Below are 57671 nucleotides of genomic sequence, written 5' to 3' on the forward strand. Positions count from 1 at the left end.
ATCACGTCCACCTCCCCTGACAGGATAAACAAACTTCGTTAGCCGCATTACATGGGTTATATAGCACCTGTATGAAGCTGTGGGGCAAGCACGTGAATCGCGACAAGCAGGCAAAGACGGATTTCCGCTGGGGTATTTGGGGCACAGGCACGATAGCCGCCGCCTTTGCTGCCGATATTCAGGCAAGCACTGGAATGTGCGTTACCGCAGTCTGCTCGCGGGCGTCAGAGACCGCCGAAACATTCCGGCGACGTATCGCCGCCGACAAGGCGTTTGGCGATTCCGGTGAATTTCTTTCCGACGCGGATATCGATGCCGTCTATATTGCGACTCCGAGCGCCATGCATGTGCTGCAGGCCATGCAGGCAATCGCAGTCGGCAAGCCCTGCCTGATTGAAAAGCCGCTCTCGCTGGATGCCGCTGGCGCGCGTCAGATCGAAGCTGCGGCAAAGGCAAAAAACGTCTTCGCCATGGAAGCCATGTGGAGCCGTTTTCTGCCAGCGATCCGCGCTGCCAAACAGCATATCGATAGTGGTCGCATCGGCACCGTGACGCGCATCGAAGCCGATCTTTCCTATATCCGTGCCTACGACCCGCAAAGCCGCTTCTTCAGCCCGGACCTTGGCGGCGGCGCAGCATTCGATCTGGGTGTGTATCTGGTTTCGCTGGCACTGTATTTTCTAGGTCTGCCGGATCATGTCGATGGTCGCTGGCAGCGGGCAAAAAGCGGTGTGGACATGCGCACCGAGTTCCAGCTTGGCTGGCAGGGTGCCACAGCCAGCCTCTCCTGCGGCTTCGACCGCGACGGCGACAATCGCATGCTGATTGAGGGAACCAAGGGCACGATCCTGATCCACGCGCCGTTTCTGAAAGCCCAGAGGCTGACCCTGTTTTCAGCCTTTACCGCGCGGTCATCGCTCGGGCCGAATGGCGGTAAAGGCATTATCGGCAAGGTTATGAACCGCCTGCCCCTGCCGGGCCGCACAATTGAGACTTATGCCTTTTCCGGCAACGGGCTGCAGTTTCAGGCCGAAGCGGTCCGCGATGCGGTGCAAAGCGGCCAGATTTCCAATGCGACCATGCCGCTCAACCAGAGTGCCGCCGTAGCTGATATCGTTCGCAAGGTGCTGGCTAGAGCATGATTCCGAAAAGTGGGAACCGGTTTTCGGATAAAATCATGCTCAAACAAAAGTTTAGAGCGGGATAACGATTCAACTTAAAAACATCACGCTCTAAAGGTTAGAAGCTGCTTCTCATCGTGTAAGGCTGTGCATTCTCGCCAGCATTATTCAACGCGAGAGCGATTTCAGTGATATGCAGTGCCACATCACCGGAAAAGAACGCCTTGTCACCGGTCTGGATAGCGCGAGCCTGATCGGCAATGCCGCGCACGAAATCGATCTGCGAAGGGTACATCGGCAGCGACCGCTTGTCGGCCTTCGGATAGGACAGCTTCGTGCCGACGACAGGTTTCCATGACAGAAACTTGCCGATGCGCATTTCCAGAATACCGAACAGGCGCGCCAGAAAACGGCGTTTTTCTTCTGTGCGCTCAAGACGAACAGCCGAGCGATTATCCCAAAGGTCATCCACCACAATCGAGCCCTTGTCGGCAACGATTGTCAGGCTGCGGTCCTTCGGCATCGCAAGCCCGGATGTGAGGCGCGCCACCAGCCCCGATTTGAAAACAAGACAGCCGACCGAAAAATCGGGTGCCATGTGAAGATGTTCGGTCCCCGGCCCCTTGTTGGGAAAGGTTATGGCGGAAAATGCCGAAACGCTCTCGACCGGACCGAACAGCGACACCAGCCATGACAGTGCATAGCCTGCATGTTCCAGCGTGCATCCGATCTCGAACTCGTGCAGTCCCGGCCATGGCGCACCAGACTGCGAACGCCAGGTCGACCATTTGTCACGAAACACCGGGCCGTCTTCCATTTCGGCATAAACAAGACGCGGCATGCCGATGCCGTTGATCACGCTTGCCACCAGACGATAGGCTTCGCTAAGGCCATTTGCCGGGGCTGCCGCCAGCGTGAGGCCGGATTGCCGCGCAAAGGCGACCAGTGCTTCCGCATCCTCAAAATTCATGGCCAGCGGTTTTTCGGAATAGACATGCTTTCCGGCGGAAAGCGCTGCATGCGAGATTTCAAAATGGCTTTCGGGCGTGGTCAGATTGACGACGATCTGCACTTCCGGATCGGCCAGCACAGCCTCGAAACTGTCATAGGCGCTAACTGAATAGTGCGCGCAGAACGCTTTCAGTCGTTCAGGTGACCGATCATAGACCCCGCGCAGCGTCAGCTCGGGATAATTACGCAGCGTGGTCATGTAATAGTCGGCAACAAACCCGGTCCCGACGATTGCGATATTCATGAAGTGGCTCCGGCTAAAAGCATTTCCAGCAAAAGTGCGAAGCGGCTTTGCGTAGGATAATGCGTATAAACAAAGAGATAGAGCGGTTCTAAGATTCTCTTTTAACTGGAACCGCTCGATCGTTTGGGAATGATAATTTTCGCAGTCAGTCTGAGGCCGAAAATCGCAAAGACGAGCGTAAGCCAGACCGGGTCCATTCGGCGGAAGAAAAAACTTTCCAGCATGGCATTCAACGTTCCGAAGAACACGATCATCAGGAAGAAATCGGCAAGCAGCAGATTTTCGCGCACCGGACGGCACCGTACATAATTGACCAGCGGCATGACGATGATGACCAAGATCGCGCAGATCAGCGCCGGAACCCCCATCGATACCGCAATATCGAGATAGCCATTGTGCCCATGCACGATGCCGCGCACATCCCAATCGAGATAGTAGGGATTGGCCGCCTCTTTCACGATCGGCGTGCCCCAGAAGCTTTCATAGCCGAAGCCGGTCCACGGACGATGCGAAAGCGCCTCAACAGCAAAAGCCCAGATGGAGGTGCGTCCGGTAAAGGTGGGATCGACATCGAGCTGCAGAACGAACTGATGCATCGGCTCGAAAAGAACCGTACCGAAGGTGAACAGCGCGAGCAGAAACTGGATCGTGAAAACTGCCACTGGCGCAAGAAAACGGAGACCAAAAATGCCGGGAACGATCACGAGCAGCATGGCGAGCGGCACCAGTGCCGCAGTGGTTTTCGATCCGGTCTGCGAAACGAAGATCAATGCCGAGACCGCAATCAGAAAGCCGCTCACGCGCCAGCCGCGCCGCCACAGATAGACACCGGCAAAGGCAAAAGCGGCCATGACCGGGCCGGCGATATTCTTGTGCGTGAAGACACCGCGCCAGAGATAGGCGTTTTGCGGCTCCAGAGCGTCGGCACCGTGTGTCCCGAGATTTGGCAGGAGGACGACGCCCGCATAGGAAATGACAATCACGACCGAAGCCACCGCGACCAGCATCGACGAATAGGCGTCGCCATCCTGCGGCAGGCTCAAAACAGCAATAACGGTCAGAATGCCGATCATCGTCAAAAGCACACCGCGTATGGCGGTTGACGGATCGGGGCTTGCGAAAACAGAGGCGAGCAGGAAGGCGAACATCAGCAGCCAGCCGGGGCTGACGATCTTGACCACTTTTTTCGGGTCGGCGAACATTGCAAGCGACAGAAGCGCCACCGCGCCGAGGCAACCGAAACCAAGCTGATTGATGACGTCGCCGCCGCCCGATGCGGCACCATCGGCTGCGGCACTCAGCGGATTGAACGGGCGGAACGAAATCAGCAGGATGCAGAATGTTATTGTGGCGACAACGAGCGCAATCATGCGGATCGTCGCCCGCATATCGGTTTGCGCCGCAACGTCGGAACGAGTGTCAGTTTTTGTCCGGGTTGCGGTACTGCTCATTCAGATATCCAAAATGGGCCATGACACGGCCCAGCCCGATATGGATGAAATAGGTCCCGACCGGCACGAAGCGCGCTGCGAAACCGCGCCGCACGGCCTTGATCGGAGAATAGCCGAGAAGTGCAAGGCTCTTCAAGAAGACGCGCACCTGGCCAAAAGGCTCGTTCTTGCGCTGGCGCTGTTCGATCAGCGTAGACAGAACGCCGTTGCGCAAGCCACGCGCCCTGATCCAGTCGTTCTCCAGCCGCCGCGCCGGAATGGTCTCACGGACAATGCCTTCATTGCACCAGGCGATATTGAAGCCCTTGGCCCGCGAGCGATTGATAAAATCTGAATCGCCGCCGCCGGTGAAGTTGAACTTCAGGTCCATGAACGGATAGCCGATGGCTTCCAGCACCGGACGCGCAATCAACAGATTGCCGGATGAATAGATGATCGGAACCGGACCGGTCTTGTTGTAATGCGGCAGGAAGACGGGGTGTCTCGCCCATTTTTCCGCGCCCGGCTTCTCGAAGATCGGATATTGCGGGCCGCCAACGAGGCTGGCGTTATAGCGCTCCGCAGTGGCTACCATGTTTTCGATCCAGGCCGGATCAGCCAGCTCATCGTCATCGATGACGATGACATATTTGAAGTTCGGGAAGTAGGTCATCGCCGTCAGCCAGCCCGCATTATATGCGTTGCAGTTGCCGCGATGGGATTCGACGATCAGCATGCCAGTATATTTTCCGGCCTCGAACTGCGGTGCCGCAACCTTAGCGCCTTCCCGATCCTCAGCCTCGTTCTCGATCACGACGACCGCAAAGCGGCGGTTCGTGACCTGAGCGTTAAGCGTATCCAGCGTGCGGATGACGTGTTCCGGGCGGCGGAACGTCGGCAATGTAACGACAACCTCGACTTCATCGAAACGAAGCCCCGGTGTTTTAGAAATTACTTCTATATGACTAGGTAAATCAGACATAAACGCTACCGGATATTTCGAACTTCTATATTTGTTTATCCGCCACTATTGAAAAACATTTAAAGAAAAGTTCACCGCACGGCTATAAACACTGGCCAAAACTATCATAGAGCATGCCAGCCCGAAATGTTAAGGGTTTTAAGATGAATAATGCATTAGAAAAAGAGTAAACGCAGCCCATCAATTTTTCATGCTGCTTGCGCCAGAATGATTGTTCAGGAGTTGAATTGCCGTCCCCTCACCTTGTTTTCGTAACATCGATTGTTCCACACGGAGTACCGACGACCGGCTATGAAGTGGCAAATGCCGCTGTGGTCGATGGCTTGCGTCGTTCCGGCGCAAAGGTGACCGTTCTTGGCTTCACATGGCCGGGCGTGAAAGCCGATGCTGCGGATACTGTCGTTCTGGGTGAAGTCGAGGTGCGAACCGAAGGTGCTGGCATCAAGCGCAAAATCGGCTGGGTACTGAAATCCTTTCTGACAGGGCTGACGGTTTCCTCGGCGAAGCTGCGGGTAATACCGGCTGACACATTGCGCGCAGCCATCGCAAAGATTGGCCCGTTCGATGCCTATGTGCTGAACGGCGTAACCCTGCCCGGTGCGTTTGAAGACATCTTCAAGGACAAGCCTTCGCTTTTCGTGGCGCATAATGTGGAATATCGCTCGGCAGAAGAAAATGCCGCCGATGCCGGAAGCTTCATCCAGAAATTTCTGTTTGGCCGCGAAGCCCGTATTCTCAAAGGACTGGAAAGTCGTCTTATCGGGAACGCCCGTTTCGTCTTTACTTTTGCCGAGGATGACGGCCCGGCGCTCGGCCTCGGCCCTGACAGGTTTGCGACAATGCCGCTTGTTACGCCGGGCGGAATGCAGGCCGCTCAGTTGCGCCCTGTCAAATACGACCTCGCCCTGATCGGCACATGGACTTGGCACCCGAACCGCATCGGGCTCGAATGGTTCCTGCGCGAGGTAAAGCCGCATCTTCCCGACGATATTTCCATCGCGATTGCTGGCAACGCGCCTGCCGATCTGATTGCGACATGGTCTGGCGTTGGGTACGGCATTAATTTCGTCGGCAAGGTGCCGGACGCGACCGAATTTGTGGAAAGCGGCGCGCTCGTGCCACTTATCAGCCGCGCCGGAACCGGGGTGCAGCTCAAGACCATCGAGACATTCGAACTGGGCATGCCAAGCGTCGCCACGTCACATTCCGTACGCGGTATCGGCAATATTCCGGACAATTGCACCATTGCCGACACCCCGCAGACATTCGCTGCGGCAATCGTCGAACACATTGAAAAGATAAGATCGGGGGATCGCCAGAGACTGAACGGCAAAGCCTTCACAGGGTCACAAATCGAAGGCATGGACCGCGCAGTTGCCAGAGGTCTGCAAGCACTTCGTGGCGAAAAGAGAAATACGGACCAGGCATGATGCATACCGAAAATGTCACTTACCGCAATATTCTTGGCGTGAAAGTCGCCTGTTTCGACTGGAACAGCGCCTTCACCTTTTTCGAGAACCGCATCAATGAAGGCCGGTTCATGAAACAGGGCTGGCTCAACGCCAACAATTCCAACATTGCGGATACTGACCCTGCCTATCGCGCTGCGCTGGAGGATTTCCTGATCCTGCCAGACGGCGTGGGGGTCGATATTGCCAGCAAGGTCGCCTATGGCAGCAAGTTTCCTGCCAATCTCAATGGAACGGACTTCATTCCGGGCCTGCTGCAACACATGAAGCGTCCGCTTAAAATCGCCCTTTTGGGCGGCGGTCCGGGCGTTGCAGCCGACGCCGCGCAGCTTTTCATGCAACAGATTCCGCACCACGACTATCGCGTCATTTCCGACGGCTTCTTCAAGCCCGCCGATCTCGACGGCATTCTCGGCCAGCTCAAGGATTTTCATCCCGATATATTGCTCGTCGCCATGGGTGTGCCACGTCAGGAACTCTTCATCGACAAGCATATCACCGCGGAACATTGCACGGTGGCGAGTGCTGTCGGCGCGCTGTTCGATCTGCATACGGGTCGCGTGCAGCGCGCTCCGCAATGGGTCCGCAAGATCCAGATGGAATGGGTGCACCGGCTGTTGCAGGAGCCGCGACGGCTTGCAAAACGCTATCTCATCGGCAATCCCGTATTCCTGTGGCGCGTTGCCAAAGGCTGGATGAAGGGAGAACCCCGGTGAAAACCGCAATCGTCACAGCCAGTTGGGATCAGGACTTCGAGCGCTGCAAGCTGCTTTGCGAAACCATAGACAAATATGTCAGCGGTTTCACGAAGCACTATATCCTTGTCGACAGCAAGGACGTTGCCCTGTTCTGCAAGCTCGAAAGCGCGCACCGCGTCATCATCGATGAACGCGATCTGCTGCCCTCATGGCTGCATGCCTTCTGGGACCCGACCTATCTGTGGCGCAGGCGGGTCTGGCTCTCGCTCCGGACCAAGCCGCTGCGTGGCTGGCATGTGCAACAGCTACGCCGCATCGCACTTGCCGGTGCCGTGGAGGAAGACGGATTTCTCTATACGGATTCCGATACGGCCTTTCTGCGTCCCTTCGATTGCGGCACGCTTTGGCATGGCGAAAAGCTTCGGCTTTTCGTGCGTCCCAATGCGCTTGCCAATCCGGAATGGCCGGAACATCCGGTCTGGGCTGCCAATGCGGCAAAGCTGCTTGGTATCAAGAACGGGAAAAGCGGGCTGAACGACTATATCGGTCAGCTCGTCTCATGGCGCCGCGACAGCGTGATCTCGATGTGCGAGAGGATCGAAGCGCATACCGGACAGCATTGGGTAGCAGCCCTCGGCAACATACGCCGTTTTTCCGAGTGCTTCATCTATGGTCGCTACGTCGATGACGTGCTGCATGGGTCCGGCCACTACAGCGACACCCATGATCTGTGCCGGATGCAATGGTTCGCACCGCCACCGAGCGAAGAGGAATTCCGAACTTTCATCGCCGAAATGGAGCCGCATCAGGTCGCCATCGGCATGCAGTCTTTCCTTGGTCTTTCGGTCGACGACATTCGGCGCATTATCGGAGCTTAGATACCCCGATCATTGAGACCGCCCTATCTGTTTTTCAGCATTTCCGAACGCAAAGCCAGTCCCGACTTTTGCCGGCAATGCTTAAACCCGCTTTGCCGGCAAACGAATGCTCGTATAGGTGAAAACCAGCGACAGAAGATATAGCCCGGCAAACACGATATTGAGGCCGAGAATCCAGTCGTGATTATCGGCATAATTCACGAGCAGAAGCCAGACGAAGAATGCCTTGGCGGCAGTCATCAGCACCATGCTCAGCGTCCTGAGACCGGACTGGCCGCGCGCATAAAGAATTTCCGTCTGATACTCGATGAGATTGCGGAACCCCGGCACGAGCAGCACCAGCGGCAGCAGCCCGACAATCGGCGCAACGCTTGAACCGAGTGCGTTCGGGAAGACTTGCAGGAACACGACCATCGCGCCGAGGCCAGCCACCGAAACGGCAAAGACTGCAAGTTCCAGCCCGGCGCGGATGCGCAACGAGGACAACATGTCCGGCGTGCGCATGAGCTTTTGCACCAGCATCATGTTGAAGGAGCGCACCGGCAGAGCCGTCAGATCGACAAGCCGCATGATGATCGCATAAAGACCTGCCGTCGCTGGCCCACCGACGGTCAGCACCAGCAGCTTGTCGAGCTCGGCCTGAATATAGAACAGCAGTTCGGCCCCCATGACCGCAATCGCATCAGAAAGCCGCCGCATATAAAGCGCCGGTTTGAAACGAAGACGGATAGACGGAAAGAATTTCAGCGCCGTCAACAGCGCAACGCCATTGGCCGCCGCATACCACCACGCCCAATGGGCGATGTCATGAACACTCGCCAGCCACATGAACAGGACGGCCGCCACGGCGCGCGTCGCTGTCCCGAAAATCACCAGTCCTGCCGATATGCCGAACCGGCGCAGGCCGTTATTGACGATAATGATGATTTCCGTCGAGCGCCAGAGCAAAGCCTCGGCAAACACCACAACCGCAAAAGGCAGAAAGGAAATGTCGCGGCTGAAAAAGACGAAATAGACCAGCCAGGACGCCAGCGCGAACAGCGGCAGGGAAACCAGAAGGGCAACCAGAAAACCAGCCGTATAGATACCGAGCAGGCGCGGCTTCACCGTCGATATGCGGTAAAGCGGCGAACTGAAGCCCAGAGAAACGAGACGTGACAGAACCACGCCTGTGCCCGATGCGGTGGCAAATATACCGAAGTCACCGGTCGGCAGTGTGTTTGCAAGCGCGATGAAATAGACGAGTGAGACGACCAGCCTGCCAGCGGAGCCGGAAAACAGGGACAGGTAATCACGCACCATTCCGGCGTTATTGCCTGACAGTTTCCGGAGCGCTTTCGCTATCAACAGGGACCCTCGCCTATCATAGTCTGGTGCATGTGCCTGTTCGTTGGAACGGAAGCATAATCGGGGTTTAGCTAAAAAGACTTAAACTCTTCTTTGCAAGCTCAAAGAGTAAACAAGCAAAAGCTAAAGTTGCAGATTCAAGGAATTGGCACTTCGCCTCGACATTATTTTAACGTTTTGTTTTCTATAAAAAATTACATTCGGCCATCAGGTGCGGGCTGACCGGATTCCGGTTTGGCATGCTTGAGCCTTGGCTTGTGAATTTCAAAGCAGCAGTTGATACCGAAAACGGTAGAGACGGCTTACAGATACGGACGATTTCGGCGATGAGCGATCACGAGGAGCGCAGAAAGGCGGGAGTTGAGAAACCTCTTCTCGCATTCTCCGACGTTCGCCCGACTGGTAGCTCCAGCGCTCGCCCGGCTAATCGTCTTGACAGCGAAACCGCACCACCATGGACACCGCCAGCGACACCGGATGAACGCGCTGCATTCTTTCGCCAGCACGATCATGCCACGCAGGAAACGCCAGAACCTGCAAAATCCGTTCTCGAAGAAGAACTGGATGATGCCGATGTCACCGAGCTTCAAAAGCGCGTCGCGCTGATCGAAGCGGAGCTGGAACGCAAGGTTCAGGAACGCGAACGCCGCAAAATCATAGCCGAAACTCCCGCTCCGCCTCCTGAGCCGGTCCGCGAGTTGGTAGAGCGCGAGCGTTCTGTCGCTGACAGACCTGTCCCGGATGCCGAGTGGAAACCGCTGATCGATCCGCGCATGGCTATCGACGTGCTGCGAGGATCGCGCAGGCTCCTGCTTGTCAGCACGTTGCTGGGTGGTGTGGTTGCAGCGCTCTATGCATTGTCCCTGCCGCAGATGTATGTCGCTTCGACCGATATTCTGGTCGATCCGCGCAATATCAAGACAGTTGGAGACGAACTGACGCCGGGTCAGCTCCCGACCGATGCGTCGCTTGCCGTTGCGGAAAGTCAGGCACGTATCATCGATTCCAGCAGCGTGCTGCTGAAGGTCATCGACAAGACAGACCTGACAAAAGACCCCGAATTCAACGGCACTCTGGTCCCGACCGGCATTGCCGGGCTGTTTGCACAGATCCGTGAGATGTTGTCGCCCAAAAAGGCCAGCGACAGCCAGACGCTGCAAACCCGCGTCCTCTACAATCTGCACAAGAGCATCGCCATCGGTCGCGACGCCAAGACCTTCATCTATTCAATCTCGGTGAAAACGCGAGACCCGCAGAAATCAGCATCGCTTGCGAACACCATCAGTTCCGTTTTCCAGAGCGAGCTTGCATCGCTGCAATCCGATGCCGCACGGCGCACTTCGGACGAACTGTCGAACCGCCTTGCCGATATGCGCGCCAATGTCGAACAGGCGGAGCGCGGAGCGGCTGACTTTCGCGCCTCGCATGATCTCGTCAATGTCGACGGTAAGCTGATCAGCGATAACGACCTGACGCGGCTCAACGACCAGCTGACCAACCAGCGCGCCGAAACGATGCGGCTTCAGGCCCGCGTGCAGGTGCTCAGCAGTGCCACTTCCGACAGCGTGGTGTCCGGGGTGTTGCCGGAAGATCTGCGCTCCAACACGCTGACGGCGCTGCGCGCCCAATATGCACAGGCCCGCCAGACGGCAAGCGGCCTGTCCACCCAGCTTGGGCCGCGCCATCCGGCACTCATTCAGGCACAATCGCAGGCCGGCACGGTTTTAAACGATATCGATGCCGAGTTGCGGCGCATCCGCTCCTCGCTGCAAGTCGAGGTCGCCCGGTCCGTACAGCAGGAAAAAGACCTGACCGCCCGTCTGGCGCAACTCAAATCGCAGCAGGCGAACAATAGCGGCGATCTGGTGAAATTACGTGAGCTTGAGCGCGAAGCCACGGCGCGGCGTTCGGTCTACGAAGCCTTCCTCCTGCGCTCGCGCGAAACGAACGAACAGGAAGGTCTGAATACGGCCAATGTCAGGGTTTTGTCGGAAGCCCGCCCGCCGCTTGATCCGGCAGGCACATCGCGCAAGCTGTTCGTCATTGCCGGGCTGATTGCAGGCTTCCTCGCGGGGCTTGCGATTACAGCCGTCCGCAACTTCGGACGGCTGCTGCGTTTATCTTAATTCACGCGGACTGCCGCAAAGAGGTTTCGACGCGTGGCACCTTGCGTCCGCTGGCACGCAGAATGCCATGTGTCCCGTCAAGATGGCCGGGCTTCAGCTCCAGCGCCAGAAAGCGCCGCTTCTCATAAGGGCCGGGCATGGCAAGTTCGCCGGTCTTTTCAGCGGTAAAGCCGAAGCGCTTGTAATATTCCGGATCACCGACGAGCAGGATTGCACCATGGCCTCGGCGTCCAGCTTCATCTATTGCACGACGCATCAAGGCTGAACCGATACCGCAACCGGCATAGCACGGATCGACGGCGAGCGGACCAAGCAGCAAGGCAGACACCGGAAAGCCGAAAGCATCGAGACCGGCATGGACATCCCACAGCCGCACAGTACCCGCAAGCAGGCCGTCATCACCAACCGCTGAAAACGCCAGACCTTCTGCAGGCAGGCGACCGCGACGCAGCTTCTCCGATGATTTCCGACGACGGCCTTCACCCATCGCGCGATCCAGCAGCGCTTCACGAGCAAGCACGTGCTCCAGCGTTTCGCCCGCTATTGTGAAAGCCGGAGCAACAACAGTTGCGATATTTTCCTGAATTTCCAGAGTTACGTTCATGACATCTATCCCCGCAAAGCGGCAGCAGCACACCCCACCCAGCGCCTTGCAGCACTGGGCGGATTGAGAGGATCATTCGGGACTTTCAAAGGTATGATCTAATCCGAAAACCGGTTCCCGCTTTTCGGGATCATACCAAGTCTGAATGATCAGATGACGTAGGATCGGAGCGGTTCGAAGCCGTTGAACGCCACCGCCGAATAGGTGGTAGTGTATGCGCCCGTGCCTTCGATGAGGATTTCATCACCGATGGTCAGCGAAACCGGCAGCGGGTACGGCGTCTTTTCATAAAGCACGTCCGCACTGTCGCAGGTCGGGCCAGCCAGCACGCATGGTTCGGTTTCGCTGCCGTCATGCGGGGTCACGATCTGGTAGCGGATCGCCTCGTCCATGGTTTCGGCGAGACCGCCGAATTTGCCGATGTCGAGATAGACCCAGCGCACATTGTCATTGTCCGCCTTGCGCGAGACCAGAACCACTTCGGTCTTGATCACGCCTGCATTGCCGACCATGCCGCGGCCCGGTTCGATAATGGTTTCCGGGATACGGTTGCCGAAATGCTTGGACAGCGCATCGAAGATCGCCATGCCGTAGGCCTGTGCGGTCGGCACGTCCTTGAGGTAACGGGTCGGGAACCCGCCGCCCATATTGACCATGCGCAGCACAATGCCTTCGTCAGCAAGGGTGCGGAACACCGATGCCGCATCGCCGAGCGCGCGATCCCATGCGGTAAGGTCCGTCTGCTGCGAGCCGACATGGAACGATACACCGTAGGAATCCAGACCGAGCGACTTTGCGCGGCGCAGAACGTCGATGGCCATGGCAGGCACGCAACCGAACTTGCGCGACAGCGGCCATTCAGCACCTTCACCGTCCGTCAGCACACGGCAGAACACGCGGCTGCCGGGAGCAGCGCGGGCTACCTTCTCGACTTCTTCAACGCAATCGACTGCATAAAGGCGAATACCCAGCTCGAAAGCGCGCGCAATATCGCGCTCCTTCTTGATGGTGTTGCCATAGGAGATACGGTTTGGCGTCGCGCCTGCTTCCAGAGCCATTTCGATTTCAGCAACAGAAGCGGTATCGAAGCACGAGCCGAGCGAAGCGAGCAGGCGCAGGATTTCCGGCGCAGGATTTGCCTTCACCGCATAGAAGATGCGCGAATAGGGCAAAGCCTTCTCGAAGCTCTGATAGTTGTCGCGCACGACGTCGGTGTCGACGACGAGGCAAGGACCGTCCGGACGGCGGGTGTTGAGGAAGTCGATGATACGCTGCGTTGCCATGGTCGTTCTCCCGCACGGCTTGATCTGCCGCATCTAGAGCGCAATCCCGAAAAAAGGTTGCGCGAAAAAACACTTAGGGAATCGGACCGGGTCCTCCGTGGACCCGAAATTCTCTAAGAGACAAAGTAAGCATAAGCGCATCCACGGTGAGGCCAGCCTTTGGAGGTGCTGATGTCACGCGAAAACTCATGCGGCGATGGAACAACGCTAAGTCCGCGTTACTCCGCTTTGTCTGCCTTGGATTGGAATTGGAGAACCGCATCCGCACTTCTGGCAATGAAGGTGTGCCTCTTCAGTAATTTCGGCTTTTGGACAGCCGAAAGACACTAGAAAGGCCCGCACCGTCGTTGCTTCAAGATGTCCTCGATCTGGCGGTTGGCCAACAGATCGACTGGAGCGGTTAGGTCCAGGTACCGTACCGAATTCCTCACCATTCGAGGATCGGCGGACACCCACAGGCACGTGCGACTTTGGGCAAGCGCGATATAAGCGCAAAGTCGTGTCCATTCAATGACAAAAATTTCTCCGGACGAATTTATTTTTGGCCGGATCACGTTGAACGACACGCTTGCCATTGTTCAATATTAGTGAAACATTCTCAGCGCATATTCGCCTCGAAAGAGCGTAAATAGACCGTTAATTGCTGCATGTTGTGAACAATGGCCAGTTTCGATCCCTTCAATGCCATCATTGCAAAACCCGAAAAGTCACCCGTTCATGCGTCGGACGGACTGCTTAAAGGTGAGCGGCTGGCCGTAAAAGACATTTATGACGTCGCCGGAATGACAACCGGATGCGGCAATCCGCAGATCGGGGCCGAATCACCTCGCGCCGAAAGGTCGGCTCCGGTGGTGGAGAAGCTTCTCGCCGCAGGCGCCGAATTTGTCGGCAAAGCGCAGACTGACGAACTTGCCTTTTCCCTGATGGGGCAGAATTCGCATTTCCCCTATCCGATCAATCCGGCAGCGCCGGACCGCGTCACTGGCGGCTCATCGTCCGGTTCGGCAGCGGCAGTGGCGGGCAAAATCGCCGACATTGCGTTCGGCTCCGACACGGGCGGCTCCATTCGGGCGCCTGCAAGCTTTTGCGGTCTCGTGGGCTTGCGCACCACCCATGGCCGCATTCCGCTCGAAGGTATCATGCCGCTTGCGCCCTCGCTCGATACGATTGGATGGTTTGCACGCGATATCGACCTTTACGACCGGGTCGGCTCACTCCTGCTTGGCGACGACGCCCGAGAATTCAGGCTGACGCAACTGCTCTATATGCCGGTTCTGGAACAGCTTCTGCTTGGCCAGGAAGAAACAGACGCCTATCGCGCCATGTTTGCTGAAGTGCGCCCGCAATTCGCGGGTCTCAAGGCGGCAAGCCAGCCGACGCTTTCGATAGACGAGCTCTATCTGGTCTTCCGCCACATTCAGGGCGCGGAAGCCTGGGCGACGCATGGCGACTGGATTTCGTCGGGTGATCGCAAGCTCGGCCCCGGCGTCGCGGATCGTTTTGCCTTCGGTGCGGAAATCGCCGCTGATCTCGTCGCCAGCCAGCGTGTGCGTCGGGCACAATTCACGCAGGAACTGGAACAAATTATCGGAAATGACGCCGTGCTGGCATTGCCGACCGTACCGGGTGCTGCTCCGCTGGCAAAAGAGCCTTTCGAGACCTTGCAAGCCTATCGCGAGCAGGCGTTGCGCCTGCTTTGTATTTCGGTGCTTTCCGGCCTGCCGCAGATCACGCTACCTTTGGGACAGGTGCATGGCGCACCTTTCGGCATTTCCTTCATCGGACCACGCGGCAGCGACCGGGCGCTGATCGCACTGGCCAAAAACATCATTGGGAAGCGGGGCTAGACCATGGACACCCTCACACGTATGCGCGCCTTCATCGACGTGGTCGAGGCGGAAGGCTTTTCCGCCGCCGCGCGAAAAATCGGGCGCTCCAAGGCACTCCTTTCCAAATATGTGCGGGAACTGGAGGACGAGCTCGGCGCACGGCTTCTCAACCGCACAACCCGTCAGTTCTCGCTGACCGAAGCCGGGCACACCTATTATCACCGCGCAGTTGAAATCATTCGCGAGATCGACGCGCTGCAAGATGCTGTCAGCGAAACCAGTTCAGATGCGCGCGGGCGCATCAAACTGTCGGCCCCGCGCACTTTTGCCGATGCCGTGATTGGCCAGTCGCTGATCGATTTTTGCCTCGCCCATCCGGAAATCGTGCTCGACGTGCGGCTGGATGATCGGTTTGTCGATCTGGTGGAAGAAGGCTTTGATCTTGCGATCCGCATCACGCGCTTGCAGGACTCTTCCCTCATTGCCAAGCGCCTGTCACCGTTCCACTCCATCCTGTGCGGCGCGCCTGAACTCATCGCCCGCGTCGGCAAGCCTGAACGTCCAGAAGATCTGGCGGATCGGCCCTGCATCATCGACACCAATGCACGCTCGCGCAACAACTGGCATTTCCGCAATACCGACGGGTCAATGATGACCGTACCCGTCAACGGTCCGATTGAGGTGAACAGCCCGGTCGCCACCAAGAATGCGGCACTCGCCGGTCTCGGTTTCTGCATGCTGCCGGCTTTCATCGCCGAAGAAGAAATCGAGCGCGGCAGGCTGGTCGCCTGTCTGGACGAATTCATTGTGAAGGATGGCGGCATCTATGCCGTCTATCCGCATCGGCGCTATCTGCCAGCAAAAATCCGGGCATTGGTCGATTTTCTGACCCAATGGTTCAAGGAGAGGGAATAGAGCGCATTCCGAAAAGTGTGAAACGGTTTTCGGGACTAAGATGCACGATAAAACAAGTAAAGCGTCGCACTTTCGCCGCCTTCGGGCATAAGCGTTATCTGATGGAATTTTCTATGGTGGTTTCCTCTCGGCTCAAGCATGGTTCCATCCGGGCTGCAGCAACTGCGTTGCTGGCCGGTCTTTTGCCGACGGCTGCACTCGCTCATCCGCATGTCTTTGCTGACGCACGACTGGAACTGACCATCGCGCCTGACGGTACTGTGCAGCAGCTTGCGCATGTATGGCGTTTCGACGACGTTTTCTCCTCGACCGTGCTGATGGAATTCGACAAGAACGGCGACCTGCAACTCGATAAGAATGAACTGATCGACCTTGGCCATGTCATCAATAGTTCGATTGCCGAATTCAAATATTTCCAGACAGTTCTGGACAATGGCAAAGACGTTAAAATGGCGAGGCCAACCGACCTTGCAGCCGATTTCACCGATAATCGCCTGTTGATCGTTTTTACCAGCAAGCCTGAAAAGCCGCTGAAACTGGCGGCAGGACACAAGGTCAGCTTCGGCGTCTATGACCCGACTTTCTATACCGCCATCGATTACATGAATGACGGCGATCTGGTTGTAAAAGGCCTGCCCGCAGGCTGCACCTCCAAGGTCATACGTCCCAATCCGGATGAGGCGCTCGCACAGAACCAGGCAACACTGACCGATGCCTTCTTCAACGATCCGGCAGGCACGGACATGTCGAAAATATTCGCCACCCGTCTTGAGATAGACTGTGAGCCGAAAGGAAAGACAGGCTGATGAGAAAACCGGCTACCTTCATTCTAACTCTCTGCCTTACGATGATCGTTGCGCAAGCCTATGCGCAATCATCGCTCGGCATTGGCGCGAATGAGGTGGCGATGAAGCCAACCGGGCCTTTCGCGCATATCATCCTCTGGATGAATGAGCAGCAGCGCTCGTTTTATCTCGCCATGACCACCGCGCTGAAAGCCATGCGCGAAGATCCATGGCAGGCTTCGGTTCTGGTCGGACTTTCCTTCATCTATGGCATTTTTCATGCAGCAGGGCCCGGTCACGGCAAGGCTGTCATCTCCTCCTATATGATCGCCAATGAAACGGCGCTCCGGCGCGGCATCTTCCTGTCGTTCATTTCATCGCTTTTGCAGGCGATCATGGCCATCGCCGTGGTTGGCCTCGCATGGTTCCTGCTGCGCGGCACCGGCATTTCCATGAACCAGACCGCCCGCTACATGGAAATCACCAGTTTTGCGCTTGTCCTGTTTTTTGGCCTCTGGCTTCTGGCGCGCAAACTGCCACTGCTTTTCAAGAAGCAGGACAATGCAAACCCCAGCCCGGCCTCATCGCTTTTTGCCGCGGCACCCGAACCGGCAATGGCTTCCGGCCCGGCATGGCAGGGCAGCATTTCGCAAACCACGCGCGCGGCAGCGGTCGGAAACACGGTAAAGCTCAACTACAAACCCGCAACTGCCGCTGCATCGGATCATATTTTCATCGGCGAAGGCGATGTATGCGCCGCATGCGGCAATGCCCATATTGCCGATCCGTCGACGCTCGGCGACAATTTCAACTGGAAGACGGCGTGGTCGGCAATTTTCTCGGTGGGCCTGCGTCCCTGCTCCGGTGCGCTGATCGTGCTCACGTTTGCGTTGTTGAATGGCCTGATGGTCGGCGGGCTTCTCTCGGTCTTCGCCATGGCGTTCGGCACATTCATCACCGTGGCTGTTCTCGCCACGCTGGCCGTCACCGCAAAGAACACGGCACTCAGATTTGCAGGAAGCAGTGCCATGTCGGGTCGGCTGAAGGCGGCAATCGAAGTCGCCGCCGCCCTGTTCATCGCGCTGACAGGGGCGCTTTTACTTAGTGCTTCGCTTGTTGGTTAGAGCGCATCCCGAAAAGTGTGAAACGGTTTTCGGATATGATGCGCGTTAAAACAAACAGTTAGAGCGCCGATCTGATTCAATCAGATCGAAACGCGCTCTAGTCCTTGTTCTGGCGGCGCGAGCGCAGCCAGAAAATGGCGAAGAAGCCCAGAACGAAAACAATCGGGAAGATGATCGCCGCGATTTGCGAGCGTTCGCCCAGCGCCAGCATGATGCTGGGCACGAAATAGGCAAGCACCCCGAAGCCGATCAGGATAATGGCAGCGGCAATTGCCGGGTTGCTCTTCTTACGCTCAGCCAAGATCACGAAACTCCTCAAGCTTCTTCTTCTGCTGACCGTCACTATCAAAGTTTTCCGGTGCAAGCCATGCCTGATAGGCTTTCTTCAAGGCAGGCCATTCGCTGTCGAGAATGGAAAACCACGCCGTATCGCGGTTCTTGCCTTTCGCCACCATATGCTGGCGGAAAATTCCCTCGAACGAAAAGCCGAAACGTTCGGCAGCCCGCTTGGAAGGTTCGTTTTCGTTGTGGCACTTCCATTCGTAGCGGCGATAGCCAAGCTCATCGAAAATATACTGCATGAACAGGAACTGCGCTTCCGTGGCTGCGGGCTTGCGCGAAATCAGCGGCCCCCAATAGATGCTGCCTATTTCGATAACACCATGGGTCGGGTCGATACGCATCAGGGTCTGGCGTCCGGCAACCTTGCCGCTTGCCTTGTCGACGACAGCGAAGAACAGCGGGTCTTCGCTCTTCGCTACCTTTTCCAGCCAGGGCTCGAATTCGTCTCGGGTTGCAGGCGGAAACTCGAACAGCCACGTAAAGCGCTGATCCGCATCAGCGACCGACGAAGCGGCGAAAAGTTCGTCCCCATGCTTCTTCGGGTCCAGCGGTTCCAGCCGTACATAACGGCCTTCAAGCACTTTGCGTTCCGGCTTGGGGCGCGGCGTCCAGTTCTGCAAATCAGTCATGCATATTCTCCCATTCGCCAGAGACAGGAGCATAAAAGAAGCGGGGCGAAAACCGGATTATTGTCCCCGCGTCATTTTTCCCGAATAGCTGCCCGATCGACGGAAACTGCCTTCACCAGCGCAACCACATGGTCCGCCGATCGCAGCGCCAATTCGTCAACCGAGCGCCGCGTCAGCCGCGCACCGAGACGACGTCCCTGAAAGTCCAGCGAAACATAGGCATTCGGGCCATCATCCATCGTAATGGCAGTGACGGTCACCGGCAGCACATTGCGAATACTGATTTTCTCCGGCACCTTGCGCGCTATGGAGACGTCACGTGCTCGCACGCGCAACCGCACATGCATGTTCTGTTTCAGCCCTGCATCGCTGAGCTGGAATGACGCGCCACCGAGATCGATTTCCGCCAGCTTGTAGCGCTCGTCATAGGACGAAACCATCCCCTCCAGCAGCACGCCGCCGCCCTCGCCCTCTGCGTCGATCAGCGGAAACACATCCGCCGCCGCACCGCTTGCCGTCACCCGTCCAGCAGACAGAAGCACGATTTCGTCGGCAAGCCGCGCGACTTCATCGATTTCATGGCTCACATAGACAATCGGCACGTGGCTTTCATCGCGAAGACGCTCGATGAAGGGTAGGATTTCCTGCCTGCGCGCATGGTCGAGCGATGAAAGCGGCTCGTCCAGCAAAAGCAGCGCCGGATCGGATAAGAGCGCGCGGCCAATGGCAACACGCTGGCGCTCGCCGCCGGAAAGCGTCGACGGCCGCCTGTCGAGAAGATGGTCGATACCGAGCAGCGCCACCACCTCATCAAAGCTGCGCGTCGCCTGTCTATGTCCGGCCCAGCGCGCATAAGTCAGGTTCCGCTTCACGCTCATATGCGGGAAAAGCCGCGCTTCCTGAAACACATAGCCGATCCGCCGCTTTTCCGGTGGCAGATTGATGCCCTTTTCGGCATCGAACAACGTGAAATCACCAACCGCAATGCGCCCGCTCTCTGGACGGAGTGTTCCGGCGATCATTTTCAGAAGCGTCGTCTTGCCCGCACCGGAATGACCGAACAACGCGGTCACACCCCAGTCGGCAGCGAAATCGGCCTCAACAGGAAACCTGCCATTGCGGCCCGTAATCGAGACAGCAAGCCCGCTCATTTCGTTGCTCCTGCAAGCCTGCGCTGCAACCATTCGGAAAGGACCACGGCCACAATCGAGATAGCTGCAGATATGGCGATCAGGCGGAATGCCTCGGCATCGCCCGATGGGGTCTGCATCAGGGCATAGATGGCAAGCGAAAGGGTCTGCGTTTCGCCTGGAATGTTGGAAACAAAGGTTATCGTAGCGCCAAATTCACCCAGCGCCTTGGCAAAGCCAAGCACTGCGCCTGCCAGCACACCGGGCAACAAGGGCGGCAGAATGACCGTGAAGAAGGCCGTGAAGCGGCTGGCGCCAAGCGTGCGCGCCGCTTCTTCAAGTCCGCGATCCAGCCCCTCTATCGAAAGCCGTATCGGGCGAACAAGCAGCGGAAACGCCATGACACCGGCGGCAAGTGCGGCGCCCGTCCAGCGAAAGGCAAAGGAAAGACCAAACAATTCCTGCAAGGGCGCACCAAGGGCGCCCCTCGCCCCGAACAGGATCAAAAGCAGATAGCCCGTCACCACCGGCGGCAGGACCAGCGGCATGGTGACGATAGCCTGCGCCAGAGACTTGCCCGGAAAATTGAACCGGGCAAGAATCCAGGCGACGATAAAGGCAACTGGCAGCGCGACAATGATGGCTATTCCGGCAACCCGGAGCGACAGAGACACAATCTGCCAGACATTGCCTTCCATCATTATTGGGCAGCCTCCGCAGCTCCCACGAAACCCTTGTCCTTGATGATCGCCTGACCGGCATCGCTTTCAAGGAAAGCAAGGAAAGCCTTGGCAGCATCGGTTTCGTTCTTCGCAACAAGCGCTGCCGGGTAAAGGATCGGTGCGTGGCTGCTGGCAGGGAAGCGATAGGCTTCGACCAGTTCCGGTGCTGCGGCACGGTCCGACGCGTAGACGATGGCAGCCTTCACTTCGGCGCGGCTGACATATTGCAGCGCAACGCGCACGTTCTCGGCAAAGACTGCATTCTTCTCGACATCCTTCCAGATATCGAGCTTTTCAAGCGCTGCCTTGCCGTATTTGCCCGCCGGGACATTCGACGGGTCACCCATGGCAAAGCGACCGGCGCTCAAAAGCTCCTTGGCCTCGCCCTTCGGCGTGTCCTTCTGCGTTGCAATCACCAGCGCATTGCCAGCGATGACCTTGCGCGAAGCCTTGTCGATGGCATCGGCCTTTTCAACATAATCCATCCAGTCGAGATCGGCGGAAATGAAAATCTGCGCTGGAGCACCCTGCTCGATCTGCTTGGCCAGAACCGACGAAGACGCAAACGACGCAACCACTTCGGTTCCGTCCTTGGCCTTCATCTGCTTGGCGGCTTCCTCGATAACGTCCTTCATGCTGGCAGCGGCGAAAACAGTCACCTTCTCGGCAGCGTGAGCGACCGAGGCGGCACCCGCAGCAACGGTGATGAGAAATGCGGCGATCAGTTTTTTCATAAATGTCCTCCATATTGCCCGTAGCAACGGACAAACCATCATCCGCCGGAAAACCGGCGTTGTTTCTGTGCGAGCATGGGAGATTTCCTATGCCCCGACTTGCGATGATGGGTGTGATGGAGGCAAACGCGACCCGGATGCCGTCAGACCCTTGATGCACGGGCGTCCATGCAAAAGCCGCCCAAAATTCCGTAACGAATTCAGATCGTTCCGGAACCAGAGCCACCATAATGCGATGAAATCTGTTTGACCAGCCCTATGCGGGCATATGCGGCAATAGAGCATTTCCTGTTTTGATTAAAACATTGGAAATGCTCTATTGTTTTGTTCTGACGCGCATCTTGTCCGAAACCGTTTCACACTTTTCGGGATGCGCTTTAGATCATTGCCGCAAAATGCCGTCAGCTACCGATGTGTTTATGCGCCCCGCGCAGCTCGGCAAGCTTCACCTGTTTCTGGCGCTCTGCATAACGTGCCCGATCTTCCGGCGTGCGTTCGTCATAACAACCGGCACAGGAAACGCCTTCCTCGAAAAACTGCGAAAGCTTGTCTTCGGGCGAAACCGGACGACGGCAGGCACGGCAAAGTTCGACGTCGCTTTCAGCAAGGCCATGGCCTACGGCAACGCGCTCATCGAACACGAAGCACTCGCCGTTCCACATGCTTTCCTCGCGCGGAACTTCCTCAAGATACTTCAGGATACCGCCCTTGAGATGGAAGACATCGTCGAAGCCGAGCCCCTTGACGAAGGCCGTCGCCTTTTCGCAACGAATACCACCCGTGCAGAACATAGCGATCTTCTTGCCTTCCAGCTTGTCGCGGTTCTGTTCGACCCATTCGGGAAACTCGCGAAAAGTCTTGGTCTGGGGGTCGAGCGCCCCTTCGAATGTGCCAATGGCATATTCATAATCATTGCGCGTATCGACCACGACGGTGTTCTCATCGGCGATGAGTGCGTTCCAGTCCTGCGGCGCAATATAGGTGCCAACGCTCTTCAACGGATCAATGCCATCGACACCCATGGTGACGATCTCGCGCTTCAGCCGCACTTTCATGCGATGGAACGGCATTTCGGAGGCGTGAGAATATTTGAGCTCCGGCTGAGCCAGACCGGGGATAGCCGTGATGTGCTGCACGAGTTTCTCAATCGCCTCGGCAGTGCCTGCAACAGTTCCGTTGATGCCTTCCGCCGCCAGAAGCAATGTTCCCTTGATACCATTCGAGCAGCAAAGCTGCGCCAGCGGCTCGCGCAGGCTTTCATATTGCGGGAGCGGCGCAAAGCAATAAAGGGCGGCAACGGTGAAAGGCAAATTGCTCATCGGTTCTATCTTCTTCGAAAATTTACCCCGCAACTAGCCCTCACAAACGGCGAATTCAAGTCAACTTTATCCTCATGCGGCCAAGTCGCCTCAAAATCCGCTTCGAAGAGCAACTTTTCGAGGAGAAATACATGTTCGACAGCCAGACGATTGCAGCCCTGGTGACAATGGCAAACGAGGCGGAAATCGACCCGGCGGCCTTGCTGGCAATTGCGGAAGTGGAAAGCGGCGGGCGGGCGCTGTTCGATATCAACGGAGGCAAGGAACCGGCCATCCGGTTCGAGGGGCATTATTTCGACCGCAGGCTGTCCGGTCGTCTGCGCGACTATGCCAGGACCAACGGCCTGTCGGCGCCAGTCGCAGGCCAGATACGCAATCCGAAATCGCAAGCCGCACGCTGGCTTCTGCTTGAACGTGCGATGGGCTTGAGCAAAAAGGCAGCGCTTGAATCCACCTCCTGGGGGTTGGGGCAGGTTATGGGTGCGCATTGGCAATGGCTTGGTTATGCGACTGTCGATGAACTTGTGGCGGAAGCACGCGGATCGGTTGCCGGGCAGGCGCGGCTGATGCTGCGCTTTATTGAAAAGGCAGAACTTCTGGATGTGCTGAAGGCTCGCAACTGGAGTGAATTCGCCCGGCGCTATAACGGCCCGGCTTTTGCCCGCAACGAATATGACAAGCGGATGGCCGAAGCCTTTCAGCGCTGGCAAAAGCAGCTCGACAGTTCTAAAAGAGCCGCATGACAACAATCCCTTCGGTGGTGGACAAACCGTCGAAGGAGATTTAAATCGATTTATACACTCAAACAGCCGAGCAAGCCGATGTCCCAGAAAACCGATCTTCTCGTCCCCATCATGACAGGCCAGCCGGTCATTCCGGTTCTGTTGATCGACAAGGTGGAGCATGCTGTTCCGCTGGCACGCGCGCTTGCCAAGGGCGGATTGCCCGCAATCGAAATCACCCTGCGCACGGCTGCGGCACTTGATGCCATCCGCGCGGTTGCGTCGGAAGTACCGGAAGCAATCGTCGGCGCTGGCACGATCCTCAATGCCAAGCAATATGAGGATGCAGCGAAGGCTGGTTCGCGCTTCATCGTCAGCCCCGGCGCGACGAAATATATCGTAGCCGCAGCCAATGACAGCGACGTGCCGCTTCTGCCCGCTGCGATCACGCCGAGCGAGATGCTGGCGCTGCGCGAAGAAGGCTATACCCATCTGAAATTCTTCCCCGCTGAACAGGCAGGCGGCGCATCGTTTCTGAAAGCGCTGTCCTCACCGCTGGCTGGAACCGTCTTCTGCCCGACAGGCGGCATCAGCCTTGCCAACGCCAAGAGCTATCTGTCGCTGCCCAACGTCGTCTGCGTCGGCGGCTCGTGGGTTGCACCAAAGGAACTCGTTGAAGCTGGCGACTGGGATGCAATCACCGATCTTGCAAGTGAAGCGGCTAATCTGAAAAGCTGAACAAGGCCAGATAGGAATGCAAAAGGGGCCTCAAAGGCCCCTTTTCTTTTGGTCTTTTCGACTGGCCGACGGTCAGTTGGTTTCCGTGAACTTGGCCACCGTCAGGAAGGTAACGGCATTACCGCTGAACTGGTTGGCGCGTTCAGTCGGCAGATTGCCGCGCTGGAACCCTGCCGTGTAGACCATGGCCGGTGCAGAGCGCATTGCATCATTGCGCAAGACCGGATTGGTCACCGGCACAGTGCTCGACACTGATTCCGTCGACATAGCGACTTCCGAAGTCGGCATCACGGCTGGCTGGACAACCGCACGCGGCTTGGACTGAGCCTTGGCCACATAACGCCCGCCTTTAGCGGTGGTGCGGACGCCGGTTTCGGCGGCCTTGCCAATCGCCGCGACCTGTTTATGGACTGCCGCTGGCGCGGTTGCCGTGGGCTTGGCCGATGCCGTACGGGCAACCGAAGCCGTCTGCACCGGTGCCGGAGCCTGTTTCGGCGCAGCATCTGCAACCGGCTTGCTGTCATAATCGTCGTCCGAAGGCGGTGCGATCAGCTCGCCGATCTCGTCTTTCTTGGAAAGCAGGGCAAGTTGCGTATTGGCGCGCGGCGCTTCCTTCGGCAGCGGGAAAGCTGCCGTTTCACCCGGCTGAGGCACAGCCACATTGCCTGCATCGGCAACCTGGGTCGGTTCGGCCTGCTCGCTATTGACCAGCGCGGCAATCGCGTCCTGACCGCTTGCGGCAGGGTTTTCACCCGGACGTGCCGGACGTGCCGACGGGATCACTGCGGCTGCAAGCTGCACATTGTCTGTTTCAAGCTGTGGGCGGGCCGATGGTATCGGCACAAAACCATTCATCAGCGGCGAAGGCGTACCGGCATCGGCAACCTGAACCGTGTTCGCATCGACCGCAGCGCGGGCGGCAGCCGCGGCATCGGCGGCAGGTTCGGCTGCGGCCAGCGCAACGGCATCCTGCGGTGCCATTGCCGGCTTGCGGGCCGGGATCGGAACATTGAGCGCAGCAACCGGAACTTCGGCTGCGGCCTGCGCCTGGGCATCAAGGCCCGTTTCCGGACGCGGCGCCTGCACTGGAAGCGGAGCGTCACGGGCTGGCAGAGCGGCAACCATGGTTTCACGCGGCTGCTGGACCGGCTCTTCTGGAACCGCTTCCGGGGCCTGACGCACAGGCGCTGCGCGAGCCGGACGGGCGGTCGCCGGTGGGGCACCTACATCGCCAGTATCTTCTTCTTCATCAGCGCCGCCGCCAAACAATGCACCGAACAGGCTCTTGCTGCGACGTGGGGCGGAATTGCTGGCCACCATGACCTCGCCGCCACCAGCCTTGCGCTTTTCGATCATGGCCAGTGCCTGCTCATAGCCAGGCAACGGCTTGCCGTCTGCCGGAAGGTGGGCAGTCTTGCCATCGGGGAACAGTGCGAGCAGCTCGCGACGGCTCATGCGCGGCCAGGAGCGAACATTGCCGACATCCATATGGACGAATGGCGAACCGGAACGCGGATAATAGCCGACGCCACCGATCTGATAGCGCATGCCGATGCCGCGCAGCTTCGCCAGTGGAACGCCGGGGATGTAAAAGTCCATTGCGCGTCCAAGCATGTGCTGGCTCTTCTTGGCAACCCCGGTATGCGCCGAGCGCGAACGCAGCATGGCGTTGGTGGCCGGTGAACGATAAGCGGAGACGACAGTGATATACTGGCTCGATCCGCTGGAGCGATAAACCTGCCAGACCAGATCGAACAGGCGCGGGTCCATCTTGGTCGGCTCGTTACGGCGCCAGTCACGCAGGAAAACGTTCAGCTTCTTCAAGCCCTGGGCATCGAAGCGCCCGTTCCTCTTGAAAACGATTTCCGCCTTTTCGCCCGTATGGACGTAATAAAGCTTGAGAGAACGGGTTTCAGCCGAAGCCTGCGAAGGAGACAGCGCCATGAGAACCGCAGCAGCGGCAAGGGCAGACGGAACGGACATAGATGCCTTCATCCCGGTCCAAACCTTCGCAAAGCGCGCTTTAATGGTCGATATGCTGTTCATCGAATCGTATCGCCTTACCGTTTTTCCGCCCCAGAAGCATTCTCCAGGCATCCCTCGGGACTTTCTTTGTGGTGCCACAAAAAGCCTGCGTCCCAGTTCCGCTCGAGCTCCGATTGTCGGATTTAATGGTTAATGGACGCTTAGTGAACAACAAATGAGGAAACACCATGGCAAAAAAGCCACACACGTGCATCTATTTTCGCCATGGTTAAAAAATTATTAACAGTCTTTAATCCGCAACACCACCTGCGAAGGGCTACAGCGAATCCATCATAAATAACTAGAATTCAATCAGTTAGATGTGGTTTGACTAGCTGGCTGCACGGTTGAAAGGGGTGTTTTCACCCTCTTCCTCACCTCCCGGCCCCTTGCCGGAAATCGACGCCACATCGATGCCATATTCCTTCAATTTCCGGTAAAGCGTGGTTCTTCCGATACCTAAACGCCGGGCAACCTCGCTGATCTGACCGTCATAATGAGCGATCGCGAACCGGATCATCTCTTCTTCGGCCGCAGCAAGCGTGCGCACCTCACCTGCTCCATCGACCCCGCTGAACAAGCCTGCCGAAGCGCTCACGCTTGGATCGTGATCGACAAGATTGAACCGCGCGGACTGCTGTGCAGTCCTTGCCGTCTCAGTCCCTGTACCGATCTGTGCGAAGTCAGCCGCCGTCAGTTCGCCAGTTTCGCAGAGAAGGACGGCGCGATAAACGGCATTTTTCAGCTCCCGCACATTGCCGGGCCAATGATAGGTCTTCAGCTTTTCCAGCGCATGGGTGGTGATGCCGGTTATGTGCCCCACCCGCTCTTCGCTGACATAGCGCATCATGAACTGATGCAGCAGGATCGGGATATCTTCCAGCCGGTTACGCAGCGGCGGCATGGCGACGGCAAAAGAGCCGAGCAAATGGTAGAGACCGGCGTGAAAACGCCCCATATCAACGAGATCGGCCAGGGGGCGACTGTTCGATGCCATGATGCGTGCATTGGAAAGCGTGCGCTCACCTCCACCGCCAGCCTCGAACTGGCCGGACTGCATGGCGGCAAAAAGCTTGATCTGCGTATGGCGCGGCAGCGCACCCACCTCATCAAGGAAAAGCGTACCGCCATCGGCTTCCACAAGCTTTCCGAGGCTGCGGATGACATCATCCTCGCGGCGGTCGCGCCGTGCCGTCGAAAGGCCGAAAAAGACTTCGTCGGCATTCTCCACAGTCAGGGTGCGACAATCGACCGTCACGAAAGGACCGCGCCAGCGGGCACCGCCACTGCAAATGGCGCGCGCCAGCGTTTCCTTGCCGCTGCCGGGCTCCCCCTCGATCAGAAGCGGCGCATCGAGCGCCGAAGCGCGACGCGCCAGAATGCTGATCCGCTCCATTTCCGGGCTCTTGATCGCCATGTCGGTCAGCGTGAGATGAGATTTCAGGGATGAGCGAGCGCGACGAATCTCCTGCGTCAGCGCGTCAATCTTCAGCACATTGGAAACGGACACCTGTACGCGCTCGAAGGCAACCGGCTTGGTCACGAAATCGACCGCACCCATTTTCATTGCCTGCAGAACCGGCTGAAGATCATCGTTTTGAACCAGAACGATAACGGGAACATTATTTCCAGCTTCGCGCATCCGGCGCAAAACGGTCAGGCCATCCATGTCCGGCATCGACAGATCGAGCAGCATCAGGACGATGTCCTTACGCTGGCTTACAAAGCCGAGTGCGCTTGCTCCGCCATCCGCAAGAATGGTTCGATAGCCCATGCGCATGACTATCGCTTCCAGATTGCGTCGATGAATCGGATCGTCATCCGCTATGAGTATGCGCGTGGCCATTAACAGCTATCATCAACCTATGGAGTTCCCGCGCCCAAAATCCTTAAACAGTTTAAATGTCTCATATTCCAGGCGCGTTATTTTGGGGCCAAGCCTTCAACGAATGCAAGGTACTAAAATGTGCCTTAGTGTCCCATTCACAAAATTTGTATCCTGAATCCACTTTCTGATTCAGGCATTTGCTTTCTGTAGTCCACTGCCAGACATAACATAGCAAGAATGCGAGGCGCTTTTCCCACCTCTTGGCGATCCTGGCAAGACATGCGAGAAGGAACCTAATAGGAGTATGTTCATGACCCGCTTTTCAGAATCCGTTTCCTTCAACAAAGTTTTACACGCACCTGCCGGCGGTGCGGTTGCCGCCGCAAAGACCGACCTCGGCGCCCTGCCGGAATGGAATCTAGGCGATCTTTATCCGTCTGCGGACAGCGCGGAACTGAAAAGCGACATCGAAAAGGCCATGAAGGATGCAGCGGCTTTCGAGGATCGCTGGAAAGGCAAGCTCGGCGGTGAAGCAGCCAAGGCAAATGGCGGCAATTTCGTCGATGCGATCAAGGAATTCGAGGCGCTGGACGAACTGATGGGCCGTATCGGCTCCTTCGCGGGCCTCTATTACTACGGCGACACGTCTGATCCGAAGCGTATGAAGCTTTTCGGCGACGTGCAGCAGAAGCTCACCGACGCCAGCACCCATCTCATTTTCTTCGGCCTGGAACTGAACCGCATCGACGATGCTATTCTCGAAAAGGCGATGAACGACAATGCGGCAATTGGCCATTACCGCCCATGGCTGACCGATCTGCGTATGGACAAGCCGTACCAGCTCGATGACAAGCTGGAACAGCTTTTCCATGAAAAGTCGATTACCGGCTATAGCGCCTGGAACCGGCTGTTCGATGAAACCATGTCGGGTCTTCGCTTTGAAATCGACGGCGAGGAGCTGAGCATTGAGCCGACGCTGAACATGCTTCAGGACGCCGATGGCGCCGTGCGTAAAAAGGCCTCCGATGCACTGGCAAAAACTTTTGCAGCCAATCTGCGCACATTCACGCTGATCACCAACACGCTGGCCAAGGATAAGGAAATATCCGATCGCTGGCGCGGTTTTCAGGATATCGCCGATAGCCGTCACCTCGCCAACCGCGTCGAGCGGGAAGTGGTGGACGCGCTGGCCAAGGCGGTGGAAGATGCCTATCCGCGCCTTTCGCACCGCTATTACGCCTTGAAGGCCAAATGGCTCGGCCTTGAAAAGCTTGAAAACTGGGATCGCAATGCGCCGTTGCCGGAAACGCCGCAGGCGCTCATCTCGTGGGATGAAGCGCGCGAAACGGTGCTGTCCGCCTATGGCAATTTCGCACCGGAAATGGCCGAGATTGCGAAACAGTTCTTCGACAGGAACTGGATTGACGCGCCAGTCCGCCCCGGCAAGGCGCCCGGCGCTTTTGCGCATCCGACTGTTCCGTCTGCGCATCCCTATGTGCTTCTCAACTATATGGGCAAGCCGCGCGATGTGATGACGCTGGCGCATGAGCTTGGTCATGGCGTGCATCAGGTTCTGGCGGGCGGTCAGGGCGCTCTGATGGCTTCAACGCCGCTCACGCTCGCGGAAACCGCATCCGTATTCGGCGAAATGCTGACTTTCCGTTCGCTTCTGGAGCGCACGAAAGACAAGCGCGAGCGCAAGGCCATGCTGGCACAGAAGGCCGAGGACATGATCAACACGGTCGTGCGCCAGATCGCCTTCTATCAGTTCGAACGTCGTGTCCACACCGAGCGCCGCGAAGGCGAACTGACCTCTGAGCGCATCGGCGAAATCTGGATGGAAGTGCAGCGTGAAAGCCTTGGCGATGCCGTCAATCTCAATCCGGGTTACGAAACCTTCTGGACCTATATCCCGCACTTCATCCATTCGCCGTTCTATGTCTATGCTTATGCTTTCGGTGACTGTCTGGTGAACTCGCTTTATGCGGTCTATCAGAACTCGGAAAAGGGCTTCCAGCAGAAGTATTTCGACATGCTGAAGGCTGGCGGCACCAAGCACCACAAGGAATTGCTTGCGCCGTTCGGTCTGGATGCAAGCGATCCGAATTTCTGGAGCAAGGGCCTGTCGGTGATCGAAGGCATTATCGACGAGCTTGAAGCCATGGAAGACTGAGCACTTGCGTGACTCACCAAAGCAATAAGCCGCTTATTCTGTTTCGGGATGACAAGGCGGGTCGTGATGTGCTTTTCACGGCCCCCTCATCAATCATCCGCGCCGACACGCCGGATGAGTTCGAACCCGCATGGGATGCGATGCAAATGGCCCACAATGCCGGAAAATGGCTTGCGGGTTATCTGTCCTATGAAGCCGGCTATCTTCTCGAATCCAAGCTGAAGCCGCTGCTGCCCGAGGGACGCAAAGCCCCGCTTCTCTGTTTTGGTGTGTTCGACGGCCCTTCAGATCAGTCGATGCACAGCCGCAGCGAAGACAATGCCACCTTTCTGCGCGATCCGGTCGCGCAATGGTCGTTCAACGACTACGCGCCCCGCTTCGAGCGATTGCACCGGCACTTACGCGAAGGCGATTGCTATCAGGGCAATCTCACCTTTCCGATCCATGCGGAATGGGGCGGCGATCCGCTGATTCTGTTCAACATGCTCGCAAAGCGCCAGCCGGTCCGCTATGCGACCTATTGCGATCTCGGTGGGCCAATTGTCCTGTCGCGCTCGCCGGAACTTTTCTTTGAAGTCGACGGCGACGGGTGGATTGAAACCCATCCGATGAAAGGCACCATGCCGCGCGGTGCGACACCTGAAGAAGACGAGCAGAACCGCCAATTTCTGCTGAACGATCCGAAGAACCAGGCTGAAAACCGCATGATCGTCGATCTGCTTCGCAACGACATTTCGCTTGTCAGCGAAGTGGGATCGCTGGACGTGCCGGAACTGTTCCGCGTCGAAACCTATCCTACGGTTCACCAGATGATCAGCCGCGTGCGGGCCAGGCTGAAAAAAAGCCTGCCGCTGCGTTCGCTTTTTGCCGCCTTGTTCCCGTGCGGCTCGATCACCGGCGCGCCGAAGATCAGCGCCATGGAAATCTTGCGCAAGCTGGAGACCGGGCCGCGCGACATCTATTGCGGCTCGCTCGGCTGGATCGAGCCAAGCGGACGGATGCGTTTCAACGTTGCTATTCGCACGATCTCGCTTCTCGATGAAAATCGTGCGATCTTCAATGTCGGGGGTGGCGTGGTCTTCGATTCCACGGCGCAAGCGGAGTACGAGGAATGTCTTCTGAAAGCACGGTTCGCGGCATTGTCGAGCCACATGGGGCACAGGCCGTAATCATGGAGCCGGATTATCAGCTCATCGAAACCATGCGCTGGGAGCCGCTCTCCGGCGTTCTGCGTTTCGATCTGCACATGGCGCGGCTTGAGAATTCTGCCCGTGAACTTGGCTTTTCCTGCAATATGGAAGCCGTCCGGCAGAAGATTGCGGAAAGCGGAACCGGCGAACAAGCCCTGAAACTGCGGCTGACGCTTGCGCCGGACGGGGTCGCCACGGTCTCCAGCACTCCATACGAACCACTCTCCTGCCAGACGATCTGGCGGATCGCAATTGCCCGCACACATCTCGATCACAACGATCTCCTGCTGCGTCACAAAACGACGCGGCGGCAGGCTTATATCGCCGCACGCGAGGAGTATTCACCGGCGGAGGTCGATGAGGTCATCCTGCTCAATGATCGGGGCGAAGTCTGCGAAGGAACAATTACGTCGATATTTCTCGATGTTGGCGGCACGACCTGCACGACACCCACTCTTTCATGCGGCCTCCTTGACGGAGTGCTGCGCCGCGAATTGCTGAACAACAATGTCGTCGAAGAGGGTATCGTTACCGTTGAAGCGCTCAAAAGCGCGCGCAACATTCTCGTCGGCAATTCGCTGCGCGGTATGATCCGCGCGAAGCTGGTCGAGGCTTAAAAAGCTAAAACACGTTAAACATGTATTGATGTCATCGGCTTGTGACGTTTCTTTCTTTCTATGAAGTTGTGTTATCGTTCCCGCGCATAAGCTAAACCGGGCTAAGGATAACCCGACACCGCAATCCTGCGGCTCTCAAGAGGAAGAAAATGGCGAAAGCGAAATGGCAAGTCTATGGCGAGATAACCGGCCCCGTCATCATGATCGGCTTTGGGTCGATCGGGCGCGGTACCCTGCCGCTGATTGAACGTCATTTCAAATTCGACAAAACCCGCATGGTCGTGATCGATCCGAGCGAAGCCAACCGCAAGATTCTCGACGACAAGGGTATTCGCTTTCTCAAGGAAGCGATCACCAAGGACAATTACAAAAAAGTTCTCGGGCCCCTTCTGAAAGAAACAGAAGGCCAGCCTTTCATCGTCAATCTTTCGGTCGATACCGGATCGCTCGATCTGATGCGTTACGCCCGAGAGCATGGCGCGCTTTATATCGATACGGTGGTGGAACCATGGCTCGGCTTCTATTTCGATACCGATGCCGACAATGCCTCGCGCACCAATTATGCGCTGCGCGAAACGGTTCGCGCTGAAAAGCGCAAGAACCCCGGCGGTACGACCGCCGTTTCCTGCTGCGGCGCCAATCCGGGCATGGTCTCGTGGTTCGTCAAGAAAGCGCTCGTTGATCTTGCGACTGAACTGAAGCTCGATTTCGCCGAACCGGCAGCCGATGACCGCCACGGCTGGGCGAAACTGATGAAAAAGGCAGGCGTCAAGGGCATTCACATCGCAGAGCGCGACACCCAGCGCGCAAAAGAGCCGAAGCCTTTCAACACGTTCTGGAATACATGGTCCGTCGAAGGCTTCATCGCCGAAGGCCTGCAACCGGCAGAGCTTGGCTGGGGCAGCCATGAAAAATGGATGCCCAAGAACGCCCACAAGCAGAAGAAGGGCAACAAGGCCGCCATCTTCCTCGAACAGCCCGGCGGCAATACCCGTATTCGCACCTGGTGTCCAACGCTCGGTGCCCAATATGGCTTGCTGGTCACCCATAATGAAGCGATCTCCATCGCCGATTTCTTCACGCTGCGCGACAAGAAGGGCAAGCTCGACTTCCGCCTCACCTGCCATTACGCCTATCATCCGAGCAATGATGCCATTCTGGCGCTTGATGAAATGTTTGGCGCTGCTGGCCGGGCGCAACCGGTGCAGCATGTTCTTGAAGAGCATGAAATTCTGGACGGCAGCGACGAACTCGGCGTGCTGCTCTATGGCCACGAAAAGAATGCCTATTGGTACGGCTCGCAGTTGACCGTAGAGGAAGCGCGCAAGCTTGCGCCTTATCAGAATGCAACCGGACTGCAGGTTTCCTCGGCTGTTCTGGCGGGCATGGTCTGGGCGCTGGAAAATCCACGAAGCGGTATCGTCGAGACCGACGAGATGGATTACCGTCGCTGCCTCGAAGTTCAGATGCAATATCTGGGCCCATTGAACGGCTATTACACCGACTGGACGCCACTGGAAGGTCGCGGTCATCTGTTCAAGGAAGACCTCGATACCAAGGACCCATGGCAATTCCGGAATATTCTGGTTCGCTAAACTGAATAACTGCCCGGCTTTGCCGGGCAGTTTTCATTGCGGCAGTTTCGCAACAATCGCGTAATCCTCACATTGAGGGCTTGTTTTCGTGCAAGTTTCAATACATCAAACTAATCATCCCCGAGCGGTTCCAATCAGCACGGAATCGTTGAAGCCGCTCTGAATACTTGGTTTTACGCATTTCAAAGGTCAGACATCATACAGTTCTGGCCGGAGATGTTCTAATGGAGAGCATGGATATGAAACGCTTCCGCATCATTGCCCCTCTTGCAGTCATGTCGCTGGCGTTGGCCGCGTGCGAAACGACTGGCCCGGTTGGCGGCAATGCCCCGACCGTCTCTCGCGCCCCGGCAGGCATCGAAGGCAGCTGGGTCGATCCAAACGGCATCGTTTCGTCATTCAACGGCGGTATTTTCGAGACCCGCTCCACCGATACGAACGAAAAGCTTGCCGAGGGCAACTACCGTTACCAGTCGCCGCAGCTTGTTGAAATCGACATGCGCTCCATCGTGCGCGGCACGTCGTCGAAAGTGAACTGCGCACTCGTCTCGCCGACGCAGCTTAACTGCACGTCATCGTCGGGCTCGCGCTTCTCCCTGACGCGTCGCGCTGCAGCATAAGCACCCGATATCTTGCGTAATTTTCAAATATTTACGGCGCGGGAAACACCCGCGCCGATAGAATTTCGCAAGCGGCAATTGTCAGGATTGTAATTTGTCTTTTTTTCTCTAGTTTTCCGGCTGAACAGGAGTCGGAAGATGAGTGAGATGGATAAAGTGCAGGAGAAGCCCAGCCAGACAACCAAAACTGAGGTGCAGGCAAAGCTGCCCAAGGTCGGTGTTCTGCTGGTCAATCTCGGCACACCGGATGGCACGAGTTACGGCCCGATGCGCCGTTATCTGGCCGAGTTTCTCTCGGACCGCCGCGTCATCGAATGGCCGCGTCTTATCTGGTATCCGATCCTTTACGGCATCGTTCTCAACACTCGCCCGAAGCGTTCTGGCAAGCTTTACGACCGTATCTGGAACCGCGAGAAAAACGAATCCCCGCTGCGGACCTATACCCGCGCGCAGGGCGAAAAGCTTGCCAAGGCGCTTGCCGACTATCCGAACGTGGTCGTGGACTGGGCAATGCGCTATGGCCAGCCCTCCATTGAAAGCGTGACCGACCGCCTGCTGCAGCAGGGTTGCGAGCGGATCGTCATGTTCCCGCTCTACCCGCAATATTCGGCAACGACGACAGCGACGGTCAACGACAAGTTCTTTGAAACGCTGATGAAAAAGCGCTTTCAGCCGGCAGTGCGTATCGTTCCATCCTATGAAACGGAATCCGTTTATATCGAAGCACTGGCCCGCTCCATCGAGAAGCATCTGGAAACACTTTCCTTCAAGCCGGAAGTGATCCTCGCATCCTATCACGGAATTCCAAAAAGCTATTCGGACAAAGGTGATCCCTACCGCCAGCAATGTCTTGAAACATCACGTCTTTTGCAGGCCCGGCTGGGCCTTGATGACAGCCAGTTTCGCTCCACATTCCAGTCGCGCTTCGGCCCGGAAGAATGGCTCCAGCCTTATACTGACGAAACGGTGGAAGAACTGGCCAAACACGGGGTCAAGTCGATGGCTGTTCTCAATCCGGGTTTCGTTGCCGACTGTCTGGAAACAGTGGATGAGATCGGCAACGAGGCCGCTGAAGAATTTCTTGAAAACGGTGGCGAAAATTTCAGCCATATTCCTTGTCTCAACGACAGCGAAGACGGCATGAAGGTCATCGAGACACTGGTGCGTCGCGAATTGCAGGGATGGGTGTAAGTGAGTAGGTGATTAGGGCAGTATGTTTGCCTCGCTAAAGCATCTATTGTCATATTGCCCTACTGCCTTACTGCCTTAAAAGGGGAAACAATCAATGACCGGTTTCGATATCACGCTGCTCATTCTGGCCGCACTGGTTCTGGCAACGCTGTTTGCCGGTATCAAGACCGTGCCGCAGGGGTTTAACTACACGGTTGAGCGGTTCGGACGCTATACGCGGACGCTCAATCCCGGCCTCAATCTGATCGTGCCGTTTTTCGACCGCATCGGCGCGCGTCTCAACATGATGGAGCAGGTGCTCGATGTACCGACGCAAGAGGTTATCACCCGCGATAATGCTATCGTCGGCGTTGACGGCGTCGCTTTCTATCAGGTGCTGAACGCAGCGCAGGCAGCCTATCAAGTAGCGAACCTGCAATATGCGATCCTCAATCTGACCATGACCAATATCCGTACCGTCATGGGCTCGATGGATCTCGATGAACTGCTATCGAACCGCGATGCGATCAACGATCGCCTGCTGCGTGTCGTCGACGATGCCGCCCATCCGTGGGGCCTTAAAATGACCCGCGTGGAAATCAAGGATATCAATCCGCCGGAAGATATCGTTACCTCGATGGCGCGCCAGATGAAGGCCGAACGTGACAAGCGCGCGCAGGTTCTTGAAGCCGAGGGCGATCGTAACGCACAGATTCTGCGTGCTGAAGGTCAGAAGCAGTCACAGATTCTCGAAGCTGAAGGCAAGCTGGAAGCGGCCAAGCGCGAAGCAGAGGCACGCGAACGTCTGGCCGAAGCAGAAGCGAAGGCCACCACCATGGTTTCTGATGCCGTTGCCAACGGCAATGTGCAGGCGCTTAACTACTTCGTGGCGCAGAAATATACGGAAGCGCTCAGCAATATCGCCAGCGCTAAGAACCAGAAGATCGTACTGATGCCGCTTGAGGCAAGCTCCCTCATCGGTTCGCTCGGCGGCATTGGCGCAATTGCCAAGGAAGTCTTTGGCGATGGCAGCAGGCCGGTCGACCCGGCACCACAGCCACCGACCCCTTCCCGTCCGCGCAGCGTTCCTTCCGCTGGACGCTAAAGCTGCTCAACAAAAGGAAGAGAGGGCGCCATGATTATTGAATATCTGTCCGGTCTCGGCATTTGGAACTGGCTCGTTTTCGGGCTGATCCTGCTGATACTGGAAATCTCGGCGCCCGGCTTCTTCTTCATCTGGTTCGGGCTTGCAGCGCTTGTGACCGGTGCGCTTGCCTTTCTCCTGTCTTCGACAACAGGGTTTGGCTGGCAGTTTCAGACGGTCGTTTTTCTGGTTCTGGCGGTCATTTTCGTGCTGGCGGGACGTCGTTTCTTCGGGTCGCGCAGCACCGATGCCGATGAACCCTTGCTCAATCGTCGCGGCGAACAACTCGTCGGCCAGCGTACCACCTTGACGGAGCCGATCGTCAATGGTCGCGGGCGTATCCGTATCAACGATACGATGTGGCGCGTGAAAGGGCCTGATCTGCCAGCCGGAACAGAAGTCCGGGTCGTTGCCTTCGATCCGGTTTCGCTGGAGATTGAAGTTGCTGAATAGGGGAATAGAAAGGAATCGGATAAGCTAAAGCAAGTGATTTTTAGCTTACTCCCTTACTCCCTTACTCCCTTACTCCCTTACTCCCTTACTCCCTTACGCCGCGCCTATCCGCAACAGATCGTGGAAATGCACGAGCCCGATGGGGCGCCCGGCGTCCACCACGATCAGCGCGCCAATATGATTTTCATTGATGGTGTTGAGTGCCGCGGTCGCCAGCATGTTCTGGTCAACCGTCTTTGGCTTGCGCGTCATGATGTCGTCAACCGCCAAAGCCGCAAGATTGCGGCTCAGATTGCGCGAGATGTCGCCATCTGTGACGATGCCCGCCAGATCGCCACCATCATCGACAACCACCACACAGCCAAAGCTCTTTTGCGCCAGAACCTTCATCGCATCCGGCAGGGACGTACCCACTTTAACCAGCGGGAGACGCTCGCCGCGATGCATGATATCGCGGATATGGATGAGACTTGCTCCGAGCGAACCGCCGGGATGAAAGGTCTTGAAATCGCTCGGTGTGAAGCCGCGCGCTTCCAGAAGCGCGATGGCCAGCGCATCACCGATGGCAAGCTGCATCAGGGTCGAGGTCGTGGGCGCCAGACCGTGCGGGCAGGCTTCAGCCGTTTTCGGCAGGAGCAGCACAACATCCGCCGCGCGACCGAGCGCCGAACTCTCGCCTGCGGTAATTGCGATCAGCGGAATGCGGAAGCGCTGCGAATAATTGACGATCCCCTTCAATTCCGCCGTTTCGCCTGACCAAGAGATGGCCAGAATGACATCGTCGCGGCCAATCATGCCGAGATCACCGTGATTGGCTTCTGCCGAATGCACGAAGAATGCCGATGTGCCAGTGGAGGCAAAGGTGGCGGCAAGCTTGGAACCAATATGGCCGCTCTTGCCCACGCCCGTAACGACCAACCGTCCATTTGAGGCGACAATACGCTTCACCGCTTCGACAAAAGGGCCAGAAAGGCTGTCATTCAGCGCTTCTTCAAGCGCTGTGAGTCCTGCATTTTCCGTCTTTATGGTGCGCAGCGCCGAAGCGATGGCCGCTTCCGCATCTGCCGGAGGGATGATCTGATCGAGCTTTTCCATGGCGGCAAGGGTTAACTTCTTCGCAGCCGGTTGTCCAAACATTTGTGCTGTGCACATGGTCATGAATTAGGCCACAGCAACCAAGAATTAACCATGTGCCTTTACCGTTCATCTACCACGTTGCGACGGTTTGAAAACACGACATGCTTTTTGCCAAGACCCCATCTGGCGGTTCGACGCCCATTGCCCGCAGGCTGCAAAGCCTGTTTTTGTCGGGCATGGCGATGGCAATCTGTCATGGTTCTGCATTTGCCCAGGAAGCCTATCTGCGCGGAAGCGTCGCCGAAGATGTGCTTTCCGCATCTTCGGCGGAAACGCTTGCAAATCGCGGACTTGCCGCGCCCGGATATGACGACAGCGCCGGCGAGACGACTGACGACACTTATACTCCGCCTGAAAACACGACAGCGGCAGACCAGGCAACCGCAACACAAGCCGCTCCGACGGTTCCCATGCCGCAGGACCGTCAGCCGCTTCAGCCCGACAATATTCGCGTCGGCTCGATCGATACCGAGACAAGCGAAGAGACGGGTCGTGCGCAGCGTGAAAACCTCCGGCAATCGCCTGAACAGGGACGCGGCTCCACGCAGGAAGCCGACCCTTTCGCGCCGGTCGGCATTCGCACCGGTTCGTTCATCCTGCGGCCGTCTCTGGAACAGGGTATCCGTGCCACAACCAACGGCGACAATAGCGCAAGCGGTTCCAGCGCCGTTCTCAACGAAACCACATTGCGGCTCAACGCACAGTCGGACTGGGCGCGTCATCAGGCAACGCTCGACGCATCGGGCACTTGGGCCAAGTCCATTTCGGGAGAAGACGTCTCCGAACCACAGGTCGACATTCAGGGTAGGCTTCGCTTCGATCTTGGCGACCAGACGACCGTCAACACTGGCGCAGGCTACCGGCTGCGTCGCGAAAGCGCGTCGAGTCCCAATGGAGTCGTCGGCGCCTTGCAACGGCCTCTGGTTCATACCCTCAACGGAAGTCTTGGCGTCGAACGTGATATGAGCCTGATCTTCGGCAGTGCAACCGGGCGGGTCGAGCACAATATCTACGGCGATGCGGAGCTGTCATCCGGCGGTACGGTCAGCCAGAAGGATCGCGACAACACCTATGCCAGTATTACGCTGCGCGGCGGCTTCAGCCTGTCCCCGGCGATCAAGCCCTTCACCGAAGTTGAATTGGGCAAACGCATCTTCGACGAGAAGGTGGACAGCAATGGCTATGAGCGCAGTGGATCGCAATTTGCCCTGCGCGGCGGCATGATGCTGGATATGGGTGAGAAGCTGAACGGCGAATTCGCCGCCGGTTACATGCGTGCAAACAGCGATGATTCTCGTCTCAGCGACATCAGCGGCCCGTCGATCAATGCGGCGCTCAACTGGTCCCCGTTGCGCGGAACCGATGTACGCCTCTATGCGCAAACACTCGTCGATACCTCGACCACACCCGGCATTGCCGGGTCGCTCCTTCATTTTGCAAGCGTCGATGTCACCCGCCGCATACGCTCCGACCTCAGCCTCAATGGCAGGCTCGATGCAAATATCCGTCAGAACAAGGATGGTACCGGAACCGATTACACGATCGGCGCGCAGATCGGCGCAACTTACTGGATCAATCGGTTTGTCGGGCTGGATGCGCGCTTGCGCCACGAGTTCCTGACGAGCAAAATCTCCGATCGCGAATATAGGGCTGACAGCGTCTATCTCGGCGTGAAGGTGCAGCGCTAGAGCATGTCTCCCGAAAGTGAGAACCGGTTTCGGGATAAAGACATGCTTAAAAACAAACAGATAGAGACGAAACGGCACCCCTTCAGGGATGCCGTTTTATCGTGCGTTTAAGCAAGCCAGAACAGAATACACGCCATGCCGAACCCAAGAAGCCCGATAAGGGTTTCCAGCACGGTCCAGGTTTTCAGTGTTGTCTTGACGTCCATGTTGAAGAAACGCCCGACGAGCCAGAAGCCTGAATCGTTGACATGGGACAGCATGACGGACCCTGCAGCAAGCGCGATCACCACCGCTGCCGTCTCAAGCCCGTGATATCCGGCGGCCTGAACGGCAGGCTGGATAAGCCCGGCAGCCGTTATCAGCGCCACTGTCGCCGATCCCTGCGCTACACGCAAAATCGTTGCAATCAGGAAACCTGCCACAATGACAGGCAGTCCCGTATTGGCGAATGCACTGGACAAGGCGTCACCAATGCCGGAAGCACGCAGGACACCGCCAAACATGCCGCCTGCGCCCGTAATCAGGATGATGGAACACACCGGACCGAGTGCCGAATCGAGAATGCGTTCAACGCTGACAAGGTCTCTGCCGCGTCGTGGGCCCAGCACATAGGAGGCCACCAGCACTGAAATCAGCAGAGCAACCGGCGTCGATCCGATCATTCGCGCCAGTTGATACCAATTGGCATCGGCACTGACCCAGCCTTGCGCGCGGGCAAAATCGAGGCCCGTATTGATGAAGATGAGAACCAGCGGCAGCAAAAGAAGCAATATGACCAGACTGGAACTCGGAGGGTTTGCGGCCTCTTCTGCGTTCTTCCCGGCATCAAAACTGTCAGGGATAGGAAGATTGATCCGCTTGCCGATCCACGCGCCGAAAAGATGCCCGGCAATGAACCAGACAGGTATGACGACCACGATCCCGACGAGAATGAGGAGCCCCACGTCAGCACCCAGAAGCTCGGATGCTGCGACAGGTCCCGGATGCGGAGGGACGAAAACATGCATCACCGAAAAGGCTGCCGCGACCGGAATGCCGTAGAGAAGCAGGCTTCCCTTGAGGCGTCGCCCAACGGTGAAGACCACGGGAAGCATCACGACCAGCCCTGCATCGAAAAAGATCGGAAAGCCGAAGATGAGCGATGCGATGCCAAGCGCCATGGGCGCGCGTTCTTCACCGAACCGCCGGATGAGATCATCGGCAAGCGCCTGTGCGCCGCCGGATATTTCAAGCAAACGCCCCAGCATTGCACCAAGGCCAACCAGCAGCGCCACCCCGCCAAGGGTTGATCCGAAGGCGGACGTGATGGTCGTCAGAATATTCCCTGCGGGAATGCCTGTCGCCAGCGCCGTCAGAAGGCTGACGATCACAAGTGCTACGAAGGCATGGACGCGAAACCGGATAATGAGCAAAAGCAATAATAGGACGGCGCCAACCGCTATCGAGATGAGCGCGCCTGCACCCAACGTCTGCTGGAATTCCTGCATGCTTTATTCCTTATGTGGGGAGGAACCTGATTGATCGATTGCACCCGAAAAATGTTTCACACTTTTTGAGGGACCTACTAGGTCAAAAACCTATTGTCATTGTCAAAAAAAGCAAGTTTCACGGAAATCTTACCAGCAACCATAAAAAAACGCCCCCTTTTCAGGGGGCGTATTCAAAGACCAGACCGGTTCTATCAGGCTGGTTTGATGGTATTCAGCAGATTACCGATCGAGCCTTCGACCGAAGGACGAATGTCGTTGCGCCACAGCGCGAAGGCAACATTGGCCTCGATAAAACCGGCCTTAGAGCCGCAATCGAACGTCAGGCCTTGATAATCGAAGCCGAAGAATTTCTGGGCGTCGGCGAGCTTCAGCATCGCATCCGTGAGCTGAATTTCGTTGCCAGCGCCCTTTTCCTGCTTGCTCAGCAGTTCAAAGATTTCCGGCTGCAGAATGTAGCGGCCATTGATATAGAGATTGGAAGGGGCCGTGCCCTTGGCAGGCTTTTCAACCATCTGCGTGATCTCGAAACCGCTGCCGATGGCTTCACCCTTGCCGACGATACCGTATTTATGCGCTTCTTCCGGATCGCATTCCTGCACGGCGATGACGTTGCCACCGGTCTTTTCGTAAAGCTCGACCATCTCCTTCAGGCAGCCCTTCTTCGACTGCATGACCATATCCGGCAGCAGGAGAGCGAAGGGCTCATCGCCAACGAGTTCGCGGGCGCACCAGACCGCATGGCCAAGGCCGAGCGGCACCTGCTGGCGGGTGAAGCTGGTCGTTCCCGGCTGCGGCTGGATATCCTGAAGATGCTCCAGTTCCGCCGTCTTGCCACGCTCAGCGAGCGTGGAATAAAGCTCTACCTGCGCATCGAAATAGTCTTCGATGACCGCCTTGTTGCGTCCGGTGACGAAAATCAGATGTTCGATACCAGCTTCGCGCGCCTCATCGACCACATATTGGATGACGGGCTTATCCACGACCGTCAGCATTTCTTTGGGGATGGATTTGGTGGCGGGCAGGAAGCGGGTGCCAAGACCTGCGACAGGGAATACGGCCTTGCGAATTTTTCGGATCGAACTCATTCCTCTCCTCGATTTCACTATTTCAGGTTTGCTATCAAAGCATTGAAACGACTGAATTTCAAATAAGGCCTTTTCATTAAAGAACGACGAAATTGCGTGACCCATCCCATCACATTCAATGACCCGACCTTAATGTTGCTTGATTCAAAAATTTTTCGAAACTTCAGGCAAATTTTGAAGCAAGGCCGGTGATGGTAAACCAATTGCTAACCGACAAGTTCTAATTTGAACGTTCAACAGTTCGATCCGGAATTTTCTGCTGGCTCAACTTCAACACAGGATGGTATTAATTGATTAATGCAATCCGGGGCGAGCAGAATCCAGGTCGAAGGGAAACGCGCCGGTATCGGCTAAATTTGATTGCAGAAGGGAAACACAGAATGCTGCGATTTCCATTCACGGTGGGCCAGACGATGAAGCTGAAAGCAGCTGCAACGGTTGCGATAGCTGTGTTCGCCTCAACGCTGACAACCGGTTCCGCACTGGCTGATGCACAATTTCGCCAATGGGTCGCCAGTTTTCGCCCCGTCGCCATAAAGGCAGGTGTTTCGCCGTCCACTTTCGACCGCGCATTTCGTGGTGTGGACGCGCCAGACCCCGTCGTGCTGCAGAAGGCACGTTATCAACCCGAATTCACCGAACCGGTCTGGAACTATGTTGATAACCGTGTGAACGAGCATTCCGTCTCGGTTGGCCAGAGCATGGCCCGCAAATGGGGCCCGTGGCTTCAGCGCATCGAGCAGCGTTTCTCGGTCGACCGCAATATTCTTCTCGCCATCTGGTCGATGGAGAGCAATTACGGCGAAATTCTCAAGCGCGATGACGTCATGCGCGACGCCGTACGCTCGCTGGCAACGCTTGCCTATGCGGACCAGCGCCGCGCCAAATATGGCCGCACACAGCTCATTGCTGCGATGAAGATCCTCCAGACCGGCGACATCGACCGCGGTCATCTTTCCGGCTCATGGGCCGGTGCGCTCGGCCACACGCAATTCATTCCAACCAGCTATCAGGCCTATGCCGTCGATGTGGACGGCAATGGCAAACGCGACATCTGGAACTCCGTTCCCGATGCGCTTGGTACAGCGGCAAATCTTCTGCATCGCAATGGCTGGCAGCCGGGCCGTAGCTGGGGCTACGAAGTCGCGCTGCCGCAGGGACGCAAGTTCCCTTCCGGCTCGCTTTCTATCGCCGAGTGGCAAAAGATCGGTCTCGTCCGGGCCAATGGGCGCGCCTTCCCCGATCCCAACGAAAAGGCAACGCTGAAAGTACCGGACGGCCGTCAGGGCCCTGCCTTCCTGATGACGAAAAACTTCTTCGTCTTGAAGCGTTACAACAATGCCGACAAATATGCGCTTGCCGTCGGCCTGCTTGCCGACCGCATCGGCGGCTATCAGGGATTGCGTCAGGACTGGAATCGCCCGTTCACACCGATTACCATGGATGAGCGACAGGAGTTGCAGACGCATCTGAAAGCACTCGGCTATTATGACGGTAATATCGACGGCAAAATCGGCTCCACTTCGCGGGCCGCTATCGAGGCATTCCAGCAGCGCAACGGGCTTCAGCCGGACGGTCATCCGAGCAAGGAAGTTCTGTCGGTCCTGCGCCGTCGCTAGTGGTCTGATTCCGACATTTGCGTCCCTCTGATACAGGCGCCGAGCAAATGTCGGAATTGTAAAGACCACGAGTAATTTAATGTATCTATTGGATAGAATTATCGAATGGGGCACACTTGTTCAGAAGTGCGCCCCATTTTGTTTTTCCAAGCAGCCAAGCTAATATACAAGCCATGAAGGCAAGACGGATGCGCGAAAATCAGATTGTGAGGCGACTGGTCAACGCTGCTGGCGTCATGCTTGCGGTGGCAGCGCTGATGTTTTCAGGCATCGCCACGGCATCCTCACAGGAACGTCCGCGCACACTTTTCGATCTCCTGTTCGGCTCACGGCAAGCGCAACCACAGCGTCAATATCAGCAACCCTCTCCACAACGCGCCCGGCCAAAGGCCAAGCGCTCCAAAGCGAGTTCTCCCGCTTCACGCCCGACACCGCCACCGGCGGCGAGCCCTGCGGTCGAGTTTGTGGAGAAAAAGCCGGACGCAAAGAAAATCCTCATCGTCGGTGACTTCATCGGCAATGGTCTGGCCGAAGGCCTCGACGTCGCTTTCGCGGCGGACCCTGACTTCCAGATCGTAACCCGAATAAATGGCTCTTCCGGCTTTGTTCGTAGCGACCATTTTGATTGGCCCGACAATATCGGCAAGATATTGGACGAGGAGAAACCGGCTGCTGTCGTCGTGATGATCGGCTCCAACGACAGGCAGGCGATCACCGAGAAGGGCGCTAGCCTGCCGCCGCGGTCACCGGAATGGAATGAGGAATATCAAAAGCGCGTCACCGCCTTCATCAAGGTGATCAACGACAAGCATTTTCCCCTGGTCTGGATCGGGCAACCGCCGTTCCGCCCGAAAGGCATGTCGCAGGATATGCTGGCGCTCAATGAGATCTATCGCACCGCCACCGAGAAGGCGGGCGGAAAATTTGCCGATGTCTGGGATGGCTTCGTCGATGAGGAAGGCAATTTTACCCAGACGGGTTTCGATATTAACGGTCAGACAGCGCGTTTGCGCGGCAATGACGGCATCAACATAACTTCGGCTGGTAAACGCAAGCTCGCTTTCTATGCGGAAAAGCCGCTTCGCGCCTATCTCGGCGGTGCAAAAGAAGAAGACCAGCCTCTACCCGCCGCAGGCACTCATGACCCGTCCAAACCGGTTGATCGTGTTGCGCCGGTCAGCATTCGGGACGTCGACAAGGATGAAAGCGGCGTTCTGCTTGGCGGCAGCCTCGCTGCACGTCCGCAAGATCCACGCCCGGCCCGGAATGAGAGCAAGCCTTCACCCGGACGGGCAGACGATTTTTCCTGGCCACAGAAGAGCGTAAATCCCTAAATTTTTGCGCCTAATTAGCATGATCGAGCTATCACTTTATTGATAGCCAGCGGCTTTCTCTATTCAATATGATTCTAATTGCTACATTCCGTGCTGTTCACAGGAGTGCTTTCATCGTCTATCAGAAGGCACCCGTCTGCCTGAAAGGGTTGGACAGGAAGGACGCTTTTCCTCGCCCGAGCGAGGTTGTTTTCAGCGTCCACCAGAAACAAGAGGCGTTTGAATGAATATCGCATCAAAGCCTTCTGTCGATCCACATCGGGAGGAGGAACCCCATCTTGCACGTAATCTGTCCAATCGACATCTGCAGCTGATCGCCATCGGTGGCGCCATCGGCACCGGCCTTTTCATGGGGTCGGGCAAGACCATTTCGCTGGCAGGCCCTTCGATCCTGCTCGTCTATGCGGTGATCGGCTTCATGCTGTTCTTCGTGATGCGCGCGCTTGGCGAAATTCTGCTCTCCAACCTCGAATATCGTTCCTTCGCGGATTTCGCGGGCGATTATCTCGGCCCATGGGCGCAGTTCTTCACCGGCTGGACTTACTGGCTCTGCTGGATTGTGACCGGCGTGGCCGATGTGGTTGCCGTTTCGGGCTATGTCTCATTCTGGTTCCCGGAACTGGCGCTCTGGATACCGGCGCTCGGTCTAATTTTCACGCTTCTGGCGCTCAATCTGCCAACCGTGCGCAATTTCGGTGAGATCGAATTCTGGTTCGCTCTCATCAAGATCGTCGCCATTGTCGGGCTGATCATTGCCGGTGTGTACATGCTCTCGACTGGTTTTACCCTGCCCAATGGCAGTCAGGCATCGGTCGCCCATCTGTGGAACCATGGCGGGTTCTTCCCCAACGGTTTCCTCGGCTTTGTGGCCGGTTTCCAGATCGCGGTCTTCGCCTTTGTGGGCATCGAACTGGTCGGCACCGCCGCTGCGGAAACCAAGGACCCTGTACGCAATCTGCCGAAGGCAATCAACTCCATCCCGATCCGCGTGGTGCTGTTCTATCTCGGCGCATTGTTTGTGATTATCACCGTGATCCCATGGGATCAGGTCGATCCAAGTTCCAGCCCGTTCGTTGCGATGTTTTCGCTGGCCGGTCTTGGCATCGCCGCGCATGTGGTCAATTTCGTCGTGCTCACCTCGGCAACGTCGAGCGCGAATTCCGGCATCTACTCGACCTCGCGCATGATCTATGGCCTTGCCACTTCGAAGCTGGCACCGAAGGCGCTCGGCAAGCTGAATAACCGCAAGGTGCCGGTCAACGCGCTGTTCTTCTCATGCATCTTCCTGCTGGCAGGTGTGGTTCTGCTTTATGCGGGCCAGAGCATCATTGAAGCCTTCACGATTGTCACGACGATCTCGGCACTGCTTTTCATCTTCATCTGGTCGATCATTCTGGCGTCTTATCTGCAATATCGCCGCAAGCGCCCCGATCTCCATGAACAGTCTACTTTCAAAATGCCCGGCGGGCGCGCAGCCGTCGTGATGGTCTTCGCCTTCTTCGCCTTCATTCTCTGGGCGCTGGCGCAAGAGCCGGACACCGCAGCCGCATTGAAAGTCACGCCGTTTTGGTTTGTGCTTCTCGCCATCGCTTATCTGGTGATGAAGTCACGGCGCAGCGAAAGCTAAACCACCAACAGACACAAAAAAGCCCGGAGGAAACTCCGGGCTTTTTCAATTTAATCGCGTCTCTTAACGGGGCAAAACAGAGCTACCCATCAAATCAGCATCGATGGCATGCGCGGCCTGACGGCCTTCGCGGATTGCCCAGACGACCAACGACTGGCCACGCCGCACATCGCCTGCGGCATAGAGCTTGTCGACATTGGTGCGATAGTCCTGCTCATTGGCCTTGACCGACTTGGAGCCGCGACGATCAGTTGCGACGTCGAGCTTGTCGCCCAGTTCCTTGACCACGCTGTCTTCACCCGGACCGGCAAAGCCGATGGCGATGAATGCAAGATCGGCCTTGATGAAGAATTCCGAACCGGCAATCGGCTTGCGCTTTTCATCGACCTGACAGCACTTCACATGGGTCAGGCGGCCTTCTTCGCCGATGAATTCCAGCGTTGCGACCTGAAACTCGCGCGCAGCGCCCTCAGCCTGGCTGGAAGAGGTGCGCATCTTGGTGGCCCAGTAAGGCCAGACGCTCAACTTGTCTTCCTTTTCCGGCGGCTGCGGACGAATATCAAGCTGCGTAACGTTCACTGCACCCTGACGGAAGGCGGTGCCCACGCAGTCCGATGCGGTATCGCCGCCGCCGACCACGACGACATGCTTGCCGCCGGCGAGAATCGGAGCCGAAGCCCAGGCGACGGATTCGATGTTCTCGCGGCCGACGCGGCGGTTCTGCTGCACGAGATAAGGCATGGCGTCGAAAACGCCTTCCAGATCGGCGCCGGGAATGCCTGCCGGACGCGGGCTTTCGGAGCCGCCGCTGTAAAGCACGGCATCATAGGTATCGAGAAGACCGCGCAGCGGCTTGTCGACGCCGATATTCACGCCGCACAGGAAGCGAACGCCCTCACCTTCCATCTGCGCGACGCGGCGGTCGATGTGGTGCTTTTCCATCTTGAAGTCAGGAATGCCGTAACGCAGCAGGCCGCCCGGGCGGCTTTCGCGCTCATAGACATCGACCATGTGACCGGCACGCGCCAGCTGCTGTGCAGCAGCAAGGCCAGCCGGGCCGGAACCGATGATCGCAACCGACTTGCCGGTCTTGTTGGCGGCGGGCTGCGGCACGATGTAACCCAGCTCAAAAGCCTTGTCGCCCAAAGCCTGCTCAACCGTCTTGATCGCAACCGGCGTATCTTCGAGGTTCAGCGTGCAAGCTTCCTCACAAGGCGCCGGGCAGACGCGACCGGTGAATTCCGGGAAATTATTCGTCAGATGCAGGTTGCGGATCGCCTGATCCCAATTGTCGTTATAGACAAGATCGTTCCAGTCCGGGATCTGGTTGTGCACCGGGCAGCCCGTCGGCCCATGGCAGAACGGAATGCCGCAATCCATGCAGCGCGCAGCCTGCTTCTGTACTTCACCATCCGTCATCGGAATGGTGAACTCACGGAAGTGGCGGATACGATCCGACGCGGGCTGGTACTTTGCTACCTGCCGGTCGATCTCTAGAAAACCAGTTACCTTACCCATTCTTCTACTCCCCTCGGCCTGAGACCAACGCATGGTCTGCTTTGCCGGAAGTTGCCCTGTCCGCCGCGTCATTCTTGAACGCGCAGGCATGTCAGAGCGTTGTTATCTCTTCATGTGGCGAAGGGCGCCCGACCCGAAGGTCGGGCTCCGCTTGTCAGGATCACTCAGCCGCGACACCGATCTGCATGCGCTCCATCTCTTCCAGAGCGCGACGGTATTCGACCGGCATGACCTTCACGAATTTGGGACGATAGCTCTCCCAATTGTCGAGAATATCCTTCGCCCGTGTCGAGCCTGTGTAATGCAGGTGGTTGGCGATCAACTGCACCAGACGTTCCTCATCATGATGGGTCATATTGGCCGAAACGTCCACACGGCCCTTATGCATGAGGTCACCGCCATGGTGATGCAGCTTTTCGAGAATGTCGTCTTCTTCCGGAACCGGCTCCAGTTCGACCATTGCCATGTTGCAGCGCTGGGCGAAATCGCCTTCCTCGTCAAGCACATAGGCGACACCGCCCGACATGCCCGCCGCGAAATTGCGACCCGTCTGACCGATAACCACGACGACACCGCCGGTCATGTATTCGCAACCGTGATCGCCCACGCCTTCGACAACCGTGACCGCGCCGGAGTTACGGACGGCGAAACGCTCGCCTGCAACGCCGCGGAAGTAGCACTCGCCTTCAAGCGCGCCGTAGAGCACCGTATTGCCGACGATGATGGAATCTTCGGCGACGATACGCGTATCTTCCGGCGGGCGGATAACGATGCGGCCACCCGAAAGACCCTTGCCGACATAGTCGTTGCCATCGCCGATCAGCTCAAACGAAATGCCGCGCGCCAGGAATGCGCCGAAGGACTGGCCAGCCGTGCCGCGAAGCGTAACAGCAATGGTTTCATCCGGCAGGCCCTTGTGACGGAACCGCTTGGCAACCTCACCCGACAGCATGGCACCGGCAGAACGGTCGACATTCTTGATGCCGATGTCGATCTTGACCGGCTTGCGTTCTTCGAGCGCAGGCATGGCTTCCGCGATCAGCTTACGGTCGAGAACGTCCTCAATCGGATGATGCTGACGCTCGGTCCAGTAAATCTCGTGCTTCTCAGCCTCAGGCTTGTAGAAGATGCGGCTGAAATCGAGACCCTTGGCCTTCCAATGGTCGATCATCACCTGCTTTTCCAGAAGCTCGGTCTCGCCGATGATCTGTTCCAGCTTGGTGAAGCCCATTGAAGCCAGCAGCGCACGCACTTCTTCCGCCAGATAGAAGAAGAAGTTGATGACATGTTCCGGCGTGCCCTTGAAGCGCTTGCGCAGAACCGGGTCCTGCGTCGCCACGCCCACCGGGCAGGTGTTGAGATGGCACTTGCGCATCATGATGCAGCCAGCAGCAATCAGCGGAGCCGTCGAGAAGCCGAATTCGTCAGCCCCCAGCAGCGCACCAATGACCACGTCGCGACCGGTCCGCAGACCACCATCGACCTGCAAGGCCACGCGGGAGCGAAGCCCGTTCAGCACCAGCGTCTGGTGAGTTTCGGCAAGGCCGATTTCCCACGGGCTACCGGCATGCTTCAGCGAGGTGAGCGGCGAAGCGCCCGTGCCGCCATCATAACCCGATACGGTGATGTGGTCGGCACGTGCCTTGGCAACACCGGCAGCAACCGTGCCAACACCCACTTCCGACACCAGCTTGACCGAAATATCGGCAGCCGGATTGACGTTCTTCAGGTCGTAGATGAGCTGCGCCAGATCTTCGATCGAGTAGATGTCATGGTGCGGCGGCGGCGAAATGAGGCCTACACCCGGCGTCGAGTGACGGGTCTTGGCTATAGTCGCATCGACCTTGTGACCAGGCAACTGGCCGCCTTCGCCGGGCTTTGCACCCTGCGCGACCTTGATCTGGATCAGATCGGAGTTGACGAGATATTCCGTCGTCACACCGAAACGGCCCGAGGCAACCTGTTTGATGGCAGAGCGTTCAGGGTTCGGCTTACCATCCGGCAGCGGATAGAAGCGATCCGGCTCTTCGCCGCCCTCGCCCGTGTTCGACTTGCCGCCAATGGCGTTCATCGCCCGTGCCAGCGTGGTATGCGCCTCACGGCTGATCGAGCCGAAGGACATCGCACCGGTCGAGAAGCGCTTGACGATTTCCGTCGCCGGTTCGACCTCATCGATGGAAACCGGCTTCAGACCGCGCTCTTCAGCGAAGCGAATATTGAACAGGCCGCGAATGGTCTTGGCCTGCGCCGACTTGGAGTCGAGCATGCGCGTATATTCGGTGAACGTCTCCGGATTGGAGGTGCGCACGGCATGCTGCAGTCTGGCAACCGCATCCGGCGACCACAGATGCGCCTCGCCGCGCATGCGGTAGGCATATTCACCGCCAACTTCCAGCGAGGTCAGCAGAACCGGGTCGTTGCCGAAGGCATCGGTGTGACGGCGCACGGTTTCTTCCGCGATTTCATCGAGACCGACGCCTTCGATGCTGGTGGCCGTACCGAAGAAGAACTTGTCAACGAAGCTCGACTGCAAGCCGACCGCATCGAAAATCTGCGCGCCGCAATAGGACTGGTAGGTCGAAATGCCCATTTTGGACATGACCTTGAGGATGCCCTTGCCGATGGACTTGATGTAGCGCTTGACGACTTCATTCTCGTCCACTTCCGGTGGGAACTCGCGACGGCGATGCATGTCGAGCAGCGTGTCGAAGGCAAGGTAAGGATTGATCGCCTCGGCACCGTAACCGGCGAGGCAGCAGAAATGGTGTATTTCGCGCGGCTCGCCCGATTCCACAACGAGGCCGACCGACGTGCGCAGGCCCTTGCGTATCAGGTGATGGTGCACGGCTGCCGTCGCCAGAAGAGCCGGGATCGGAATGCGATCCGGACCAACCTGACGATCCGACAGGATGACGATGTTGTAGCCACCGTGAACAGCCGCTTCGGCACGGTCACAAAGGCGTTCGATGGCGCCATGCATACCGGCTGCACCTTCACCCGTATTATAGGTGATATCGAGCGTCTTGGTGTCAAAGCGATCTTCCGTATGACCGATGGAGCGGATCTTTTCCAGATCGCCATTGGTCAGGATCGGCTGGCGCACTTCCAGACGCTTGCGGCGTGACGTACCGACAAGGTCAAAAATATTCGGACGCGGGCCGATGAAGGAGACAAGGCTCATCACCAGTTCTTCGCGGATCGGATCGATCGGCGGGTTGGTGACCTGCGCGAAGTTCTGCTTGAAATAGGTGAACAGCATCTTCGACTTGTCGGACATGGCCGAGATCGGCGTATCCGTGCCCATCGAACCAATGGCTTCCTGACCAGTCGTCGCCATGGGCGACATCAACAGCTTGGTGTCTTCCTGCGTGTAGCCGAAGCTCTGCTGGCGGTCGAGAAGGCTTACATCCTTGCGCAGCGCACGCGGCTCGACCGGATTGAGGTCTTCCAGAATGAGCTGCGTGTTGGCAAGCCACTGCTTGTAGGGATGCTTCTGCGCGATCTGGGACTTGATTTCCTCATCCGAAACGATGCGGCCTTCTTCCATATCGATCAGCAGCATGCGGCCCGGCTGGAGACGCCACTTCTTGACGACTTTCTTTTCCTCGACCGGCAGAACACCGGCTTCCGAAGCCAGGATGACGAAATCATCGTCCGTCACGATGTAGCGGGCCGGACGCAGGCCGTTACGGTCCAGCGTTGCGCCGATCTGGCGACCGTCCGTGAAAGCGACAGCCGCAGGGCCGTCCCACGGCTCCATGAGCGCCGCATGATATTCGTAGAACGCACGGCGTTCATCCGACATCAGCTTGTTGCCCGACCATGCTTCCGGGATCAGCATCATCATCGCATGCGCAAGGCTGTAGCCGCCCTGATGCAGGAATTCGAGCGCATTGTCGAAGCAGGCCGTGTCCGACTGGCCTTCGTAGGAAATCGGCCAGAGCTTGGAAATATCGTTGCCGAACAGTTCCGAGTCGACCGATGCCTGACGGGCAGCCATCCAGTTGACGTTACCGCGCAGCGTGTTGATTTCACCGTTATGCGCAACCATGCGGTACGGGTGAGCAAGACGCCAGGACGGGAAAGTGTTGGTGGAGAAGCGCTGATGCACCAGCGCTACCGCGCTTTCAAAACGCGGGTCCTTCAAATCCTGATAATAGGCACCGACCTGATAGGCGAGGAACATGCCCTTGTAGACGACCGTACGTGCCGACATGGACACGACATAGAAGCCCTTATCGTCGCCGTCGTTTTCCTGATAGATACGGTTGGAAATGACCTTGCGCAGAACGAACAGGCGGCGTTCGAAATCGTCATCCGTCTCCAGCATCGGATTGCGCCCGATGAAGACCTGAACGTGAAACGGTTCGGTTGCGGCAATATCCGGAGCCTTGGAAAGCGATAAATTGTCGACCGGCACTTCGCGCAGGCCAATAAAGGTCTGACCTTCGGCAGTAATAACTTCCTTGACGATCTCTTCAATATGGGCGCGCAGTTCCGCATCGCGCGGCATGAACAGATAGCCGACGCCATAATGGCCGGGCTGCGGCAGATCGATGCCCTGACGCGCCATTTCCTCGCGGAAGAAGCGATCCGGAATCTGCACCAGAATTCCAGCGCCATCGCCCATCAGCGGGTCGGCACCAACAGCACCGCGATGGGTGAGGTTTTCCAGCATCTTGAGGCCGTTTTCCACGACCTGATGCGACTTCTTGCCCTTCATATGCGCAATAAAGCCAACGCCGCACGCATCATGCTCGTTGCGCGGATCGTAGAGACCTTGAGCTGGCGGGACACCCGCCGCCTTAGTTTTTCGCGTCGTTCGGTTGGAAGCGGTCGTCGCAGCTTTGACGTTTTCGTTCTGTACGTTGTGAGAAACCACATTCGATACAGATGGCGTCAAATGCGTCATCGTCATTCCCTCCGTTTGGCCCTCATCATGAGGTGCGCGATCAGTATATACCGAGATGGTGTGACAACCATCCCGCCGTTGCTTTACGTATAAAGGAAGCCTTATCGACAAGGCGTTGGACGAGGCTCCGGGCGAGCGGCAAAGCCGGTGCGAGGAACGATGTTTAGCGCCTTATTCTCATCAGGCTTGGACAGACGACACTCAGCCCACCAGAAAATGGCGCACTAGAATTCCTCCTGTCGCGGTCGGGGCGCCTGTTACCGTCAGGCTATATGCCTGCCAGTACGGCGCCTCTTTCTGAAACTTTTCGGAGAGCGTTGTGACGCTTCCGTTTGCATCAGCGTTTAATTGGACAGCATTACTGTCCTAATTACGTATGACAGAATTCAAATTGCCTCACAAGATGGAAACGCAATTTTTCTCATCATCTTCCGTAATAAAATATCAAAAGTCGTGATTTTACTGGATTTTAATTGCGTTTAGCGGCCGTTGCGTCAGTTTGGCGCGCTTTCGCCTGCTTCATATATGCCTAAATAATAGGCAGCCTGATGACATTTTTCGCGTAAGCGGGGCCTTAACCGCTTCTGTCAGACAGGTTATAGAAACATCGACTGTGCGACAGCCCATTCAACCCATCTGGAGGAACACGTGCATTTTGCGTCAGACAATTGGGCAGGCGCCCATCCCAAAATCGCCGAGAGCCTTTCATTGCATGCAGCAGGCTTTGCGGCAGCCTATGGCGCAAGTGAAATCGACAAGCGTGTAGAACAACGCTTCAACGAATTGTTTGAGCGCGAAGTTGCCGTGTTCTTTGTCGGAACCGGAACAGCCGCCAACTCGCTGGCGCTCGCCAGCGTCAACCGCCCCGGCGGGGTATCGCTGGTCCACCGTGAAGCACATGTCATTGAGGACGAATGCGGCGCGCCTGAATATTTCACCGGCGGCGCACGTCTGCATCCGATTGACGGCGCGCATGGCCGCATCGACCCCGAGCTTCTCAAGCGCGAACTGAAGCGGTTCAATCCGGCATTCGTCCATGCCGGACAGCCCATGGCCGTCAGCATCACGCAAGCGACCGAAGTTGGTACGCTCTACCAGCCCGAACATATTGCCACCATTTCCGAGATCTGCCGCGATGCCAGTCTGCCGCTGCATATGGACGGTGCACGCTTTGCCAATGCGCTTGTTTCGCTGGACATGACGCCTGCCGAAATGACCTGGAAACAGGGCGTAGACATCGTTTCCTTCGGGGGTACGAAAAACGGCTGCTGGTGCGCCGAGGCATTGGTCTTCATGGACCCGGCCCGCGCCAAAGACCTGCCGTTCATCCGCAAGCGCGCAGCACAGCTCTTTTCCAAGACACGCTTTGTAGCAGCGCAATTCGATGCTTACCTGCGAGACGATCTCTGGCTGGAACTGGCACGCCACTCCAATGCGCTCGCCGCGCGCCTCGCCGGTCATATCAATGCGTCGAGCCAGATGCGCCTTGCCTGGAAGCCGGAAGCCAATGAGGTCTTCGCCATCATGAAACAGTCGGTCTATGACCGTCTGCGCAATGCCGGAGCGATTTTCTACGACTGGAACCCGCCGCATTCGGAAGTGAACCGCATCAGCGACGGCGAAATTTTCGCCCGCTTTGTGACGAGCTTCGCCAACACGGAAGAAGATGTCGACCGGTTCGCCGACTTGATCGCCTGACGCTCTTTCGTATCTGTCAAAATGAAAAAGGCGGCGCTTCAAGCACCGCCTTTTCTTATTCATTCTCAACCAAGCTTAATGCGCGGTTTTTGCCTCGATCTGCTGAGCGCTGTCGGAGCCAGCCTTGGTAACTTCGATCTTGCGCGGTTTCATCTGTTCAGGAATCTCACGCTTGAGATCAATGTGCAGGAGACCGTTCTTGAGGCTCGCACCGGCGACTTCAACGAAGTCAGCGAGCTGGAAACGGCGCTCGAACGCACGCGAAGCAATACCACGATAGAGAACCTCACCGATATCGGAAGCATTTTCATCTGCTTTCTGACCCTTGATGGTCAGCTGGTTGCGATGTGCTTCGATTTCGAGTTCGCTTTCGGAAAAGCCCGCGACCGCCATGGTGATGCGATAGGTGTTTTCACCCGTGCGCTCGATATTATACGGCGGATAGGACTGGTTACCCTCCGGCGAAGCGAGCGTATCAAGCATGGTGAAAAGCCTATCGAAACCGACCGTGGAACGATAAAGCGGGGAAAAATCTACGTGACGCATGTATTAGCCCTCCTTTAGAGCGACATGATGCTTGTTTCAGCATGACCTTTTCCGAAGGGCGCTAAGCGCATTCGGGATCATACACGGCGGCGAAATTCCCTTCTGGCGAATTCCTTGATGCCGGCGGTCCCTTTCAGGCGACCGCAAAACTCATTTGGGAACGGTGCTTTTTCATTTCAAGTCCACATGCGCGTGACGATCGCGAAAGGTAAGCCTACACGGGCTGTCACGGCGCGTAATAACTCCTGATCCATAGGGGCCTACATTTTGGGGATTCGCCGCACAATGAACCCAAAATGAACATCATCTTTGGCGAGCGTTCAGCCGCTTGGGGCTAATGTCCCACCATGCCTGCTGCAAAGCGGGTTCATCAAAGGATCACGGTTATGAAAAAAGCTGTTCTCGCTTTTGCCGCACTTGCCACCGTCGCAACCGGTTTTGCGACATCATCCCTTGCAGCCGACAGCGGCCTGCGCGTTCAGGTTCAGTATTATGATGATGACGGCTATCGTCCGCCGCGTCCTTATCCAGGCCCGCGTCCCGGTTGGGATGGTGGCCCGGACCGCCGCCCAGGCTGGGGCGACGACTATGGCCGTCGCGAGATTATGGGGCCGCGCCGTATCGCACGTTCATTGGAACGCCGCGGCTATGATGTCGGCGATATACGCCTTAACCGCGACACTTATTTCGTTCGTGCCACGAGACCCAATGGTCGCCGCGTCATCGTGATGGTCGACGCCTATTCAGGCCGCATCGTCGGTGAACGCCGTCCCGGCGGGTACTAAGCGCTTTCCTAAAATTCTTTCTACAGACCAGCCGGCGTAACGTCCCTTGCACCGGCTGTTCTTTGAGCCGGAAGTTCGTTCTCGAACTTCCGGTTACTTTTTATCATCAATTGCCCCATTATGCTGGAAGCAAATATCCCGATCTGAAACAGAAAGGCTCGCAATCGGATGTCGGAACTGCTTTTCGAAACCGATGCGAATCCCATTCCACACGGAATGAAGGCTGGCCTGCTTGAAGTGAGGGGCGGTAAGAGCCTGCGCTATGCCATACTGAAAGCGGAAACAAAGCCAATACGGGGAACGGTTGTCCTGCTTCAGGGACGCAATGAGTTCATCGAAAAATATTTCGAAACCATGACCGATCTCACCGCACGCGGTTTTACGGTCGTGACGTTCGATTGGCGCGGGCAAGGCGGCTCGCACCGGCTGCTGAAGGATCGCCAGCGCGGTTATGTCCGCAGTTTCGACGACTATTCCGACGATCTCGACCTTATCCTTGACCAGATCGCTTTGCCCGACTGCCCCCCGCCCTTCTACATCCTCGGCCATTCGGCTGGTGCGCTCGTGGCGCTTTCCTCAATGGGCAGGCTGACATCACGCATCAGTCGCATGGTGCTTTGTGCGCCCTTCATGGGGCTTGATGGACAAAAGCTCAGCGATGACAATGTACGCCGCATCGCGTCGGCCTTCCGATGGCTCGGCCTCGGCCGGGTTTATGCCTCCGGCGGACGCAGGCTGGCCTCACGCCCTTTTGCAGGCAATCCGCTGACCAGCGACCCGGCGCGCTTCATGCGCAATATGGAAATCCCACGTCTTAACCCGGAACTTGCGCTTGGCGGTCCGACAGCTCGCTGGCTCTGGAGCGCTCTCGAAACATCTCGGCGCATTAATCAACCGGATTTCTATAGTGGCCCCACAGTGCCCGTTCTCATCATTGTCGCTGGCGCAGATCGCGTGGTTTCCACATCGGTGATCGAACGCTTTGTTGCGCGCACGCGCAATGTCTCGCTGACGACAATTACCGGCGCACGTCATGAGATGCTTCAGGAAGCCGACTTTTATCGTGAGCAGCTCTGGGCCGCCTTCGATGCCTTCATTCCCGGATCGTCGGAAGTGGAAACCATGCCGGAGACGATTGAACCCTTGGCCTCCGGTATTTAAAGCGTGTCGCGCCTTATCATATTCAAACGACACGCTTTGAGCTTTCATTTTTAAGCATGTCTCCCAAAAGCAGT

The 57671-nt window shown here is 57.1% G+C and carries 47 protein-coding genes (1 of these 47 cut by a window edge); 26 read left to right on the forward strand and 21 right to left on the reverse strand.

The window, feature by feature from the left end:
* Positions 1-2, reverse strand: partial view of an MOSC domain-containing protein gene (locus F9K91_RS09560; RefSeq protein WP_151556727.1) — a 2-nt sliver only. The gene continues 541 nt to the left of window position 1, outside the view; a 2-nt sliver of its 543-nt coding sequence is all that appears in the window; only part of the start codon is in view: it crosses the left edge, with 2 bases visible at positions 1-2; its stop codon lies beyond the left edge, outside the window.
* Positions 3-92: 90 nt separating this feature from the next.
* Here F9K91_RS09560 and F9K91_RS09565 point away from each other — a divergent pair, with 90 nt between their 5' ends.
* Entirely contained in the window at positions 93-1142 is a 1050-nt protein-coding gene (locus F9K91_RS09565; RefSeq protein WP_151677683.1) for a Gfo/Idh/MocA family protein, read from the forward strand.
* Positions 1143-1239: 97 nt separating this feature from the next.
* Here the strand turns inward: F9K91_RS09565 and F9K91_RS09570 are convergent, their stop codons facing one another.
* The 3 genes from F9K91_RS09570 to F9K91_RS09580 form a co-directional block, all read right to left on the reverse strand.
* Positions 1240-2376 (reverse strand): Gfo/Idh/MocA family protein, encoded by a 1137-nt coding sequence (locus F9K91_RS09570; protein ID WP_151677684.1) that lies wholly within the window; start codon positions 2374-2376, stop codon positions 1240-1242.
* 101 nt (positions 2377-2477) lie between these two features.
* The gene (locus F9K91_RS09575; protein WP_151677685.1) at positions 2478-3827 is read right to left on the reverse strand and encodes an O-antigen ligase family protein; all 1350 of its coding nucleotides are present in this window, start codon (positions 3825-3827) and stop codon (positions 2478-2480) included.
* Entirely contained in the window at positions 3796-4788 is a 993-nt protein-coding gene (locus tag F9K91_RS09580) for a glycosyltransferase family 2 protein (protein WP_151677686.1), read from the reverse strand. Before F9K91_RS09580 ends, F9K91_RS09575 begins: the two co-directional genes overlap by 32 nt.
* Before the next feature lie 227 nt (positions 4789-5015).
* Here F9K91_RS09580 and F9K91_RS09585 point away from each other — a divergent pair, with 227 nt between their 5' ends.
* The 3 genes from F9K91_RS09585 to F9K91_RS09595 are packed head-to-tail and all read left to right on the forward strand — an operon-like array spanning position 5016 to position 7833.
* On the forward strand, positions 5016-6218 hold the full coding sequence (locus tag F9K91_RS09585) for a glycosyltransferase family 4 protein (protein WP_151677687.1): 1203 nt from the start codon (positions 5016-5018) through the stop codon (positions 6216-6218).
* The gene (locus F9K91_RS09590; protein WP_151677688.1) at positions 6215-6973 is read left to right on the forward strand and encodes a WecB/TagA/CpsF family glycosyltransferase; all 759 of its coding nucleotides are present in this window, start codon (positions 6215-6217) and stop codon (positions 6971-6973) included. The genes F9K91_RS09585 and F9K91_RS09590 overlap by 4 nt, the downstream gene beginning before the upstream one ends.
* Positions 6970-7833 carry a DUF6492 family protein gene (locus F9K91_RS09595; RefSeq protein WP_192799289.1) on the forward strand — a complete coding sequence of 288 codons (864 nt, stop codon included), beginning with the start codon at positions 6970-6972 and terminating at the stop codon, positions 7831-7833. Before F9K91_RS09590 ends, F9K91_RS09595 begins: the two co-directional genes overlap by 4 nt.
* Before the next feature lie 81 nt (positions 7834-7914).
* Here F9K91_RS09595 and F9K91_RS09600 read toward each other — a convergent pair whose 3' ends face one another.
* Positions 7915-9180 (reverse strand): lipopolysaccharide biosynthesis protein, encoded by a 1266-nt coding sequence (locus F9K91_RS09600; RefSeq protein WP_151677689.1) that lies wholly within the window; start codon positions 9178-9180, stop codon positions 7915-7917.
* Between the two features lie 326 nt (positions 9181-9506).
* On the opposite strand from F9K91_RS09600, the gene F9K91_RS09605 reads away from it, so the two are divergent.
* On the forward strand, positions 9507-11306 hold the full coding sequence (locus tag F9K91_RS09605) for a GumC family protein (protein ID WP_151651891.1): 1800 nt from the start codon (positions 9507-9509) through the stop codon (positions 11304-11306).
* A gap of 1 nt (position 11307) precedes the next feature.
* Here F9K91_RS09605 and F9K91_RS09610 read toward each other — a convergent pair whose 3' ends face one another.
* Together F9K91_RS09610 and odc2 are read right to left on the reverse strand one after the other, a co-directional pair.
* Positions 11308-11910: a GNAT family N-acetyltransferase gene (locus tag F9K91_RS09610; protein WP_151556747.1), complete on the reverse strand. Its 603-nt coding sequence runs from the start codon at positions 11908-11910 to the stop codon at positions 11308-11310.
* A 149-nt stretch (positions 11911-12059) separates the two neighbouring features.
* Entirely contained in the window at positions 12060-13193 is a 1134-nt protein-coding gene (odc2, locus tag F9K91_RS09615; protein ID WP_151556749.1) for an ornithine/lysine decarboxylase, read from the reverse strand.
* 659 nt (positions 13194-13852) lie between these two features.
* Between odc2 and F9K91_RS09620 the strand changes: the two genes are divergently transcribed.
* The 4 genes from F9K91_RS09620 (at position 13853) to F9K91_RS09635 (ending at position 17846) form a co-directional block, all read left to right on the forward strand.
* Positions 13853-15040, forward strand: a complete 1188-nt coding sequence (locus F9K91_RS09620; RefSeq protein WP_151556751.1) for an amidase — start codon at positions 13853-13855, stop codon at positions 15038-15040.
* 3 nt (positions 15041-15043) lie between these two features.
* The gene (locus F9K91_RS09625; protein WP_061347625.1) at positions 15044-15937 is read left to right on the forward strand and encodes a LysR family transcriptional regulator; all 894 of its coding nucleotides are present in this window, start codon (positions 15044-15046) and stop codon (positions 15935-15937) included.
* Between the two features lie 101 nt (positions 15938-16038).
* On the forward strand, positions 16039-16743 hold the full coding sequence (locus F9K91_RS09630) for a DUF1007 family protein (RefSeq protein WP_151644229.1): 705 nt from the start codon (positions 16039-16041) through the stop codon (positions 16741-16743).
* Positions 16743-17846, forward strand: coding sequence for a nickel/cobalt transporter (locus F9K91_RS09635; protein ID WP_151556755.1), 1104 nt, complete (start codon positions 16743-16745; stop codon positions 17844-17846). Before F9K91_RS09630 ends, F9K91_RS09635 begins: the two co-directional genes overlap by 1 nt.
* A gap of 97 nt (positions 17847-17943) precedes the next feature.
* On the opposite strand, the gene F9K91_RS09640 is transcribed toward F9K91_RS09635, so the two are convergent.
* From F9K91_RS09640 to trhO, 6 genes are all read right to left on the reverse strand, one after another.
* Positions 17944-18153 carry a hypothetical protein gene (locus F9K91_RS09640; protein ID WP_010660689.1) on the reverse strand — a complete coding sequence of 70 codons (210 nt, stop codon included), beginning with the start codon at positions 18151-18153 and terminating at the stop codon, positions 17944-17946.
* Positions 18140-18817, reverse strand: coding sequence for a GNAT family N-acetyltransferase (locus F9K91_RS09645; RefSeq protein ID WP_151651896.1), 678 nt, complete (start codon positions 18815-18817; stop codon positions 18140-18142). The genes F9K91_RS09640 and F9K91_RS09645 overlap by 14 nt, the downstream gene beginning before the upstream one ends.
* A gap of 71 nt (positions 18818-18888) precedes the next feature.
* Positions 18889-19968: a molybdenum ABC transporter ATP-binding protein gene (gene modC, locus F9K91_RS09650; protein WP_151677690.1), complete on the reverse strand. Its 1080-nt coding sequence runs from the start codon at positions 19966-19968 to the stop codon at positions 18889-18891.
* Positions 19965-20651, reverse strand: a complete 687-nt coding sequence (gene modB, locus F9K91_RS09655) for a molybdate ABC transporter permease subunit (RefSeq protein ID WP_192800802.1) — start codon at positions 20649-20651, stop codon at positions 19965-19967. Before modB ends, modC begins: the two co-directional genes overlap by 4 nt.
* Positions 20648-21403, reverse strand: coding sequence for a molybdate ABC transporter substrate-binding protein (gene modA / locus F9K91_RS09660; protein WP_151556366.1), 756 nt, complete (start codon positions 21401-21403; stop codon positions 20648-20650). Before modA ends, modB begins: the two co-directional genes overlap by 4 nt.
* A 401-nt stretch (positions 21404-21804) precedes the next feature.
* Positions 21805-22722, reverse strand: a complete 918-nt coding sequence (gene trhO / locus F9K91_RS09670; RefSeq protein ID WP_151651900.1) for an oxygen-dependent tRNA uridine(34) hydroxylase TrhO — start codon at positions 22720-22722, stop codon at positions 21805-21807.
* A 131-nt stretch (positions 22723-22853) separates the two neighbouring features.
* On the opposite strand from trhO, the gene F9K91_RS09675 reads away from it, so the two are divergent.
* Together F9K91_RS09675 and F9K91_RS09680 are read left to right on the forward strand one after the other, a co-directional pair.
* A complete protein-coding gene (locus F9K91_RS09675; RefSeq protein ID WP_151556368.1) occupies positions 22854-23465 on the forward strand; it encodes an N-acetylmuramidase family protein in 612 nt (203 codons plus the stop codon).
* Positions 23466-23543: 78 nt separating this feature from the next.
* Positions 23544-24182 (forward strand): 2-dehydro-3-deoxy-phosphogluconate aldolase, encoded by a 639-nt coding sequence (locus F9K91_RS09680; RefSeq protein WP_151677691.1) that lies wholly within the window; start codon positions 23544-23546, stop codon positions 24180-24182.
* A gap of 72 nt (positions 24183-24254) precedes the next feature.
* On the opposite strand, the gene F9K91_RS09685 is transcribed toward F9K91_RS09680, so the two are convergent.
* On the reverse strand, positions 24255-26177 hold the full coding sequence (locus tag F9K91_RS09685) for a DUF882 domain-containing protein (RefSeq protein WP_151677744.1): 1923 nt from the start codon (positions 26175-26177) through the stop codon (positions 24255-24257).
* 361 nt (positions 26178-26538) lie between these two features.
* Positions 26539-28053, reverse strand: a complete 1515-nt coding sequence (locus F9K91_RS09695; RefSeq protein WP_151677692.1) for a sigma-54-dependent transcriptional regulator — start codon at positions 28051-28053, stop codon at positions 26539-26541.
* Positions 28054-28345: 292 nt separating this feature from the next.
* Here F9K91_RS09695 and F9K91_RS09700 point away from each other — a divergent pair, with 292 nt between their 5' ends.
* From F9K91_RS09700 to F9K91_RS09735, 8 genes are all read left to right on the forward strand, one after another.
* Positions 28346-30208 carry a M3 family oligoendopeptidase gene (locus F9K91_RS09700; protein WP_151677693.1) on the forward strand — a complete coding sequence of 621 codons (1863 nt, stop codon included), beginning with the start codon at positions 28346-28348 and terminating at the stop codon, positions 30206-30208.
* Positions 30209-30216: 8 nt separating this feature from the next.
* On the forward strand, positions 30217-31377 hold the full coding sequence (locus F9K91_RS09705; protein ID WP_151677694.1) for an aminodeoxychorismate synthase component I: 1161 nt from the start codon (positions 30217-30219) through the stop codon (positions 31375-31377).
* Positions 31320-32015: an aminotransferase class IV family protein gene (locus F9K91_RS09710; RefSeq protein WP_061347609.1), complete on the forward strand. Its 696-nt coding sequence runs from the start codon at positions 31320-31322 to the stop codon at positions 32013-32015. The genes F9K91_RS09705 and F9K91_RS09710 overlap by 58 nt, the downstream gene beginning before the upstream one ends.
* Positions 32016-32164: 149 nt before the next feature.
* Positions 32165-33610, forward strand: a complete 1446-nt coding sequence (locus F9K91_RS09715; RefSeq protein ID WP_151677695.1) for a homospermidine synthase — start codon at positions 32165-32167, stop codon at positions 33608-33610.
* 239 nt (positions 33611-33849) lie between these two features.
* Positions 33850-34230, forward strand: coding sequence for an outer membrane lipoprotein Omp10 (gene omp10 / locus F9K91_RS09720; RefSeq protein WP_061347697.1), 381 nt, complete (start codon positions 33850-33852; stop codon positions 34228-34230).
* A 138-nt stretch (positions 34231-34368) separates the two neighbouring features.
* Entirely contained in the window at positions 34369-35421 is a 1053-nt protein-coding gene (gene hemH / locus F9K91_RS09725; protein ID WP_151556377.1) for a ferrochelatase, read from the forward strand.
* Positions 35422-35515: 94 nt separating this feature from the next.
* Positions 35516-36505, forward strand: coding sequence for an SPFH domain-containing protein (locus tag F9K91_RS09730; protein ID WP_151677696.1), 990 nt, complete (start codon positions 35516-35518; stop codon positions 36503-36505).
* Between the two features lie 30 nt (positions 36506-36535).
* On the forward strand, positions 36536-36997 hold the full coding sequence (locus F9K91_RS09735) for an NfeD family protein (protein WP_061347605.1): 462 nt from the start codon (positions 36536-36538) through the stop codon (positions 36995-36997).
* Between the two features lie 93 nt (positions 36998-37090).
* Here the strand turns inward: F9K91_RS09735 and F9K91_RS09740 are convergent, their stop codons facing one another.
* Complete coding sequence (locus F9K91_RS09740; protein WP_151556417.1) at positions 37091-38092, reverse strand: KpsF/GutQ family sugar-phosphate isomerase; 1002 nt, start codon at positions 38090-38092, stop codon at positions 37091-37093.
* A 143-nt stretch (positions 38093-38235) separates the two neighbouring features.
* Between F9K91_RS09740 and F9K91_RS09745 the strand changes: the two genes are divergently transcribed.
* Positions 38236-39822, forward strand: a complete 1587-nt coding sequence (locus F9K91_RS09745; protein ID WP_151677697.1) for an outer membrane beta-barrel protein — start codon at positions 38236-38238, stop codon at positions 39820-39822.
* Positions 39823-39929: 107 nt separating this feature from the next.
* On the opposite strand, the gene F9K91_RS09750 is transcribed toward F9K91_RS09745, so the two are convergent.
* Both F9K91_RS09750 and galU read right to left on the reverse strand, forming a co-directional pair.
* Positions 39930-41309, reverse strand: coding sequence for a GntP family permease (locus F9K91_RS09750; protein ID WP_151677698.1), 1380 nt, complete (start codon positions 41307-41309; stop codon positions 39930-39932).
* 194 nt (positions 41310-41503) lie between these two features.
* On the reverse strand, positions 41504-42397 hold the full coding sequence (gene galU, locus F9K91_RS09755; protein WP_081104546.1) for a UTP--glucose-1-phosphate uridylyltransferase GalU: 894 nt from the start codon (positions 42395-42397) through the stop codon (positions 41504-41506).
* 380 nt (positions 42398-42777) lie between these two features.
* Here galU and F9K91_RS09760 point away from each other — a divergent pair, with 380 nt between their 5' ends.
* The 3 genes from F9K91_RS09760 to F9K91_RS09770 all read left to right on the forward strand — a co-directional run bounded on the left by F9K91_RS09760 (position 42778) and on the right by F9K91_RS09770 (position 46977).
* The gene (locus tag F9K91_RS09760; protein WP_151677699.1) at positions 42778-44016 is read left to right on the forward strand and encodes a lytic murein transglycosylase; all 1239 of its coding nucleotides are present in this window, start codon (positions 42778-42780) and stop codon (positions 44014-44016) included.
* A gap of 188 nt (positions 44017-44204) precedes the next feature.
* Positions 44205-45350 carry an SGNH/GDSL hydrolase family protein gene (locus F9K91_RS09765; protein WP_167522203.1) on the forward strand — a complete coding sequence of 382 codons (1146 nt, stop codon included), beginning with the start codon at positions 44205-44207 and terminating at the stop codon, positions 45348-45350.
* A gap of 223 nt (positions 45351-45573) precedes the next feature.
* The gene (locus F9K91_RS09770) at positions 45574-46977 is read left to right on the forward strand and encodes an amino acid permease (protein ID WP_151651908.1); all 1404 of its coding nucleotides are present in this window, start codon (positions 45574-45576) and stop codon (positions 46975-46977) included.
* A gap of 63 nt (positions 46978-47040) precedes the next feature.
* On the opposite strand, the gene F9K91_RS09775 is transcribed toward F9K91_RS09770, so the two are convergent.
* Positions 47041-48495 (reverse strand): glutamate synthase subunit beta, encoded by a 1455-nt coding sequence (locus tag F9K91_RS09775; RefSeq protein WP_078339239.1) that lies wholly within the window; start codon positions 48493-48495, stop codon positions 47041-47043.
* Positions 48496-48655: 160 nt separating this feature from the next.
* On the reverse strand, positions 48656-53407 hold the full coding sequence (gene gltB, locus F9K91_RS09780) for a glutamate synthase large subunit (RefSeq protein WP_151677700.1): 4752 nt from the start codon (positions 53405-53407) through the stop codon (positions 48656-48658).
* 648 nt (positions 53408-54055) lie between these two features.
* Here gltB and F9K91_RS09790 point away from each other — a divergent pair.
* Positions 54056-55105 (forward strand): threonine aldolase family protein, encoded by a 1050-nt coding sequence (locus F9K91_RS09790; protein WP_151556383.1) that lies wholly within the window; start codon positions 54056-54058, stop codon positions 55103-55105.
* Between the two features lie 75 nt (positions 55106-55180).
* On the opposite strand, the gene F9K91_RS09795 is transcribed toward F9K91_RS09790, so the two are convergent.
* The gene (locus tag F9K91_RS09795; protein ID WP_151556384.1) at positions 55181-55651 is read right to left on the reverse strand and encodes an Hsp20 family protein; all 471 of its coding nucleotides are present in this window, start codon (positions 55649-55651) and stop codon (positions 55181-55183) included.
* A 386-nt stretch (positions 55652-56037) separates the two neighbouring features.
* On the opposite strand from F9K91_RS09795, the gene F9K91_RS09800 reads away from it, so the two are divergent.
* Together F9K91_RS09800 and F9K91_RS09805 are read left to right on the forward strand one after the other, a co-directional pair.
* A complete protein-coding gene (locus F9K91_RS09800) occupies positions 56038-56436 on the forward strand; it encodes a hypothetical protein (protein WP_061347694.1) in 399 nt (132 codons plus the stop codon).
* A gap of 168 nt (positions 56437-56604) precedes the next feature.
* Positions 56605-57597, forward strand: a complete 993-nt coding sequence (locus F9K91_RS09805; protein WP_151651911.1) for an alpha/beta fold hydrolase — start codon at positions 56605-56607, stop codon at positions 57595-57597.
* Positions 57598-57671 lie beyond the last annotated feature (74 nt).

It is taken from the genome of Brucella tritici (assembly GCF_008932295.1).
GTDB lineage: Bacteria > Pseudomonadota > Alphaproteobacteria > Rhizobiales > Rhizobiaceae > Brucella > Brucella tritici.

What these genes read in the sequence shown, in the direction of transcription:
- F9K91_RS09570 (WP_151677684.1), bottom strand. Translation starts at nt 2,376, where the DNA reads ATGAATATCGCAATCGTCGGGACCGGGTTTGTTGCCGACTATTACATG.
- F9K91_RS09575 (WP_151677685.1), bottom strand. Translation starts at nt 3,827, where the DNA reads ATGAGCAGTACCGCAACCCGGACAAAAACTGACACTCGTTCCGACGTT.
- F9K91_RS09580 (WP_151677686.1), bottom strand. Translation starts at nt 4,788, where the DNA reads ATGTCTGATTTACCTAGTCATATAGAAGTAATTTCTAAAACACCGGGG.
- F9K91_RS09590 (WP_151677688.1), top strand. Translation starts at nt 6,215, where the DNA reads ATGATGCATACCGAAAATGTCACTTACCGCAATATTCTTGGCGTGAAA.
- F9K91_RS09605 (WP_151651891.1), top strand. Translation starts at nt 9,507, where the DNA reads ATGAGCGATCACGAGGAGCGCAGAAAGGCGGGAGTTGAGAAACCTCTT.
- F9K91_RS09610 (WP_151556747.1), bottom strand. Translation starts at nt 11,910, where the DNA reads ATGAACGTAACTCTGGAAATTCAGGAAAATATCGCAACTGTTGTTGCT.
- odc2 (WP_151556749.1), bottom strand. Translation starts at nt 13,193, where the DNA reads ATGGCAACGCAGCGTATCATCGACTTCCTCAACACCCGCCGTCCGGAC.
- F9K91_RS09620 (WP_151556751.1), top strand. Translation starts at nt 13,853, where the DNA reads ATGGCCAGTTTCGATCCCTTCAATGCCATCATTGCAAAACCCGAAAAG.
- F9K91_RS09625 (WP_061347625.1), top strand. Translation starts at nt 15,044, where the DNA reads ATGGACACCCTCACACGTATGCGCGCCTTCATCGACGTGGTCGAGGCG.
- F9K91_RS09630 (WP_151644229.1), top strand. Translation starts at nt 16,039, where the DNA reads ATGGAATTTTCTATGGTGGTTTCCTCTCGGCTCAAGCATGGTTCCATC.
- F9K91_RS09635 (WP_151556755.1), top strand. Translation starts at nt 16,743, where the DNA reads ATGAGAAAACCGGCTACCTTCATTCTAACTCTCTGCCTTACGATGATC.
- F9K91_RS09645 (WP_151651896.1), bottom strand. Translation starts at nt 18,817, where the DNA reads ATGACTGATTTGCAGAACTGGACGCCGCGCCCCAAGCCGGAACGCAAA.
- modC (WP_151677690.1), bottom strand. Translation starts at nt 19,968, where the DNA reads ATGAGCGGGCTTGCTGTCTCGATTACGGGCCGCAATGGCAGGTTTCCT.
- modA (WP_151556366.1), bottom strand. Translation starts at nt 21,403, where the DNA reads ATGAAAAAACTGATCGCCGCATTTCTCATCACCGTTGCTGCGGGTGCC.
- trhO (WP_151651900.1), bottom strand. Translation starts at nt 22,722, where the DNA reads ATGAGCAATTTGCCTTTCACCGTTGCCGCCCTTTATTGCTTTGCGCCG.
- F9K91_RS09675 (WP_151556368.1), top strand. Translation starts at nt 22,854, where the DNA reads ATGTTCGACAGCCAGACGATTGCAGCCCTGGTGACAATGGCAAACGAG.
- F9K91_RS09680 (WP_151677691.1), top strand. Translation starts at nt 23,544, where the DNA reads ATGTCCCAGAAAACCGATCTTCTCGTCCCCATCATGACAGGCCAGCCG.
- F9K91_RS09685 (WP_151677744.1), bottom strand. Translation starts at nt 26,177, where the DNA reads ATGAAGGCATCTATGTCCGTTCCGTCTGCCCTTGCCGCTGCTGCGGTT.
- F9K91_RS09695 (WP_151677692.1), bottom strand. Translation starts at nt 28,053, where the DNA reads ATGGCCACGCGCATACTCATAGCGGATGACGATCCGATTCATCGACGC.
- F9K91_RS09700 (WP_151677693.1), top strand. Translation starts at nt 28,346, where the DNA reads ATGACCCGCTTTTCAGAATCCGTTTCCTTCAACAAAGTTTTACACGCA.
- F9K91_RS09710 (WP_061347609.1), top strand. Translation starts at nt 31,320, where the DNA reads ATGTCTTCTGAAAGCACGGTTCGCGGCATTGTCGAGCCACATGGGGCA.
- F9K91_RS09715 (WP_151677695.1), top strand. Translation starts at nt 32,165, where the DNA reads ATGGCGAAAGCGAAATGGCAAGTCTATGGCGAGATAACCGGCCCCGTC.
- omp10 (WP_061347697.1), top strand. Translation starts at nt 33,850, where the DNA reads ATGAAACGCTTCCGCATCATTGCCCCTCTTGCAGTCATGTCGCTGGCG.
- hemH (WP_151556377.1), top strand. Translation starts at nt 34,369, where the DNA reads ATGAGTGAGATGGATAAAGTGCAGGAGAAGCCCAGCCAGACAACCAAA.
- F9K91_RS09730 (WP_151677696.1), top strand. Translation starts at nt 35,516, where the DNA reads ATGACCGGTTTCGATATCACGCTGCTCATTCTGGCCGCACTGGTTCTG.
- F9K91_RS09735 (WP_061347605.1), top strand. Translation starts at nt 36,536, where the DNA reads ATGATTATTGAATATCTGTCCGGTCTCGGCATTTGGAACTGGCTCGTT.
- F9K91_RS09740 (WP_151556417.1), bottom strand. Translation starts at nt 38,092, where the DNA reads ATGGAAAAGCTCGATCAGATCATCCCTCCGGCAGATGCGGAAGCGGCC.
- F9K91_RS09745 (WP_151677697.1), top strand. Translation starts at nt 38,236, where the DNA reads ATGCTTTTTGCCAAGACCCCATCTGGCGGTTCGACGCCCATTGCCCGC.
- F9K91_RS09750 (WP_151677698.1), bottom strand. Translation starts at nt 41,309, where the DNA reads ATGCAGGAATTCCAGCAGACGTTGGGTGCAGGCGCGCTCATCTCGATA.
- galU (WP_081104546.1), bottom strand. Translation starts at nt 42,397, where the DNA reads ATGAGTTCGATCCGAAAAATTCGCAAGGCCGTATTCCCTGTCGCAGGT.
- F9K91_RS09760 (WP_151677699.1), top strand. Translation starts at nt 42,778, where the DNA reads ATGCTGCGATTTCCATTCACGGTGGGCCAGACGATGAAGCTGAAAGCA.
- F9K91_RS09765 (WP_167522203.1), top strand. Translation starts at nt 44,205, where the DNA reads ATGCGCGAAAATCAGATTGTGAGGCGACTGGTCAACGCTGCTGGCGTC.
- F9K91_RS09770 (WP_151651908.1), top strand. Translation starts at nt 45,574, where the DNA reads ATGAATATCGCATCAAAGCCTTCTGTCGATCCACATCGGGAGGAGGAA.
- F9K91_RS09775 (WP_078339239.1), bottom strand. Translation starts at nt 48,495, where the DNA reads ATGGGTAAGGTAACTGGTTTTCTAGAGATCGACCGGCAGGTAGCAAAG.
- gltB (WP_151677700.1), bottom strand. Translation starts at nt 53,407, where the DNA reads ATGACGCATTTGACGCCATCTGTATCGAATGTGGTTTCTCACAACGTA.
- F9K91_RS09795 (WP_151556384.1), bottom strand. Translation starts at nt 55,651, where the DNA reads ATGCGTCACGTAGATTTTTCCCCGCTTTATCGTTCCACGGTCGGTTTC.
- F9K91_RS09800 (WP_061347694.1), top strand. Translation starts at nt 56,038, where the DNA reads ATGAAAAAAGCTGTTCTCGCTTTTGCCGCACTTGCCACCGTCGCAACC.
- F9K91_RS09805 (WP_151651911.1), top strand. Translation starts at nt 56,605, where the DNA reads ATGTCGGAACTGCTTTTCGAAACCGATGCGAATCCCATTCCACACGGA.